This is a genomic window from Streptomyces sp. NPDC093065, from assembly GCF_044754585.1.
GTDB lineage: Bacteria > Actinomycetota > Actinomycetes > Streptomycetales > Streptomycetaceae > Streptomyces.
Genome location: NZ_JBIVPJ010000010.1, coordinates 56,923 through 113,976 on the forward strand (window position 1 = coordinate 56,923; position 57,054 = coordinate 113,976).

Here is a 57,054-nt window from a genome sequence, read left to right on the forward strand (position 1 = left end):
CACCTTCGAGGTCGTGTGGATGGACCCGGCGGCGGTCGAGGGCTGATCCGCGCGGGCGGGGGAGTCCGGAATCGCCGTGGTTGGCCGGATCGAGAAGGTGTCCAAGGCGCTGAAACGTGTCGGCGGTTAATAAGACGGCAAAGTCAACGTCCCTGAGCGGCATATGCGTTGACACTTCTTACGCCCCGCTTATAGACCAGTGAGGCTCATGGGTGTGCTGATGCCGCGTCATCGAGCGTCGGCACCCTCACCACCCCCCGCATCCGCGCTCCCGTAAAGGACAAACGTGGCAGCCCTGTCCATAATCAGCCGTACGGCATCCCGCCGTGGCGTCCGCGCCCTCGGCGTCGTCGCCGCCTCCGCGGCCCTGGCGCTCAGCGCCTCCGGCACCGCCCTCGCCTGCAACATCGGCGAGTTCTCCGCCGAAGCCAAGTGCGACGGCGACAACGGTGTCATCACCGTCACCGACGTGGACCCCGCCGGTATCCCGGCCACCATCACCGTCTACCTCAAGGACGGCGACAAGCAGGTCGGCCAGCAGACGGTCAAGGGCTCCAGGAACGGCACCACCGTCTCCTTCCCCGTGGACTGGCAGCCGAACACGGAGTACCGCGTCCACGTCAAGGCCGACCGGTACGTCGACGAGGACATCAAGCCGAACGTCACGACCCCGTCGACCCCCTGCAAGACCGAGGACACCCCGACCCCGACCCCGTCGGAGCCCTCCTCGACCCCGTCCGACGAGACGGAGTCCCCGGCGCCCGAGCCATCCACCTCGGCTCCCGCGCCGTCACAGCCGGAGAGCAGCGCGCCGGCCGCCGCCCCGAGCGACAACGCCCCGTCGCCTGCGGCCGGTGACTCCAACCTCGCCGAGACCGGTGCCAACTCCAACACCGGCATGATCGCCGGTATCGCGGCGGCCCTGGTCGTCGTCGGTGGCGGCGCCGTCTTCTTCGGCCTGCGCCGTCGCGGAGCGAACAGCAACAGCTGACGCCCGCACACCGGTTCACGTCCACCGGTGCACGCACAGCGGTGGCCCGTCCCGTTCCCGGGGCGGGCCACCGTCGTGTCAACCGAACGTCGCCTTTTCCAGCCAGAGTTCGAGCGGCTTGCGGTCACCGAGCACCTCGAGTCCCGGGGCGTCCAGCGGCAGTCGGCCGTAGAAGGACATCAGTACGTCCGTGAGCGGGCCGCGCAGTGCCACGGTCGCCTTCTCGTGGCCGCGCCGCCAGGCGATGCCCTCGTCGGGCAGTTCGACCAACCACTCGGCGTTCAGCCCGGCCGGGGCGTCGGTGGCGTGCAGGTGGATGCTGCTGCCCGGGGCGCGCAGTTCGTTCGCCGCCGCCCCGGGCAGGGCCCGCTGCACGAACCGTACGATGTCCAGCCACTCGTCGACCGCGTCGGCCGCCACCTCGGGCGCCACCGGCTGGAGGGGCAGACCCGCCGCCAGGGCCGCGTCCGCCCCGTGGACGACCAGCTCGTGGGTCATCCGCCGCGCCCAGAACCCCGCCGTGTCGGTGCCGGCCCACGACCAGGCACGCGCGCGCGGTCCGGCCTCGCGCAGCGCACCGACGACCACCTCGCCCGACTCCGCCAGCCACGCGTCCAGCGCCGCCGCGTCCCCGGTCGTCGCGGGACCCCGGGCGCCCGGCGCCCGGTCCACCGGCACGTCCTCCTCGGCGCGGGTGGCGACGATCAGCCCCGTCCAGCGCAGGGCCCGGCCCACGTGGCGTACCAGGTCCTCCAGGCTCCAGTCCGGGCAGGTCGGCACGGTGGCGGACAGATCGGCACCGGACGCGACCACGGCCCCGAGCCGGCCCACCTGGCGGACGATTTCGTCGCAGTACCGGTCGTGCGCGAGGAGTGCCATGCCGTCACCCTACGAGCGGACGATCACCCGAGCACCACAGTTTCGGCCGCGTCGAACTCCACCCCGACCGCGTCCCCGACCTCCGGCGCGTCCCGCAGCGCGCAGGCCGCCTCCAGGCGGGGCGCGTCCTGCGGCTGGAGGTGGACGGCGACGTGCGTGCCGCGGAAGGTACGGGCGGTGACCGTGCAGCACAGGCCCTCGCCGACGGGGACGACGCGGACCCCGGCCGGCCGCACCAGCACCGTTCTCGTGCCCTGCGGGGCGTCCTCGGGGAGCGGTACCTTGCCCCACGGGGTGTCAGCGGCCTGCCCGGTGACGGACGCCTCGGCCACGTTGTCGAAGCCGAGGAAGCGGGCCACGAAGGCGTTCACCGGCCGCTGCCACACCTCCAGGGGTGTCCCGGACTGGGCGATCCGCCCGTCGCGCATCACCACGACCCGGTCGGCGAGCGCGAAGGCCTCGCCCTGGTCGTGCGTGACGGCCAGCACCGTGGTGCCCAACCGGCCGAACAGCTCCCGCAGTTCGACCACGAGGCGCTCCCGCAGCGAGCGGTCGAGCTGGCCGAGCGGCTCGTCCAGCATCAGCAGCCGGGGCCGGGGCGCGAGGGCGCGGGCCAGCGCCACCCGCTGCTGCTCGCCGCCGGAGAGCGCGGCGACGGACCGGCGGTCGGCGCCCGGCAGCCCGACCAGCTCCAGCAACTCCCCCACCCGCTCGTGCTGCTCGGCCCGGGACGCGCCGCGCATTCGCGGCCCGAAGGCGATGTTTCCGGCCACGTCCCGCTGCGGGAACAGCTGGTGGTCCTGGAACATCAGCCCGACTTCGCGCCTGTGCGCGGGCACTCCCGTCTGGTCCCGTCCGTCCAGCGTCACCCGTCCGGCGTCCAGCGGCTGGAGTCCGGCGACCGCCCGCAGCAGCGTCGACTTGCCGCTGCCGCTGGGCCCGAGCACGCACACCACCTCGTGCTCGGCGACCCCCAGGTCGACGTCGTCGAGCACGGCCCGCCCGCCGAAGCGGACGGTGGCGCCTTCGAGGCTCAGCAGGCTCGGCGGCACGGGCGGCATGGGCGGCATGTCAGAACTCCCCGCTCCGGTCGGTCCGCAGCCGCTCCAGCACCACCAGGGCCACCGCGCACACCAGCATCAGAATCGTCGAAAGGGCCATCGCCTGGCCGTAGTTCATGTCCCCGGGCCGGCCGAGGAGCCGCGCCACGGCGACCGGCAGCGTCGGGTTGTCGGGCCGTGCGATGAAGACGGTCGCGCCGAACTCCCCCAGCGAGACCGCGAAGGCGAACCCGGCAGCGACCAGGAGCGCCCGCCGCACCATCGGCAGGTCGACTTCGCGCCACACCCGCCAGGGCGACGCGCCGAGTACCGCCGCCGCCTCCCGCAGCCGCCCGTCCACCGCCCGCAGCACCGGCAGCATGGTCCGTACGACGAAGGGGACGCCCACCAGTGCCTGCGCGAGCGGCACCAGGATCCAGGAGGATCTGAGATCCAGCGGGGGCTCGTCCAGCGCGATCAGGAAACCGAAGCCGACCGTCACGGCCGACACCCCGAGCGGCAGCATCAGAAGCGCGTCGAAGCCGCGCACGAAGCGGCCCGCGTCGCGCCGGGTGAGGGCGGTCGCGGCCAGCGCGCCGATCACCACGGCGATGGCGGTGGCGGCGACGGCGTACTGGAGGGAGTTGCCGATCGCCTCGATCGGCGGGACGAGGAAGGTGCCGCCGTCCTCGCGGGTCAGCGCCCGGTAGTAGCCGAAGCCGGACGCGCCCAGCGACCGCTGGACCAGCACCGCGAGCGGCAGCACCAGCAGGACGACGATGACGGCCAGGACCCCGGCGAGCAGCGTGCACTGCCCGGCTCCGCGCGGCCGGCGCGCGGTCGTGGCCGCGTCCACGAGCCGCAGGGCCGTCTCGCGCCGCCGCACCGTCCAGGCGTGTACGGCGAGGACGGCGGCGACGGCGGCGAACTGGATCAGCGTCAGCACGGCGGCCGTGGACAGGTCGAAGACCTGGGAGGTCTGGCGGTAGATCTCCACCTCCAGGGTGGAGAAGGTGGGCCCGCCGAGGATCTGGACGACGCCGAAGGAGGTGAAGGTGAACAGGAAGACCATCAGCGCGGCGGCGGCCACGGCGGGCGCCAGCGCGGGCAGCGTCACCTGCCGCCAGGCCCGCAGCCGCGAGGCGCCGAGCATCCGAGCGGCCTCCTCCTGCCGCGGGTCGAGCTGCGCCCAGAGGCCGCCGACGGTGCGGACGACCACGGCGTAGTTGAAGAAGACGTGCGCGAGCAGGATCGCCCACACCGTGGTGTCCAGGCGCAGGCCCCACAGCTCGTCCAGCAGCCCGCCGCGCCCGACCAGGGCCAGGAACGCCGTGCCGACGACGACCGTCGGCAGCACGAACGGGACGGTCACCACGGCCCGCAGCACCTGCTTGCCGGGGAAGTCGAAGCGGGCGAAGACGTACGCGCCGGGCAGCGCGATCAGCAGCGTGAGCGCGGTGGACGCCAGCGCCTGCCAGGTGGTGAACCACAGGACGTGCCGCACGTCGGACTGCGCGAGCACGTCCCCGATCCGGCCGAGCTGCCAGACCCCGTCGATCTCGAGGCCGCGCGCGACGATGGCGGCGACGGGGTAGGCGAAGAACACCGCGAAGAACGCGACGGGCACGGCCATGAGGCCGAGCCGCACCGCGCTCCCGCGCGCGCTCCGCGTCCGCTTCACCGCCTGCTCGCCTGCTCGGCTCACTTCAGTACGAGCGAGGTCCACGACTTGACCCACTGGTCACGGTTGTCGGCGATCTTCGCGGGGGCCAGGGTCTCGGGGTCCTTGGCCTGCGGCCCGAACTTCGTGAACGCCTCGGGAATCTTCGCGCCCTCCCGCACCGGGTAGACGAACATGTTCAGCGGCATGTCCTCCTGGAAGGTCCTGCCCAGCAGGAAGTCGAGGAGGGCCTTGCCGCCCTCGGGGTTCCTGGCGTTGCTGAGCAGGCCCGCGTACTCGACCTGCCGGAAGCAGGTGCCGTCGGCGACGCCGGTCGGCGCGGTCTTCGGCTGCGGGTCGGCGTAGATGACCTCGGCGGGCGGGGAGGAGGCGTAGGAGACGACGAGCGGGCGGTCGCCTCCCGCCTTCTTGCCGCCGGACGAGCCGGAGAACTCCTCGTTGTACGCCTGCTCCCAGCTGTCGACGACCTTGACGCCGTTCGCCTTGAGCTTCTTCCAGTAGCCCTCCCAGCCCCCGTCGCCGTACTTGGCGGCAGTGCCGAGCAGGAAGCCGAGACCCGGCGAGGAGCTGCCCGCGTTCTCGGTGACGAGGAGATTCTCGTACTCGGGTTTGGCGAGGTCGTCGTAGGACTTGGGCGGGGTCAGCCCGTGCTTGTCGAAGTACGCCTTGTCGTAGTTGACGCAGATGTCGCCGGTGTCGACGGGCGTGACCCGGTGCTTGTCCTGGTCGGCCCGGTACTCGGGCAGGACCTGGTCGGCGCCCTTCGCCTCGTACGGCTGGAACAGGCCGTTGTCGAGGGCGCGGGAGAGCAGGGTGTTGTCGACGCCGAAGAAGACGTCGCCCTGCGGGTTGTCCTTGGTGAGGACGGCCTTGTTGACGGCCTGCCCGGCGTCGCCGTCCTCCAGGACCTTGACCTTGTAGCCCGACTCCTTCTCGAAGGCCGCGATGACGTCCTTGGACGCGGCCCACGAGTCGTGGCTGACGAGGGTCACGGTCTTGGAGCCGCCGGAGCCGCTGCCCCCGCCGGCGTCGTCGGACGACGATCCGCAGGCGGCCAGCGTGCCGACCATGCCGAGCCCGAGGGCCAGGACACTGACCTTCTTGGTGATGCTCACTGAATTCCTCCTGGGTGACCAGGAGAAGACGCGGCCCTGCCCGGAACCCCTGGCGAGGGTCCCGGGCAGGGCGCAACAGCTCGAGTGGTGACCGATCTCCCTACCCAGAATGACCTGGGCCAGGTTCGGAGGGTCTGCGGCCGGTGCCGCACTCTCAGCGCTGTGGCGCTCCCCTGTCGGAATATGAAGATGTGATGGCTATGACGATGTACTTCCGGTACTGCCGCCGGCCAGGTTACCGCTCGCTCGCGGCGAGCTGACCACACGCCCCGTCGATCTCCTGCCCACGGGTGTCCCGGATCGTCACCGGCACACCGTGCGCCGCGATCGCCTCGACGAACGCCTTCTCGTCCTCGGGCCGGGACGCGGTCCACTTGGAGCCGGGGGTGGGGTTGAGCGGGATCAGGTTGACGTGCACGGGCCTGCCCTTGAGCAGCCGCCCGAGACGGTCACCGCGCCAGGCCTGGTCGTTGATGTCGCGGATCAGGGCGTACTCGATGGACAGCCGGCGCCCGGACTTCGCCGCGTACTCGAACCCGGCGTCCAGCACCTCGCGCACCTTCCACCGCGTGTTGACGGGGACGAGGGTGTCGCGCAGCTCGTCGTCGGGGGCGTGCAGGGAGATGGCGAGGCGGCACTTGAAGCCCTCGCCGGTGAAGCGGTGGATCGCCGGGACGAGGCCGACCGTGGAGACGGTGATGCCGCGCTGGGAGAGCCCGAGACCGTCCGGCTCGGGGTCGGTGAGGCGGCGGATGGAGCCGACGACGCGGTTGTAGTTGGCGAGGGGCTCGCCCATGCCCATGAACACGATGTTGCTGAGCCGCGCGGGGCCTCCCGGGACCTCGCCGTCCCTGAGCGCCCGCATGCCGTCCACGATCTGGTGCACGATCTCGGCGGTCGACAGGTTCCGGTCCAGGCCGGCCTGGCCGGTGGCGCAGAACGGGCAGTTCATGCCGCAGCCGGCCTGGGAGCTGATGCACATGGTCACCCGGTCCGGGTAGCGCATGAGCACGGACTCGACCAGCGTCCCGTCGAACAGCTTCCACAGGGTTTTGCGGGTGGTCCCCTGGTCGGTCGACAGGTGCCGCACGACCGTCATCAGCTCGGGCAGCAGCGCCTCCCGCAGCTCCTGGCGCGAGCCGGCGGGGATGTCGGTCCACTGCTCGGGGTCGTGCGCGTACCGGGCGAAGTAGTGCTGCGAGAGCTGCTTCGCGCGAAACGGCTTCTCACCGATCGCGGCGACAGCTTCCTTGCGCTCGGCAGGCGTGAGATCGGCAAGGTGCCGCGGCGGCCGCTTCGCTCCGCGGGGTGCGGCAAAGGTCAGCTCACCGGGGGCTGGACGGGCCACGGTCGGACAACTCCTCATGACGGCGGGCCTGTGGCAACCCCCCACGTCTGCGGGGACAACGGCAGGGCCGTGCCGGAGCCAGGAGACCTCACGGGGACACCCCCGCAACGGCGGGGACACACGGAAGGGCCCGCAGCAGACGCCGCAGGCCCTTTCCATGCTACCGGATGACTGTCAACCCGATCCGACGAAGATCACCAACAACAGCCACGCCACCGGCGCCGTCGGCAGCAGCGAGTCCAGGCGGTCCATGCTGTATCGATTCGCGGCTACCGCCGCGTGGCGCCACGGCCTGCACTCACCCGGATCCGACAAAGACGACCAGCAGGAGCCACGCCACCGGCGCCGTCGGCAGCAGCGAGTCCAGGCGGTCCATGATGCCGCCGTGACCCGGCAGGAGGGTGCCCATGTCCTTGATGCCGAGGTCGCGCTTGATCATGGACTCGCCGAGGTCGCCAAGGGTGGCGCTGACGGCGACCGCGAGGCCGAGCAGCAGGCCCTGCCACCAGGTGCCGTCGTCGATGAGGAACTGCGTGCACAGCGCGCCCGCCGCCATCGCGAACGCCACCGCGCCCAGCAGGCCCTCGCGGGTCTTGCCGGGGCTGATGCGCGGGGCGAGCTTCTTCTTGCCGAAGCGCCAGCCGACGGCGTAGGCGCCGGTGTCGCTGACGACCGTCAGTATCAGGAAGACCAGCACGCGCCAGGCACCGTCGTCCGCCGCCAGCATCATGGCGACGAACGTGGCCAGGAACGGCACGTAGAACGCGGCGAACAGGCCCGCGGTGACGTCCCTGAGGTAGCCCTCGGGCGGTTCCGTCATCCGCCAGACGAGGACCGCGAGCGCCGTGAGCGCCATGGCGATCCACGCGCCCTCGGCGCCGCGCGCATAGCCGGCGACCACCATCGCCGCGCCACCGATGGCGAGCGGCACGAGGGGCGCCTTGATGCCCTTGCGCTCCTCCAGCCGCTTGGTCAGCTCCCACAGGCCCACCACGACGGCGACCACGATCACGCCGACGAAGACCGCCTTGACGACGAACAGCGACGCGATGATCACCACGCCGAGGCCGACGCCGACCCCTATCGCGGCCCCCAGGTCGCGCCCCGCGCTCTTCTTCTGCGGCGGCTGGGGCTGCGCCGGCTGCGGGGCGTCGGGCATGGGCTCCGGATTCTGCGGCACCGCCGCATACGGCTGCGCCGACGGGTTCTGGTCGCGATACGGCTCCTCGCGACCGGGCTGGTCGTGGAACGGCTCGTCCCGGAACAAGGGACCGCTCAGCCGAGCGGTCCCCTGGTCGTCGTCCTGGTCTCCGCCGTGTTCGGGTACGTCGGGCACGATGGGCATGGGGCGAGTCTGCTGCGCGTAGTGCGCATCGTACGCGGGACCCGCCGGGCCGGCGCCCTGGACGGGTCCCTGGTCGGACGGCCCCCAGTACCCGGCTTGTGGCGGCGCTCCCCAGGAAGAGTCGTTCATCAGACCTCGAGCAGCTCCGCTTCCTTGTGCTTCAGGAGCTCGTCCACCTGTGCGACGTACTTGGCGGTGGTGTCGTCGAGCTCCTTCTCCGCACGGCGGCCCTCGTCCTCGCCGACGTCGCCGTCCTTGACCATCTTGTCGATGGCGTCCTTGGCCTTGCGGCGCACGGAGCGGATCGAGACCTTGGCGTCCTCGCCCTTGGCCTTGGCGACCTTGATGTACTCCCGGCGGCGCTCCTCGGTCAGCTCGGGGAACACCACCCGGATGATGTTGCCGTCGTTGCTCGGGTTGACGCCCAGGTCGGAGTCGCGGATCGCCTGCTCGATGTTGCGCAGGGCGCTCTTGTCGAAGGGGGTCACCACGGCCATGCGCGGCTCGGGCACGGAGAAAGAGGCCAGCTGGTTGATCGGCGTCAGCGCACCGTAGTAGTCGGCCACGATCTTGTTGAACATCGCCGGGTGCGCACGGCCGGTGCGGATCGCGGCGAAGTCCTCCTTGGCGACCACGACGGCCTTCTCCATCTTCTCCTCGGCCTCGAGGAGGGTCTCTTCGATCACCACTTGCTCCTGCGTGTCTTGAGTAGGCCCGGCTGCGGTTCCCCTGCGGGGCGGCGGCCGGCTGCGTCGCGTTCTTCCTGCACGGTTCCCGACCGGCGGGACATTGTCCATCCCCCGGCCCGGTCCCGTCCCGTCCGTCCCCCGGACAGGTGGCGTCCGCGGACGGGGGTGTTCTCCGGTCAGTCCCGGCTGCCCTGGTCACCCACAAGCGTGCCGATCTTCTCACCCTTGACGGCGCGGGCGATATTGCCCTCCTTCAACAGCTCGAAGACCACGATGGGGAGACTGTTGTCGCGGCAGAGGGTGACGGCCGTGGCGTCGGCGACCTTCAGGTCGCGGGTGATGACCTCGCCGTAGCCGAGCGCGTCGAACTTCACGGCGTCCGGATTGGTCTTGGGGTCGGAGTCGTAGACCCCGTCCACGCCGTTCTTGCCCATGAGCAGGGCCTCGGCGTCGATCTCGAGGGCGCGCTGGGCGGCGGTGGTGTCGGTGGAGAAGTAGGGCATGCCCATCCCGGCGCCGAAGATGACCACGCGCCCCTTCTCCAGGTGGCGCACCGCGCGCAGCGGGATGTAGGGCTCGGCGACCTGGCCCATGGTGATGGCGGTCTGCACACGGCAGTCGACGCCCTCCTTCTCCAGGAAGTCCTGGAGGGCCAGGCAGTTCATCACGGTGCCGAGCATGCCCATGTAGTCGGAGCGGGCGCGGTCCATGCCGCGCACCTGCAGCTCGGCGCCGCGGAAGAAGTTGCCGCCGCCGATGACGATCGCGATCTCGGCGCCGTCCCGGACGACGGCCGCGATCTCGCGGGCGATGGCGTGCACCACGTCGGGGTCGACGCCCAGGCCCCCACCGCCGGAGAAGGCCTCTCCGGACAGCTTCAGCATGAAGCGGCCGCGTACTTTGCCGTCGTCGCTCTTCTCGGCCTTGGTGGTCATGGAGATCTCGCCTCTTTTACGTGGGTCACACACACGAAGAAGGCCACTGCCGGTGGGGGCGTGTTTCGCATCCCATACGCGGCAATGGCCTCCTCGTCAGATCTGCTGTCGTCCGCCGCCACGCGCGCGTACGCAACGGCATACGCGAACGGCGCCGACGACTGCTGTCGACCCTACCGGGGTCGCACGTCCGTCGCGGTACGGACTCAGATGCCGACCTTGATGCGCGAGAAGCGCTTCAGGCTGACACCGGCCTCTTCCAGCACCTTCTGGACGGACTTCTTGTTGTCCAGGGCGTAGGGCTGGCCGAGCAGGGTGGCGTCCTTGAAGAAGCCGTTGAGGCGACCCTCGACGATCTTCGGCAGGGCGGCCTCGGGCTTGCCCTCGGCGCGGGTGGTCTCCTCGGCGACACGGCGCTCGGTCTCGACGACCTCGGCCGGGACGTCCTCCTTGGAGAGGTACTTCGGGGCGAAGGCGGCGATGTGCTGGGCGACGCCCTTGGCGATCTCGGCGTTGGGCTTGTCCAGCTCGACGAGGACACCGATCTGCGGCGGCAGGTCGGGCATCGTGCGGTGCATGTACGCGGTCACGTAGCCGCCCGAGAACTGCGCGAAGCGGTCCAGGACGATCTTCTCGCCGAGGTTGGCGTTGGCCTCGTCCACGTACGCCTGGACGGTCTTGCCGGGCTCGATCTCGGAGGCGAGCAGCGCCTCCAGGTCGGCCGGGGCGGCCTTGGCGACGTGCTCGGCGATGGCCTTGGCGACGTTCTGGAACTTCTCGCCCTTGGCGACGAAGTCCGTCTCGCACTTCAGCTCGACGAGGACACCCGAGGTGTTGTCGTCGGCGATGATCGAGACGACGGCGCCGTTCTCGGCAGAGCGGCCCTCGCGCTTGGCAACGCCCTTCTGGCCCTTGATGCGGAGCGCCTCGACGGCCTTCTCGACGTTGCCCTCGGCCTCGTCCAGCGCCTTCTTGCAGTCCATCATGCCGGCGCCGGTGAGCTCGCGGAGCTTCTTGACGTCGGCGGCGGTGTAGTTCGCCATGATTCCGGAATCTCTCTCGAAGTCTGAAGATCTACGGGCCGGACGGCGGGGGCTGTGTGGCCCCCGCCGTCCGCAACCCGAAGGTGGTGAGGGGTCAGGCCTGCTCGGCGTCCGCGGCCGGAGCCTCGGCGGCGGGCGCCTCGACGGCGGGGGCCTCGGTGGCCTCGGCAGCCGGGGCGGCCTCGGCGGCGGGAGCCTCGGCGGGCTTCTCGGCGGCCTCGGCGTCGTCCTTCTTCTCGGCCTTCTCGCCCTCGAGCAGGTCGCGCTCCCACTCGGCGAGCGGCTCACCGGCGGCCTTCTCGCCCTTGGCGCCGCCGGCGGCACCGGAGCGGGCGATGAGGCCCTCGGCGACGGCGTCGGCGATCACGCGGGTGAGCAGGGTGACGGAGCGGATCGCGTCGTCGTTGCCCGGGATCTTGTAGTCGACCTCGTCGGGGTCGCAGTTGGTGTCGAGGATGGCGACGACCGGGATGTTGAGCTTCCGGGCCTCGCCGACCGCGATGTGCTCCTTCTTGGTGTCCACGATCCAGACGGCGCTGGGCACCTTGGACATCTCGCGGATACCGCCGAGGGTCTTCTCCAGCTTGGCCTTCTCGCGGGAGAGGACCAGCAGCTCCTTCTTGGTGAGGCCGGAGGCGGCCACGTCCTCGAAGTCGATCTGCTCGAGCTCCTTCAGGCGCTGCAGGCGCTTGTAGACGGTCGAGAAGTTGGTGAGCATGCCGCCCAGCCAGCGCTGGTTGACGTAGGGCATGCCGACGCGGGTGGCCTGCTCGGCGATGGCCTCCTGCGCCTGCTTCTTCGTGCCGACGAACATGACCGTGCCGCCGTGGGCGACGGTCTCCTTGACGAACTCGTAGGCGCGGTCGATGTACGACAGCGACTGGAGCAGGTCGATGATGTAGATGCCGTTGCGCTCCGTGAAGATGAAGCGCTTCATCTTCGGGTTCCAACGGCGGGTCTGGTGACCGAAGTGGACGCCGCTTTCCAGCAGCTCCCGCATCGTGACGACGGCCATGGCCGTATCTCCTCGAGTTTCTCGGTTGTGCCGCGCGAGCCGGACGGCTCCCGCGCCTGACGCCCGGATGCGCCTGCCACAAGGGACCGAGGGGCGCTGACACGGACCTTTGCGGGCCTCGTGTCGGGGCGTGCGAAGTCGACCCGGTGACCCGGATCGCCACCAGAAGTGTACGGGACCCGCGGGGTACCGGGTGACGCGGCTGTCCACAACCGGGGCACGGTCCACAGGGCCGGGCGGCGATCGGGTCCGGTGCGCGACGGTGTCCGCATGCGAACGAGGCGACGGGTGAGTGCATGGACGTGGCCGGCACTGCTGACGGCGGTGCTGACCGTCCTGGCCGCGGGGCCGCCGCACAGTGCTCCGGACACCGCTCCGGCGGTCTCGGCGACGGAGGCCGGGCGGAGGGTCCCGGACCCGGCGGTGCCGGCCCTGGCCCAGCACTGGCCGGTCGGTGTCCGGCCCACGGTTGTGCGGGGCTGGGAGCCTCCGGCGACCCCGTACGGGCCGGGTCACCGCGGGGTGGACCTCGCCGCGGCGGGCGGGACGCCGGTACGGGCGGTGGCCGCGGGGCGGGTGTCGTTCGCGGGCCCGGTCGCGGGCCGGGGCGTGGTCTCGATGGAGCTGGCGGGGACCGGCGATCCGCCGCTGCGGACGACGTACGCGCCCGTCGAGGCGGCGGTGGAGGAGGGCGACGAGGTCGCGGCCGGCGAGGTGCTCGGCACGGTGCAGCCGACGGGCCCGCACTGCACGGCCTGCCTGCACTGGGGCCTGCTGCGGGGCGATGTCTATCTCAACCCGCTGTCCCTGCTTCCGCCGTGGCTGCTGGCCGCGGGGCCGTCGAGGCTGCTGCCGGTCCTGGGGGTGCCGTTGCCCGGCCGGGCGGGGGTCAGCCCCGAACGCCCCGCAGCGCCATGGAGACCGCCGCCTCCGTGATCACCGTCGGCTCCTCGGCGGCGCCCAGCTCGATCCGCCGTACGGCAGCGTCCACGACGCCCTGGAGGAGCATCGCCGCCAGCCTCGGCTGGTCGTGCCCCATCTCGCCCAGCGCCTCGACGATCATCGCGATCAGTCCGCCGTGCGCGGCGCGGATCTTCTCCCGGGCGCCGGCGTCCAGCTCGCTCGCGGAGATGGCCACGACGGCCCGGTGCCGCCGGTCCCCGACCAGGTCGAGCTGCTTGCGCACATACGCCTCGATCTTGGCCTCGGGAGCCGTCTCGCCCTCCATCGCCGCCTCGACCTCCGCGGCCCAGACGGGGAAGTCGACGGCGCACAGCTCCTCGACCACGGCAGCCCGCGACCGGAAGTACTCGTACACGGAGGACCGGGCAAGTCCCGTCCGTTCGGCGAGGGCGGGGAAGGTCAGCGCCTCCGTCCCGCCGTCGGACAGCAGGGAGCGTGCCGCGTCCAGCAGGGCGGCACGCTGCATCGACCGGTGCTCGGCCACAGAGGCCGCTCGAATCCTTGGCACGTCACCACTTTACGGACGCGGCACCCCGGACGGGAGTCACTCACCGGCCGGACGGCCGGTGACCGCTGCGCCGACCGAGTCGCACCCCGTGCCGTAAGCCCAGGTCAGCGGCCGAAACCGGCCAGCTTGGCGCGGAGTTGCAGCACCGACTTGGTGTGAATCTGGCTGACTCTGCTCTCGGTCACGCCCAGCACGTTCCCGATCTCGGCGAGCGTGAGGCCCTCGTAGTAGTACAGCGTGACGACGGTCTTCTCCCGCTCCGGCAGCGTGTTGATCGCCCGGGCCAGGAGCCGTCGCAGCTCCCGGTCCTCGGCGACCTCCACCGGATTGTCGGCGGCGGTGTCCTCCAGGGTGTCCATCAGGCTCAGCCGGCCGCCGCCCTCGCCGCCCGCGTGCAGCAGCTCCTCCAGGGCCACCACGTTGGCCAGTGACAGCTGGCTGAAGACCGCGTGGAGGTCCTCCACGGCGATCCCCATCTCCACGGCGACCTCGCTCTCCGACGGGGTGCGGCGCAGCCGTGCCTCCAGCGTCGCGTACGCACGCTCCACGTTGCGCGCCTTCTGCCGCACCGACCGCGGGATCCAGTCCAGCGCGCGCAGTTCGTCGATCATGGCGCCGCGGATCCGGGTGATCGCGTACGTCTCGAACTTGATCTCGCGGTCGACGTCGAACTTCTCGATGGCGTCGATCAGTCCGAACACTCCGGAGGAGACGAAGTCGGCCTGCTCGACATTGGGCGGCAGCCCCACGCTGACCCGGCCCGCCACGTACTTCACGAGGGGCGAGTAGTGCAGGATCAGCTGTTCCCGCAGCCGCTCGTCGCCGGTCGCCTTGTACGACCGCCACAGCTCGTCGAGTGTCGAGGGGGCGGACGGTCGCACGCTGCCACCGTCGCGGGCGGCTGGGGGGATCGCCGCCCGGTCGGACCCGGAGGTGTGCTGGGGCATTCGTCGCCTAGTGCCGTTTCTGCCGTGATGTCGTGTGCCTGAGGCCGCCGGCCTGCTCTCTCGTCGTCGCCTGTTGTCGGCCGTCTGCGTGGGGGTCATCGTGAGCGTAGCGTGACTGGACCGTCGCGGTGTGCGAAGGAGGGGGCGGAACCCCTACGCAGATACGTTCCGCTGAACGCTCTACAGGGGGGACGATGATCGCTCTGGGTGATCATTCGAATACCCCAACTGCCGGAATCCCCACGGGCGTCGGGCTTCCCCCGGACGGCCGAACACGGTGCGTCAGCGAGGGCTGCGACCACCGCGAATCGAGATCATCGCCTGGCGTGTCAACTTCCAGCCGTCGCCGTGTCGTTCGACGTAACCAAGCGCTCGAAGCTCGTACAGTCTCGCGGTGGCGTCGTCCGTGGTGGTCTGGGCACGGCGTGCCACCTCGGCGGCCGTCGCCGTTCCCCGCCCGGGGAGCCCGGCCAGCACCTGGCGGGTCCGGGGCTCCAGGAGATCGGTGGGGAGGACCGGCCCGCGCCGTTCCGGAGGCAGCTCTCCCATGTCGCCGACGAGTTCGACCACCTCGGCGGCGTCGCCGACGAGCACCGCGTCGCCGCGCAGCAGCTCGTGCACCCCTGCGGAGAGCGCGCTGGTCGCCGGTCCGGGTACGCCCATCACGTGCCGGCCCAGACGCCGGGCCGCGCGGGCGGTGACCAGCGACCCGCTGCGGTAGGCGGCCTCGACCACGACGGTGCCGCGGGTGAGCGCGGCGATGACCCGGTTGCGCAGGACGAATCTGCTCGGCGTCGGGTGATCGCCCGGTGGCAGCTCTCCGACGACCAGGCCCTGCTCGGCGATCCTGGTGATCAGCGCGGTGTGCCCGGGAGGGTAGGGGCGGTCGACGCCACAGGCGAGGACCGCCGCGGTGGCGCCGCCGGCGCCCAGTGCGCCCCGGTGTGCGGCGCCGTCGACGCCGTAGGCGCCGCCGGACACCACGACCCAGCCGCGCTCGGCCAGGCCGGCGGCGAGGGTGGCGGCCATGTGGGCGCCGTACTCGGTGCAGGCACGGGCGCCGACGACAGCGACCGACCTCAGCGCCCACATGCGCAGGCTGGGCGTGCCCCGCACCCACAGCCCGAGCGGCCGGGCATCGCCGAGGTCGTCGAGCTGCCCCGGCCACTCGGCGGTCCCGGGGACCACGAACCGCGCCCCCGCGGACCGGGCGACCGCCAGGTCACGGCGCGGGTCGGCCGTGCCCGCCCGGGCACACAGGCCGGCCCACCGCTTCTCGCTCACCCCCGGCAGGGCGCGTCCCACCTCGCGCAGGCGCCGCGCCACTGCAAGAACGCCCCTCTCGCGGATCCACCGTCCGCCGGTCTCGTCGCCGGGTTCGAGGACCCGGGCGAGGAAGACCCGCCCGAGCAACTCACCGTCCGCCGACCTCCCGCTGTGGGCCCCGCCACCGCCCGGTGCCGAAGCACCCGCCGCGCCGACGTCACGCGCTCCGGCGGCGAAGCCGCCCTGGCCCACGCCACCCGCCCGGGCCGCGCCGCCCGCCCCGACCCCGGCGTGCGCCGCGACGCCGCGGTCCTCCTCGACCGCGCCGTCCTTCCCGACGGGACCGGCCTCCCGGACCTCGTCGGGCTTCACAATCGCGGTGTCCTGACCGACCGGGCCGTCACGACCGACCGGGCCCGCCTTCCCGACCAGGTCGTCCGGACCGACCGGGCCGCCTTCCCCAGCCGTGCCGCCCGCCCCGACCACCAGGCCAGGCCCGACCTCGCCGGGCTTCACAACCCCGCGGTCCTTCCCGACCGCACCAGCCTTCCCGACCGCACCAGCCTTCCCGACCGGGCCGGCCTTCCCGACCCCGTTGTCCTGACCGACCGGGCCCGCCTTCCCAACCGCGGTGTCCTGACCGGCCGAGCCGTCACGACCGACCGGGCCGTCGTTCCCGACCCTCCCGCCCATCGCGACCACCAGGTCCGGCTGGACCGTGCCGCCCCTCCCGGCCGCAGGGCCCGGCACGATCAGGGCTCCGTCACCCGTCGCGTCGGCACCCACTGCGTCGGCGCCGCGCGGTGCCTCGCCCCGTCGCACTGCCGCCTCCTCGGCCACCTCACCGCCGATGGGCACGGCGGCGGCGTCGAAGAGGGCGCCGTCTTCCGTCGGCGCGGTGTCCCCGGTCACGCCAGGGCTCCCAGGGCCATCGGAACGCCCCGCGGCACCCCGGTGCGCAGTTGCAGTGCCAGGGCGACGTCCCTCGCTTCGGGGCGGTCGTGGCCGACCAGGTCGGCGACCGTCCAGGCGACGCGCAGGACCCGGTCGAGTCCGCGGGCGGTGAGCACACCGCGTTCCAGGCTGCGCTCCGCCTCCTCCAGCGCTCCGGGCGCGGCGCGCCAGCGACTGCGCAGCTCCCGGCCGGGCACCTCGCTGTTCGACCGCCACGGCGTGCCCGCGAGCCGCGCGGCCGCCCGCTCCCGGGCCGCGCGCACCCGGTCGGCGACGGCAGCGGTGGAATCGCCCCGGGGGCCGTCCCCCGCCAGCTGGCTGCGCGTGACCCGGTCCACCTCGACCCGCAGGTCGACCCGGTCGAGCAGCGGCCCGGACAACCTGGCCTGATAGCGGCGGATCGCCGAGGGCGAGCACTCGCACAGCTCGTCGGTCCGCGAGAACCGCCCGCACGGACAGGGGTTGGCGGCGAGCACCATCAGGAACCGCGCCGGGAAGCGCACCACGCCCGCGCTGCGCGCGATGACGACGTGCCCGGCCTCCAGCGGCTGACGCAGCGCGTCCAGCGCGTGAGAGCTGAACTCCGGCGTCTCGTCCAGGAACAGGACGCCCCGGTGTGCCAGCGAGACGGCTCCGGGCCGCGCGATGCCGGGGCCGCCTCCCACCAGGGCCTGCATCGTGGCGGAGTGGTGGGGAGCGCAGTAGGGGGCCACGTCGATCAGGGGCTTGCCCGGCGGCAGCAGCCCCGCCACCGAGTGCACGGCGGTGACCTCGAGGGACTCCGCCCGGCAGAGCCGGGGCAGGATGGCGGGCAGCCGTTCGGCGAGCATGGTCTTGCCCGCGCCGGGCGGCCCCTCCAGGAACAGGTGGTGGCGACCGGCCGCGGCGACCTCCACCGCCGTGCGCGCCGACTCCTGTCCGACGACGTCGGCGAGATCGTGGCCGTGGTCGTGCTGTGCCGCGCCCACGCCGTGCATTCCGGTGGCGGCGCCGGTGCCGGGCATCCGCAGGCCCGCCAGGAGCGGGTCGGGGCGGCCCTGCTGGTCCTCCTGTTCCTCCTCCGGCACGGGTTCGTCGGCGAGGACGGCGATCAGCTGGCGCAGGCTGCGCACGCCGAGCACCGACACCCCCGGCACCAGCGACGCCTCGGCCGCGGCGCACTCCGGCACGACCACCTGTTCGTAGCCGGCCTCGGCCGCGGCCAGTACCGCCGGCAGGATGCCGCGCACCGGCCGCACCCGGCCGTCCAGGCCCAGCTCTCCGATCATCACGATGTCGGCGAGCACCCGCGGGTCGATCCGTTCCGCCGCGCCCAGGACGCTCGCGGCGACGGCGAGGTCGAAGCCGCTGCCGCTCTTGGGCACCGATGCCGGGCTGAGTCCCACCGTGAGCTTCTTCTGGGGCCACTCCGCGCCCGAGTTCACCACGGCCGCCCGTACCCGGTCGCGGCTCTCCGTGAGGCTCTTGTCCGGCAGACCCACCAGCGTGAACGCCGCCACACCCGGTTCCAGGTCGGCCTGGACCTCGACCACCACGCCGTCGACGCCGACGAGCGCCACCGAGCACGTCCGCGCGAACCCCATCACGCCACCCCCCGGGCGTGCTCGACCACGGGGGCGCCGCGCTGCGGGAGGAGCACTCCGACCAGGTCGATGCGGACGCCGCCGGGCGGAGCTCCCCCGTGGGTCTGGATCCAGCGCTCGGCGAGCCGCCGCAGCCGCTCGGTCCTCTCCGGGGTCACGGCGGCCATCGGGTGCTCGAAGGAGCCGGCCCGGCGCGTCTTGACCTCGCAGACGACCAGGACGTCTCCGTCCCGGGCCACGATGTCGATCTCGCCGGTCCTGCCGCAGCGCCAGTTGCGCTCCAGGACGGTCATTCCGGCCCCGGTCAGCCGGCGGGCGGCGAGCGTCTCGCCGTACTTGCCCATCGCACCTCGTGCGTTCATGTCGGCACCACCTCCGGCGCCAACCATCACGCAGACGGGCAGATCCCGTCACTCACGGTGAACTACTCACCGGTTGTGGAAAACTCCGTCACCCGCCCGGAAGCTCCAGGTCGCTCTTGTTCAGCTCCTCGATGTTCACGTCCTTGAACGTCAACACCCTCACCTGCTTGACGAACCGGGCCGGCCGGTACATGTCCCACACCCAGGCGTCAGCCATGGAGACCTCGAAGAACACCTCGCCCTGGACCGAGTGCACCTGCATCTCGTAGTCATTGGTGAGGTAGAAACGCCGCTCGGTCTCGATCACGTATTTGAACAGACCGACGACATCGCGGTACTCCCGGTAGAGCTTGAGCTCCATCTCGGTCTCGTACTTCTCGAGGTCCTCGGCGCTCATGGCATGTTCCCCTTCAGCCGTGCGGTCACCCCATTGTGCGCCAGTCCCGCGCGCCCCTAGACGATTTCGGTGTCCAGGGTCACCGGACCGGCCGGGGGACCTTCGTCGAGCAGCGTGCGCAGCAGCCCGGCGAGTCTGGTCGGATACACCGTCTCACGTGCCCGGGTCAGTTCCTCACACGTCCACCAGCGCGCTCCGGCGACGCTGCGCCGCTCCAGTTCGGTGAGGCCGACGGGCTCGGTGGCGGTCTGGGCTGTGCGGGCCAGGTAGTACCACTCGTCCTGGTCCCAGCGGCGGCCCGCGAAGGGAAAGGAGCACCTGCGCCGCCACAGCACCGGGCCGAGTTCGACGTCGGTGATGCCGGTCTCCTCCAGGAGTTCGCGCCGGGCGGCCTGCTCCCGGGTCTCGTCGCCCTCCACGCCGCCGCCGGGGGTGAACCACCAGTCGTCGGCCGGGTCGTCCGGTTCGTGGCCGTGCAGCAGCAGGATGCGGTCCTCGGGATCGAGCAGCACCACCCGGGCGACCCGGCGCAGGCCGCCCTCGTAGGTGTCCTGGCCCGCCGGGGTCACCTCAGCGGGCACCGGTCGGCCCCGCTCCCTTTCGGGCACGGGAGGCCCCCGCACGCTTGGCCAGCGGACCGTAGGCCGCGCCGCCCAGGATCAGCACGGCCCCGGCGACGACCAGCACGACGACCGTCCGCAGCGGGCCCGGCGAGGACAGGTCGCCCAGCGCCTCGAAGCCGGTCGGCCGCTCCAGCATGCCGTTCATCGGCCAGGCCACGGCGTCCACGCGGCCGTCCACGGCACCGCGCGACACGGTGCCGCCGGCCGCGTCGGTGAGGTGGGCGGTGGAGTCGACGGAGTTGTCGCGCTCGTCGCCGAGCAGGAACAGGCGGCCCTCCGGGACGGTCACTGTCTGGAAGTCGCTGATCTCGGCCGGGGTGCCGGCGGGCAGGTACGGCTCGTCGATCACCTTGCCGTTGACCTTCAGCTTGCCCTTCTGGCAGCAGGAGACGGTGTCCCCGCCGACGGCGACGACCCGCTTGACCATCGGGGCGTTGGCCCATGTCGCGTCCTTGAACACGACGACGTCGCCGCGTCGGACGTCGGCGCCGTCGACGCGCTGCGCCAGGACCCGGTCACCGGCGTTGATCGTCGGCGTCATCGAGCCGGTCGGCACGGTGTAGGGGCGGTAGAGCACCGCGCCCCAGGCGAATCCGCCGAGGAACAGCACCAGGCCCAGCGCCACGGCGATGCCGGACAGCCGCTGCCCGGTCCGGCTGCCCACCGGGCCCTTCTTCGCTCCGCCGCCGCGCGGGACCGTACGTGTCGTGCTCTCGCCACCCATGGAGCCGCACCTTACCCGGCGGTACGCCCACGGGGCAGCCCCCTCCCGGAGGCCGGAAGGGGGCTCGTGGAACCTCGGCGGGATCCCGGCGGGCTCAGCGCGTCTCGGCCGGGGCGATACGGCGGCGGCGCCACCAGACGAACGGGACCACACCGGCCACGGCCAGGCCCTGGGGCGCGACCGAGAGCGCGGCGGCCGCCGAGGAGCGGGCCTGGGACTGCAGGCCGTCCTGGTCGAAGGTGTCCGGGACCGGCAGGGTGCTCCAGCGGCCCATCGGCCAGGCGACCACGATGGCGCGGCCGACGACCTCGTCCACGGGGACCATGCCGCCGTTCTTGTCCGACTGGTTGTACCGGGAGTCCCGGGAGTTCTGCCGGTGGTCACCCATGACCCAGATTTTGCCCTCGGGCACCGTGACCTTGAACCGCCCGCCCTGGTCGTCGTCCGAGCAGGGCGTGTTGCCCGGGTAGACGTACGGCTCGCTCAACGCCTTGCCGTTGACCTTCAGCGGGCCGGTCTTGTTGCACTCGACCGTGTCGCCGGCGACGCCGATGACGCGCTTGATCAGGTCCTTCTCGTCCGCGGACGGCATCAGGCCGATCCAGCTGAGAACGGTCTGCAGCGCGTTCGGGTCGGGCGTCGGCTCGCCCGCCAGCCAGTCGGCCGGGTCGTGGAAGACGACGACCTCGCCGCGCTCGGGCTCGGAGCCGAACCAGGGGGTCAGCTTGTCGACCAGGACCCGGTCACCGATCTGAAGCGTGTTCTCCATCGAGGACGACGGGATCGAGAACGCCTGCACCAGGAACGTCTTGATCAGCAGGGCCAGGACCAGCGCGATGCCGATCAGGATCGGCAGCTCCTTCCAGAAGGAGCGCTGCTTCTTGGCCGCCGGAGGTGTCGCGGGAGGCGTCCCGCCGACCCCCTCGTCCTGCGTCCCGCCGTTGCGCCCGTTCTGGCCGCCCTGCCCGTTCGTCACCCTGCCGTCCTCGGTTCCGGAGCCGTACCCGGAGTCCGGGGCCCCGACCGCCGCCGGGCCGGCCGTCTCCTCGGGGCGTCCGCGGTTCTCCTCGCCGTCGTGACCGGACCGTGCGCCAACCGCCACATCCCCCACGCCAACTCCTCACTCTCTGCCACCGCCTGCCCCGGATACGACGCAGGCCCACCACTCCCATAACGAGCGGGAGTTCCGCAGGGGTCGGGAGTTCAATCATCGCGTTCGGATCGTAGGGGGCAACCCTATGCGACAGTCCGGGAGCAGCGGTCGAACCGGAGGCCGAGTCGGACACGGACGCGTACGTCTCGGGTTCGTCCAGCGTGGTCCAGTGACCGAACGGCCACGCGATCACCATGGCCCGTCCCACCACCTCGTCCTGGGACACGGTGCCGAAGTCGGTCTCCTGGTGGAAGCGGGAGTCGGCGGAGTTGGACCGGTGGTCGCCCATCACCCACAGCCGCCCCTCGGGGACGGTGACGTCGAACGGCGTCCGGGACGGGCTGTCCCCGGGGTACAGGTAGCCCTCGTTCAGGGGAACGCCGTTGACCGTGACGCGTCCCTGTTTGTCACAGCACTTGACGTGGTCCCCGCCCACTCCGACGACCCGCTTGATGAGGTCCTTCTCGTCGTCGGACGGCAGCAGTCCGATGAAGGCGAGGCCCTCCTTGACCTGTTTGACGACGACGGGGTCGTCCTTCTTGGTGGTCTGTTCGCCCTGGAGCCAGCCGCCGGGGTCCCGGAAGACGACGACGTCCCCGCGCTGCGGTTCGGAGCCGAACCAGGGGGTGAGCTTGTCCACCAGGACCCGGTCGCCGATCCGGATGGTCTGCTCCATGGAGCCCGAGGGGATCACGAAGGCCTGGACGAGGAAGGTCTTCAGCACCAGCGCTATGAGGACCGCTACGCCGACGAGGAGGGGGATCTCCTTGACGGCGCCGCGTCTGCGCCGCCGTTTGACCTTGCGCTGGAGCTTGCGGCGCTCGGCGCGCGAGCGGCCGCCGGAGGGCGCGGCGGTGCGCCTCGAGCCGGTGGGCAGCAGGTTCTCCGTGGGGCTGCTGGGCACTCCCCGCGGCTTGCCCCGGCTACCCATCGGCGTCCCCGGCCCGCGCCGCGCCGGCCTCTGAGGCGTCCCCGGTGCCGGTCTCCGCGTCCGGTACGCGCGCGTAGGCGTCGGGGCGGTCGAGGCGGGTGGCGTGATCGAAGGGCCAGACGATCCAGTCGGCACGCCCGATCACCTCGTCCAGCGGGACCATCCCGCCGCCCGGGGAGCCCAGGTGGTCGCGGGAGTCGCTGGAGTCGGCGCGGTGGTCGCCGAGGACGAAGAGGGTGCCGTCGGGGACGACGACGTCGAAGGGGACCGTGGACGGGCGGTCACCGGGGTACAGGAAGGCCGACTCGTCGACCGACTGGCCGTTCACCCGCACCCTCCCCTCCTCGTCGCAGCACACCACGTGGTCCCCGCCCACACCGACAACGCGTTTGATGTAGTCGCCGTGCCCGAAGAGCCCGGTGCCGTCGAAGACGACGACGTCGCCCCGCTGCGGCCGACGATCGAAACGGTACGCCAACTTGTTTACGAGAACGCGGTCACCGATCCTCAATCCTCGCTCCATCGATCCGCTCGGGATCTGGAACGGCTGCAGCACGAAGGTGCTGAGCAGCAGCAGGAACAGCAGGAGGACCAGCAGGGTCACGGTGATCCGGCCGCCCGGCACCCAGTCCGTGAGCCGTCCCGCGCGCCCCGCCAACGCGAAACGCGACCGTTCCTCCGGGGCCTCCGGTTCCGAGGGCTGCTCGGAGTCGGAAGGGCGGGAGGAGCGGTCGCGCTCCGTGTGCTGTGTTTCGATGTCCATCGGGGCCAGATGTTATCCGGCCCCGGCACGGACCTCGGAGGGCGCTCAGCTGTCGCGCTTCTCCTTGATCTTCGCGGCCTTGCCGCGCAGCTCGCGCAGGTAGTACAGCTTGGCGCGACGGACGTCACCGCGGGTGACGAGCTCGATCTTCTCCACGATCGGGGTGTGCACCGGGAAGGTGCGCTCGACGCCGACGGAGAAGGAGACCTTGCGGACCGTGAAGGTCTCGCGCACGCCGGCGCCCTGGCGGCGGATGACGACGCCCTTGAACTGCTGCACACGGGAGCGGTTGCCCTCGATGACGCGCACGTGGACGTTGACGGTGTCGCCGGGGCGGAAGGCCGGGACGTCGCTGCGCAGCGACGCGGCGTCGACGGAGTCGAGCAGGTGAGACATTTCGTCTGCTTTCCTCGCTGATGCCACAGGTCATCAACGGAAACTAGGTGTTTCGGAATGAGCGTCGTGCGGGTCGGGACGGGCGTCGTCTCCCCCTGTGGCAGGGGCGCGCTCCGGACGGACGCACAACAGCCGCCTATTGTTCCATGCCCGGGGTCCTGCGCCAAAATCGGCCGTACGGCTCCCCGTCCGGGTCGGGCTGCCAGCCCAGGATGGAGAGCATTTCGCGGTCCTTCTTGTCGAAGGCGGCGGGCTCGCACCGTTCGATCAGGTCGGGCCGGTTGGCCGTGGTGCGGCGCAGGGCCTCGTCGCGGCGCCAGCGGGCGATCTTGCCGTGGTGGCCGCTGAGCAGCACGTCCGGGATGCCGCGTCCGCGCCACTGCGGCGGCTTGGTGTGGACGGGGCCCTCCAGCAGGTTGGCCATGGCGCCGGGGGCGAAGGAGTCGTCCCGGTGGGACTCGGCGTTGCCGAGGACGCCGGGCAGCAGCCGGGCCACGGCCTCGGTGACGACGAGCACGGCCGCCTCGCCACCGGCCAGGACGTAGTCGCCGATGGACACCTCGTACACGGGCATCCGGGTCGCGTACTCGTCGACGACGCGGCGGTCGATTCCCTCGTAGCGTGCGGGGGTGAAGATCAGCCAGGGCCGCTCGGAGAGGTGGACGGCGAGTTCCTGGGTGAAGGGCCGGCCGCTGGGCGTGGGCACGATGAGGGCGGGCTCACCGGACCCCGTCTCGTAGCCGTCGGCCAGGACGGAGTCCAGGGCCTCGCCCCACGGCTCGGTCTTCATGACCATGCCGGGGCCGCCGCCGTAGGGGGTGTCGTCGACCGTGTTGTGGCGGTCGTACGTCCACTCGCGCAGGTCGTGCACGTGGACGCCGAGCTGTCCGCGCGCGCGTGCCTTGCCGACGAGGGAGACGTTCAGCGGCTCCAGGTACTCGGGGAAGATCGTGACGACGTCGAGCCGCATCACGCCTCGTCCCCTGCGTCACGCGTGGAGGCGCTGCGTCCATCAGCGACTTCGTCGCGGGCGGCCCGGTCGTCGATCAGGCCGGGCGGCGGGTCGATGACCGCGCGCTGCTCGTCCAGGTCGATTTCGGTCACGATCTCGGAGACGAACGGCACGTAGACCTCGCTGCCGTCGGGGCGCTCCACCACGAAGAGGTCCTGGGTGGGCAGGTGGGAGATCTCGGTGATGCGGCCGACCCCTGTGCCGTCGGCGGTCACCACGTCCAGGTCGATCAGCTGGTGGTCGTAGTACTCGTCCTCGTCCTCGGGCCGCTCGTCCGGGTCCACGTCGGCGATCAGGAGGGTGTTGCGCAGCGCCTCGGCCCCGGTGCGGTCGTGGACGCCGGCGAAGCGCAGCAGGAGGCGGCCGCTGTGCACCCGGCCGGTCTCGATGGTGAGCGGACCGGCGGAGGCGGGGTCGGTGGCCAGTACGGCACCGGGGCCGAGCCTCAGCTCCGGCTCGTCCGTGCGGACCTCGACGGTCACCTCGCCCTTGATCCCGTGGGCGCGGCCGATGCGCGCGACTACCAGCTGCACTGTGCTTGATCTCCTGTCATACGACTGCGGGCCGGGGACGGCCCTGTGGCCTTCCCCGGCCCGAGCCGGTGCTGCGTTTGGCGTCAGCGGACGTGGTCCACGTCGACGAGGTCGACACGGACACCGCGGCCGCCGATGGCGCCCACGACGGTGCGCAGGGCACGCGCGGTGCGGCCGTTGCGGCCGATCACCTTGCCGAGGTCGTCGGGGTGGACCCGGACCTCGAGCACCCGTCCGCGGCGCAGGTTGCGCGAGGCGACCTGCACATCGTCGGGGTTGTCGACGATGCCCTTCACGAGGTGCTCGAGAGCCTCCTCGAGCATGCTCAGGCCTCGGACGCGGAGGACTCGGCGGCGGCCTCGTCCTTCTTGTCGGCCTTCTTCTTCTGGGTGATCGCGTCACCCTTGCCCTCGTCCTCGCCACCGATCGCCTCGAAGGACGGGCGGGCCGCCTTCTCGGCCGGCTGCAGCAGCGGAGCCGGGGCGGGCTCGCCCTTGAACTTCTGCCAGTCGCCGGTCTTCTTCAGGATGGCGAGCACGGGCTCGGTCGGCTGGGCGCCGACACCGAGCCAGTACGCGACACGCTCGGCGTCGACCTCCATCACCGACGGGTTGTACGTCGGGTGGTACTTGCCGATCTCCTCGATGGCCCGGCCGTCACGGCGGGTACGGGAGTCGGCGACGACGATGCGGTAGTGAGGCGAACGGATCTTGCCCAGACGCTTCAGCTTGATCTTGACTGCCACGGGAGTGGGTTCTCCTGGTTTTGACGTGGGTGGGCACGGCGAGGGAGCCGCGTGGGGTTGCGGTACCCGAGTGCCCGATGGACGCGTCAGCCGGAGGAGAGAGGGGTCCTGTGCGACTGTCGAGTACAGCTAGCCATTGTGCCACACGCGGGCAGGCCCGTCGGACCCAGGGCGCCGGGCCCGCCCCGCGGGCCGGCCACTCGGCTCGGACGACGGGCCCCGGCACCGGTCCGGCTGCCACGAGCAGCCGGACCGTCAGCTCACTCCCGCGCCGACCACCTCCGGGATGCGGAACGGCTTGCCGCAGCCGCCGCACATGATCGGGGCCTGGGCCAGCACCGACGGGACGACGCGCACGTTGCGCCCGCAGTCGCAGACGGCCTTCACGCGCACCCCTCCCCCGGAGGAGCCGTGCCGGGCGGCCGGACCGCGGAAGCTGCGGGCCGTGTCGGTCGCGGTGGCGACGGTATGGGCCTTCAGCGCGCGCTGGAGGCGTTCGATCGTCGGGCGGTAGCGGCGCTTCGCCTCGGGGGTGAGCGTGACCAGCGAGAAGCCGCTGCTGGGATGCGGCTCCTCGGGGTGGTCCAGGCCCAGCTCCTCGGCGATCGCGAGGAATCGGCGGTTGTGGTAGCGCCCCGCGCGGGAGGTGTCGCGTACTCCGCGCGCGGCGGCGATGCCGTGGACTGCCTCGTGAAGCAGTCGCTCGAAGGAGAGCTCGTGCCCGCAGGCGGACGACGACTCTCCGATCAGGGACTCGGGCGCGGCAAGATCGGGCAGCTCGGTGTGGTGCCGCTGAATGTCGGCCCACGCCTGCGCCAGCTCTGCGGCGAGAACAGGTGGTGTCGTGCTCACGTAATGACAACGAGCCGGGGGGCCGCTGTGTTCCTATTCCGGGGCATCCCAAATAATTTGCACGTACCAGTCAGTTGCCGCTGATGCGTCGCGACGAGGGCGGGTGCGCTGATCTGCGGAGAAGCCTCACAGCTCGTACCAAGCTGGTGCGTAGTCCGACGTACGCGCCGGCGCGTAGCCGCTGTCCACGCGCCGGAGTGCGTGCGGCCCGCGCGGGCGCAAGTGGCGTTTCGGTCGCTGTCGCGTCCGAGGGACGCCGCCCGAGCGGGCCCGTCGACGGATGCGACGTTACCGCGTGCGCCTCCGGCGTGCGGCACCGCCCCGCCTCGCGACGCGCCGGGACACCGCGCGACGGCCGCCGTACCGGCCGACCTTGGCCGGAACCGTCCCATCCGCCTCGCGGCCACCCACCGTCATCGCCCGGCGGCACGATCCGGCCAACCGGGCGAGGACACGGGACGGCGATACCCGGGGTACCACGCGGCCAGGCCCATGTTGCCGGGAAGTGAAATCTCGCCAGGGTGCCGGGGATCGGGCAAACCGGGCCCCGCTACCACTGGACGCCACGGCGAGCCCGGAGTTTCCTGGCATACGGGGGGAGTGCGAGCGCACTGCACGGGGGCCATGGAATCGGGCACGGCGGCAACACTCGGCGATTGGGGCGCTTTCCTATGACACCTACGCTCGTGCGGCAGCACTCGTCTCACGCGGGGGCGACACCTCACGTGGACCTGCGTGCACGCGCGCGTGACTGGTCCGAGATACAGGAGCGGATGCTCGTACCGCTCTACGAGGCCGTCTACGAGCGACTGGACGTGGGCGGCGACACCCGGATGCTGGGCCTGGGCTGCGGATCCGGTCTCGCGCTGTTGATGGCCGCCTCGCGCGGTGCCGCGGTGACCGGGGTCGACTCCCGCTCTCCCGAACTCCTGGCCCTGGCCCGCCGGCGCCTGCTGTCCGGGACGCCCGGGCAGTCGGCCGCGAGCGAAGGGCAGTGGCTGCCCGGTACGGACGGCACGCGCGCGCGTGCCGGCGCGCCGAGGATCGTCGAGGGCCCTCCCGAGGACACGGCGGATCCGACGGCGCCCGCGTTCACCCTGGTGACCGCCTTCGAGCCCACCGGGTGCCTCGCGGGCGACTCGGAGCGGCTCGGCGACCAGCTCGCCCGGGCGACACCGCTCGCCGCGCGGGGAGCGGCCGTGGTGCTGGCCGGCTGGGGTCCGCCCGAGCGGTGCGCCACGACGTCGGTGCTGCGGGTGGCCACCAAACTCTGCGACCCGCTGCGCGGCGCGGGGACCTGGCGCCCCGCCCTGCGCGACGACCTGGAGGAGGTCGCCCAGCGGGCCGGGCTGAGGCCGGACGGCTCGGGGCGGGTGGCGTGCCCCTTCGGCTACGCGGACACGGACAGCGCGGTGCGCGGACTGCTGTCGACCGGGCTCTTCGACGCGGCGGTCGCGGCGACCGACCGGGAACAGGTCGACAAGGAGCTGACGGAGGCCCTGCATCCCCATCAGCGGCCGGACGGAACCGTGTGGATGCCGAACGTGTTCCGCTACCTGATCGCCCGGGTGCGGTGACGACCGATTCCGGTCGAATACGCGCGACAGGTGACGGACGAGTGACGCGCTTTCTCCGATGCGAGTGTGAATGGCGCAAAGAAGGCGGTCCAGGGCTCGCGCGGTTTCCCCTGGTGGATCACGGGCCCCTACTCTGATCCACCGTTCGGGGGAACAGACACATCTGCATACAGGAGCCAGTAGTGCCGCACCACAAGACCGCACTGCGCCTCGCCGCGCCCGTCGCCGTCCTCGCCCTGGCCCTCACCGCCTGCGCGGGCGGGGACGACGACACCGACGCCGCCGCGAAGAACCCGGCGACCACCGGGGCATCGGCGTCGCCCGCCCGGCCCGCCTCGGGCGGCGACATGGCGAAGGGCGAGAGCGCGACGGGGAAGGTGGCGGAGGGCCCCGGCGAGGTCACATACGGGGTCGTGGCGCAGGAGGTCGAGGTGGGCACCGAGGCGGAGGCCGCGAAGGCGGTGGCCGACGCCGCGGACGCCAAGGGCAAGGTGCTGGCCACCGCGCACATCAAGTACACGCACAAGGGCGGCTCCGCGCTGACCGAGGGCTCCGACGTGCACGACGGCGCCACGGTCTTCGCCGACGGACGGCGCGGCGGAGTCCTCATCGGCGCCTCCGAGGACGCGCCCGGCTGCGAGGACCGGTACGACGTCGAGAGCTGGAAGCAGGGCGAGAGCCATGTCTTCTGCGAGACCTACGTGATCCCCGCCGAGGCCACCAGCGTCGAGGTCCACTGGTCCGAGGAGGACGGCGAGCCCTACGTCTGGAGGTTCCCGCAGAAATGACCTGCCGGGGCAGCCCCCTCCCGATCGAGGGGACTGCCCCGCTGTCCCGGCATTCCGGCACGGCACGCGCGTACGGAACGCCTGTACGGAACGCGCGTCAGCCCATGAACTTCTTGAACTCGTCCGGCAGCTCGAAGTCCTGACCGCCCTGCTGCGGCAGCCCGAGGGCGCCCCCGCCCTGCGCGGCGGCGGCGCGGCGGGCGGCCTCCTCCTGCTCCTGCTGCTTGCGCTTCATCGGGTTGCCGGAGCGCTGCTTGCCCTTGGCCTTCTTCTGCTGCTTCTTCTGCCGGCCGGGCCCGCCACCCATGCCGGGCATCCCCGGCATACCGGGCATGCCGCCGCCCTGGGCCATGCGGGACATCATCTTGCGGGCCTCGAAGAACCGCTCGACCAGACCCTTCACGGCGCTGACCTCGACACCCGAGCCCTTGGCGATACGGGCGCGGCGCGAGCCGTTGATGATCGTCGGCTCCTGACGCTCGGCCGGGGTCATCGACTTGATGATCGCGCCGACGCGGTCGACCTCGCGCTCGTCGAGATTGTTGATCTGGTCCTTCATCTGGCCCATGCCGGGCAGCATGCCGAGCAGCTTGCTGATGCTGCCCATCTTCCGGACCTGCTCCATCTGGGCCAGGAAGTCGTCCAGGGTGAAGTCCTGGCCCTTCTTGGACGCCAGCTTGGAGGCCATCTTCTCGGCCTCTTCCTGGCTGAACGTCTTCTCCGCCTGCTCGATCAGGGTGAGCAGGTCACCCATGTCGAGGATGCGGGAAGCCATCCGGTCCGGGTGGAAGGCGTCGAAGTCCTCGAGCTTCTCGCCGTTCGAGGCGAACATGATCGGCTTGCCGGTCACCGAGGCGATTGAGAGGGCCGCGCCACCGCGCGCGTCGCCGTCGAGCTTGGAGAGCACCACGCCGTCGAAGCCGACGCCGTCGCGGAAGGCCTCGGCGGTGTTGACCGCGTCCTGACCGATCATCGCGTCGACGACGAAGAGGATCTCGTCCGGTGAGACCGCGTCCCTGATGTCCGCGGCCTGCTGCATCAGCTCCTGGTCGATGCCCAGGCGGCCGGCGGTGTCGACGATGACCAGGTCGTGGACCTTGGTCTTGGCGAACTCGATGGAGTCCTTGGCGACCTTGACCGGGTCACCGACGCCGTTGCCCGGCTCGGGGGCGTAGACCGCGACACCGGCGCGCTCGGCGACGACGCTCAGCTGGTTGACGGCGTTGGGGCGCTGGAGGTCACAGGCGACCAGGAGCGGCGAGTGGCCCTGCTCCTTGAGCCAGCGGCCCAGCTTGCCCGCGAGCGTGGTCTTACCGGCACCCTGCAGACCCGCCAGCATGATCACGGTCGGCGGCTGCTTGGCGAAGCGCAGGCGGCGCGTCTCACCACCGAGGATGGTGATCAGTTCCTCATTGACCACCTTGACGATCTGTTGCGCCGGATTGAGCGCCTTGGAAACCTCGGCGCCGAGGGAGCGTTCCTTGACGCGCTTGATGAAGGCGCGGACGACGGGCAGCGCCACGTCGGCCTCAAGCAGCGCGATGCGGATCTCGCGGGCCGTGGCGTCGATGTCCGCCTCGGACAACCTGCCCTTGCCGCGGAGATTTTTGAAAGTCGCGCTAAGGCGGTCGGAGAGGGTGTCGAACACGGTGGCGTCGGTCCTCGGAGTCGGGGAAGTTTCGGGCTGCCCTCCAGGGTATCCGCCCCGACAAGCAATCCGTCCCCGCCCGTGGAACAGAGTGGGCGGGGACGGAACCCCGCGCGCGTGCGGGAGCACATCCGGTGAACGCACGAGCCGACCATGTGATCACGCCCGCAGCGACTCCTCCAGCCCCCGGGCCACCGACGCCGCCTCTTCCCCGGGCAACGGCGTGCCCTCGCCCCGCGTCACGTAGAACGCGTCCACCGCGTTCGCCCCCAGCGTCGACACGTGCGCGCTCCGCACCCGGACGCCCGCCGCCTCCAGGGCCCGCCCCAGCCGGAACAGCAGACCCGGCGCGTCCTGGGCGCGGACCTCGATCACCGTGGCCAGCCGGGACCCGGCAGGGGCGACGGTGACGCGGGGCGGGGGCGGCTCCACACCCCGGCGCCGGGGATGGGCGGCGTCGCGTTCGGCGAGGCGTCCGGCGATGTCCAGGGTGCCGTCCAGGGCCCTGACCAGGTCGGCACGGAGCCGGGCGGCCTGCGGCAGGGAACCGTACTGGGCGGCGACCCGCCAGTCGAGGAGCAGGACGGAGCCGTCGACGCCGTCCGGCAGCGGAAGGGACCGCAGTTCGGCGGTGCGCACGGTCAGCCGGTGCAGGGCCAGGACCCCGGCCACCGCGGGAAGCACGCCCGTCTGGTCGGGCACGGCGATGACCAGCTCCACGCCGAGCGGCTCGGAGCCGGTGGCGGCCGCCGCTCCCCCATCGGCCGGCGACTCCGTCTGCGCCCGCAGCGCCAGCACCGGACCGCCCGTACGGAATGCCTCGACCGCGAGCCGTTCCTGTTCGGCGGTGGGCGCGGCGGCCTCGGCCTCGGGCTGCGGCTCCCCCGCCAGCACCCCGGCGACCCGCTTCACCAGGTCGGCGACGAGGGAGCCGCGCCACGACGACCAGGCGGCCGGCCCGGTGGCCAGCGCGTCCGCCTCGGTCAGGGCGTGCAGCAGTTCCAGCGTCCGCTCCGTGCCGACCGCCTCCGCGACGGCGCGCACGGTGGCCGGGTCGTCGAGGTCGCGCCGGGTGGCGGTCTCCACGAGCAGGAGGTGGTGGCGTACGAGGGTGGCGAGGACGGCCGTGTCCGCGCGGTCGAAGCCGATGCGGGCGGCGACGTCCCGGGCAATGGTCTCCCCGGCCACGGAGTGGTCGCCGGGCCAGCCCTTGCCGATGTCGTGCAGCAGCGCGGCGACCAGCAGCAGGTCGGGGCGGTGCACGCGGCGGGTGAACCCGGCGGCGCGGACGGCGGTCTCGATCAGGTGCCGGTCGACGGTCCACAGGTGGACGGCGTTGCGCTGCGGGCGGCAGCGGACCCGTTCCCAGTCGGGCAGCAGCCGGGTGACCAGGCCCTCGGCCTCCAGTGCCTCCCAGACCTGCACCGTGGGCCGGCCCGAGCCGAGCAGGGTCACCAGTTGCTCACGCGCCTCGGCCGGCCAGGGCGTGGGCAGGGGGCGCGCGGTGGCCGCCAGGCGCCGTACGGCGTGCGGGGAGAGCGGGAGCCCGGCCTGCGCGGCGGCGGCCGCGGCGCGCAGCGGCAGTACGGGATCGCGCTCGGGGCGCGCGGTGCGGGCGAGCACCACCTCGCCGTCCTGCTCCACCACGCCCTCGGCGAGCGGGGAGCGCTCGGCGGCCGGTTTCCCGCCGTTCATCAGGGCGCGCAGCCGCGGCCGTACGGAACGCGCGCTCAGGACGCGCCCCACCTCGCGCCAGGTGACGTCGCCCGCGTAGGAGATGACGCGGGCCGCCTCGTACACCTGCCGCAGCAGCGCGTCGGCGTCCAGGAGGCCCAGTTCGGCCGCCACCTGGTCCTGTTCCTGGAGCGCCAGCCGGTCGGTGGCCCGGCCCGTCGCCAGGTGGAGGGCGTCGCGTACGTCGAGCAGTGCGCGCCGGGCGTCGGCGAGGCCCTCGCGCGGGGCGTCGGCGAGCCAGGAGGCGGCGACGGCGCGCAGGGCGGTGGCGTCGCGCAGGCCGCCCCTGGCCTCCTTGAGGTCGGGTTCCAGCAGGAACCGCAGCTCGCCCTGGCGTTCGGCGCGCTCGGCGCACAGGTCACGGAGCTCGGGGAGGCGTTTGGGGGCCTGGTTGCGCCAGTCGGCGAGGACTGCGGTGCGCAGGGAGGTGGTCAGGCCGAGGTCTCCGGCGAGGTGGCGGGCGTCCAGGAGACCGAGGTGGACCTTCACGTCCTCGCCCGCCGTCTTCCGGGCCTGTTGCGGGGTGCGGACGGAGTGGTCGAGGTCGAGGCCGAGGTCCCAGACCGGGTACCAGAGACGGTCGGCGAGGGCGGCGACGGCCTTGTCGTCCCGGCCGTCGTGCAGGAGGAGCAGGTCCAGGTCGCTGCGCGGGGACAGCTCGCCGCGTCCGTAGCCGCCGACCGCGACGAGCGCCACACCCGCGTGGCCCTCGGCGCGTGATCCGGTGCCCGCGTCGAAGAGGCCCGCCAGCCAGTCGTCGGTCAGTCCGGCCAGCGCCCTGCGGCGGGGCGGCCCGGACCGCGCCCCCTCGGTGAGGAGACGCAGCCGGGCCGCCGCGTAGCCGCCGGGTCCCGAGTTCTCCGTTTCTCGCGTCACGTCCGTACTCGCCACCCGGCGACTCCTGTTCGTTGGTCGTGTCAGAGCGCGTCGGGTCCGCGCTCACCGGTCCTGACCCGTACGGCCGTGTCGACCGGGACCGCCCAGACCTTGCCGTCGCCGATCTTGCCGGTGCGGGCCGCCTTGACCACGACGTCGATCAGCTGCTCGGCGTCGTCGTCCTCGGCCAGGACCTCGATGCGGATCTTGGGCACCAGGTCGACGGTGTACTCGGCACCCCGGTAGACCTCGGTGTGTCCGCGCTGGCGGCCGTAGCCGCTGGCCTCGGTGACGGTCAGGCCGTGGACCCCGAAGGCCTGGAGGGCCTCCTTGATCTCGTCGAGCCGGTGCGGCTTGACGACGGCGGTGATGAGCTTCATGCGTCCACCTTCTTGCTCGTGGCCGACGCGGCCGTGGAGGCGGCCGGCGTGGCGGTCGTCCGGGCGGCACCGCCGCCGGCGCCGCTGAAGTCGTATGCGGTCTCGGCGTGCTCGGCCTGGTCGATGCCGGCCACCTCGACGTCCTCCGGCACGCGCATGCCGATCGTCCTGTCCAGCAGGAAGGCGAGGACCGCGGAGGCCACCAGGGAGTAGGCGAGGACGCCGAAGACGCCCGCGCACTGCTTCCAGAACTGGTCGAGGCCGCCGCCGTAGAAGAGGCCCTCGACGTCGGACTGGCCCTTGCCGCTGGCGAAGAAGCCGATGAGCAGCGAGCCGAGGATGCCGCCGACGAGGTGGACGCCGACCACGTCGAGGGAGTCGTCGTAGCCGAACCGGTACTTCAGACCCACGGCCATGGCGCAGACCACGCCGGCGATCAGGCCGACCGCGATGGCGCCGAGCGGGGAGACGGCACCGCCGGCCGGAGTGATGGCGACCAGGCCGGAGACGGCGCCGGAGGCCGCGCCCAGGGTGGTGAAGGCGCCGTGCCGGATCTTCTCGTAGGCGAGCCAGCCGAGGATCGCGGCGCCGGTGGCGACCTGGGTGTTGACGAACATCAGCGCGCCGACGCCGTCGTCGTTGCCGAGCCAGGACCCGGCGTTGAAGCCGAACCAGCCGAACCACAGCAGCCCGGCGCCGAGCATGACCAGCGGGAGGCTGTGCGGGCGCATCGGGTCCTTCTTGAAGCCGACCCGCTTGCCGATGACGAGGATCACGCCGAGCGCGGCGGCACCGGCGTTGATGTGCACGGCCGTGCCGCCCGCGAAGTCGATCACGCCGAGTTCGAAGGCCCAGCCGCCGGCGCCCCAGACCCAGTGGGCGACGGGGAAGTAGACGACGGTGGCCCACAGGGCGATGAACAGGGCCCAGGCCGTGAACTTCACGCGGTCCGCGAGGGCGCCGCTGATCAGGGCGGGGGTGAGGACGGCGAACATCAGCTGGAAGACCAGGAACACGAAGACGGGGATGGTCGTCCCGTCCCACAGCTCGGTCGGACCGATGTCGCCGAGTCCGATCCAGTCGGAGTTCCAGCCGACGACGCTGCCGGAGTCGGTGCCGAACGCCATGGAGAAGCCGTAGAGCACCCACAGGACGGTGACGATGCCGAGGCTGATGAAGCTCATCATCAGCATGTTCAGGGTGCTTTTGACGCGGACCATGCCTCCGTAGAAGAAGGCCAGGGCCGGCGTCATTAGCATCACCAGGGCGGAGCAGATGAGCATGAAGCCCGTGTTGGCGGCAGAGAGCTCGGTCTCCGCGGCGAGCGTGACGGCTGGAGCCATCGGCGTCTCCTCGTCGTTGGTACGGCCCCGTGCGGGCGAAGCCGGGCGGGCGGGCGGTGAGGGGTGGGCCGGTTATTCGCCATGAGATTGGCGCAGCGCGGTTTCGGTGGAAGCCCCTCGTTGTTTCGCCGCCGTGACGAAGGCGCGGTGCGTGTTACGCGTGGATGAACGGGGTTTCGCGGGTCGGGCCACTGACGCAAGAGACAGACCGGCCGCGGCGGCCTCCGAATGACCTGGCATGGGGGAGCCGAGTCGGGCAGTTCGGGAGGGCCGGCCGCGGCCGGGGATGGTGGGGGTTCAGACCGCCTCGGCGGTCTCCGGCAACTCGACGGCGAGGCGCTCGGTGAGGTCGACGACCTCGCCCAGGTCGCCGAAATCGCGTACGGCCGTGTCGACGGTCTTGCGGATGCGGGTGTTGACGCGTTCGGAGCGGACCTTCTTGGCGATGCCCATGGCCTCCATGGCCACGACGGTGCTCTCCTCGGGTTCGCGGCGCAGCAGGTGCACGGTGGCCATGCCGATCAGGTTGAGCGCGTAGGAACGCTGGTGTTCCTCGTCCTTGGCGAACAGCTCCACGGCCCGGCGCATCAGGGGGTCGGCGAGGGAGGCGTAGGTGGGGCTGCGGCCTGCCACGTAGGCGAGGTCGCGGAAGGAGTGGCTGTTCTCGCCGTACAGCTCGGCCTCGGAGAAGAAGCGGATCCAGTCGGGGTCGGGCTCGTCCCACTCGTCGGCCTCGGCGAAGATGTCCTCCGCCATGCGCACCGCGCGCTTGGTGCGGCCGGGCTGGCCCATGTTGGCGTAGGCGCGGGCCTCCATCGCGTACAGCATCGACTGGGTGCGGGGGCCGGCGCAGTCCCGGCTGCCGTACTGCGCGAGGTGGATCAGCTCCAGGGCGTCGTCGGGCCGGCCGAGGTGGATCATCTGGCGGCTCATGCTGGAGAGGATGTACGAGCCGAGCGGCCGGTCCCCCGCCTCCTTGGCGGCGTGCAGGGCGAGTACGAAGTACTTCTGGGCGGTGGGCTGGAGCCCCACGTCGTACGACATCCAGCCGGCCAGCTCGGCCAGCTCGGCGGCGACCTTGAAGAGCTTGGCGCGGGTGGTCTCCGTCTGGGGTTCCTGGAGCAGGTCGGTGACCTCGTGCAGCTGGCCGACCACGGCCTTGCGGCGCAGCCCGCCGCCGCACTGGGCGTCCCAGCGGCGGAACATCACGGCCGTGGACTCCAGCAGCTCCAGCTCCGGCCTGGACAGGCGGCCGCGCGCGCGGGAGGCGGGGGGCGCCGACTCGCGTTCCGCCGACGGTCCGGCGGAGGGCGTGGGGACGAGCCAGCGCTGCATGGGTTCGATGAGGGACGGGCCCGCGGAGAGGGCCAGCGAGCTCCCGAGGAAGCCGCGCCGCGCCAGCATGAGGTCGCTGCGCGAGAACTCGCTGAGCAGGGCCACGGTCTGCGGGCCCGTCCAGGGGAGGTCGACGCCGGTCGCGGAGGGCGTGGGGCGGGTGGAACGCAGGCCCAGGTCCTCGACGGAGACGACGACGCCGAAACGCTCGGAGAACAGCTCGGACAGGATCCGCGGGATCGGCTCGCGCGGGTTCTCCCCGTCGAGCCAGCGGCGCACGCGGGAGGTGTCGGTGGAGATGTGGTTGGCGCCCAGCTGGCGGGCCCGGCGGTTGACCTGGCGGGCCAGCTCGCCCTTGGACCACCCGCTGCGGGCGAACCAGGAGGTGAGCAGCTCGTTCGGGCGCTTGTCGGCGTGCGACGCGCTCCCCGCGCTCGTACCGCTTCCGCCGTTGCCACTCACTGGAACGCCCCCATCCCTGAGACCACCTGTCGCCGAGTGCGCCAAGCCCTATCAGAATGCCGGTGATTGCGGCCCGCCGTCCGGTGGTTGGCACCCTTCGAACGGAGGACCGGGTTGCCTCCGGCATACCCACAAGTGCATGTGCCCCAAGGCTCCATGCACACAAAGTAGTCCCGCGATCACTCGTTCAGCCATGGCGATTGCGGAATCGCCACCATTCGCCACCCCTTCGAATGAACTCGCGGTGGCCGGGACGCGATTCACTTGACATAGGCCAACCAGGCGCCGGTGCAACGGTGCACACCGGGGCGTGCGCGGCCGGACGCACCACCCGGAGTGCTTCGGGACGCTGTCTGAACCGCGTCGGACTGGGGAGTTGGAAGCAGAGAGTCACGATTCACGTCCGTTGCGTAACCGTCGCTGCGTCGGACCCGTTGGAGGGGGCATGGGCTTCACGATCGGCATCGGCAGCAGTCGGGGCATGCGCGAGATCAGGTCCGGCGCGCGCCGCCGCGGCCGTGCCTCGGAGTGCACCGTCGTGGCCGAGTTCACCGGCTTGTGGGCCTGGGACGTGGTCCCGGGCGCCCGGACCGCCGCCGGCGCCTGCTCCTGCGGCCTGCCCGACTGCCCGGCGCCGGGCGCGCACCCCCTGGACTTCGCGCCCGAGGTTCCCGCCGGAGCGCGGCTCGACGAGGCGAGCGAGGCGTGGGGTCGGTTTCCGGGCGCCGCGGTGATGCTGGCGGTCGGGCGGACCTTCGACGTGATCGAGGTGGCCGAGCCCGCCGGCCTGCGGGCGCTGGCCCGGCTGGAGCGCATGGGCCTCCCGCTCGGCCCGGTCGCGGCGACGCCGCAGGGCCGCGCCCAGTTCTTCGTCGCGCCGGGCGCCGCCGCCGAGCTGCCCCGGCTGCTGTACCGCACGGGCTGGGACGACCCGTCCGCCCTCGACCTGCGCGGCCTCGGCCCGGGTACGTACATCACGGCCCCGCCCTCCGACCGTGGCGGCCTGGGTCCGGTGCGCTGGCTGCGGCCCCCGGTCCTCGACTCGGCCACGAAGCCGCCGGCGGCCCGGCTGCTCCTGGGGACGCTCGCCTACGTGGCCCACCGCTCCCGGGCGTAGGCGCCGGCCCGGCCGCCACACCGTCCGCGCCCGGGAGCACCGCACGCGAAAGTGCCGGGCTTCCCGCTTCCGCCCGGGGTGGGCTCTCCTCCCACAGCCGCCCCGCGCCTCCGGGCGCCCGCCACCCGGCGCAGCAGCACGCACCTCGTCACACCCCGCACCTCGGCCGTCGGCACGTCCGAGCGCCGACGCCGCCCCGCGCGTCCGCCCCCGCACCGCCTCCGTACACCCGTGCCACGGCACACGCCGACCCCGCCGCCGGAGTCACCGGCCCCGGCGGCCCGCACCGTCCCCTCGCACGCCCGCACCATCCCCTCGCACGCCCGCGGGTCGCCGGGACCGCCCACCACACGGCGAAGCGCCCGTCCCCCGTCGGGGAGGCGGGCGCTTCTCGCACGTGGCATGCGGGGCGCGGGGCACCGTCAGGCGGCGTCACTCGCCGATGAGGGCATCCACGAAGGCGGCGGGCTCGAACGGCGCCAGGTCGTCCGCACCCTCGCCGAGCCCGATCAGCTTGACCGGCACGCCCAGCTCGCGCTGCACGGCGACCACGATGCCGCCCTTGGCCGTGCCGTCCAGCTTGGTGAGCACGATGCCGGTGATGTCCACGACCTCGGCGAAGACCCGGGCCTGGATCAGACCGTTCTGACCGGTGGTGGCGTCGAGCACGAGCAGCACCTCGTCCAGCGGCGCGTGCTTCTCCACGACGCGCTTCACCTTGCCCAGCTCGTCCATGAGGCCGGTCTTGGTGTGCAGGCGGCCGGCGGTGTCGATGAGCACGACGTCCGAGCCGGTCTCCTTGCCCTCCTTGACCGCGTCGAAGGCCACGGAGGCCGGGTCGCCGGCCTCCGGCCCGCGCACGGTGTGGGCGCCGACCCGCTCGCCCCAGGTCTGCAACTGGTCGGCGGCGGCGGCGCGGAAGGTGTCGGCGGCACCGAGGACGACGCTGCGACCGTCGGCCACCAGGACGCGGGCGAGCTTGCCGGTGGTGGTGGTCTTACCGGTGCCGTTGACCCCGACGACCATCACGATGCCGGGCTTGCCGGTGGCGGGCTCGGTCCTGACCTCGCGGTCCATGTCGGGGCCGACGAGGTTGATCAGCTCCTCGCGCAGCAGGCCGCGCAGCTCCTCGGGGGTGCGGGTGCCGAGCACCTTCACCCGTTCACGCAGCCGCTCGACCAGCTCCTGGGTGGGCTGCACACCGACGTCGGCGGTGAGCAGCGTGTCCTCGATCTCCTCCCAGGTGTCGTCGTCGAGGTGCTCCCGCGACAGCAGGGTCAGCAGGCCCTTGCCGAGGGCGTTCTGCGAGCGGGAGAGGCGGGCACGGAGCCGGACCAGTCGGCCGGCGGTGGGCTCGGGAACCTCGATCTGCGGGATCTCGAGCTCTTCGACGACGGGCGGCTCCTCGACGGTGGCGGTGCCGCCGTCCGGGAGGTCGACCTCCTCTATCGTCCGGCGCGTTTCGTCGCGCGGCGTCTCGGCCTCTTCGCCGACGTGCGGCTCGGCCGGAGGGGCGGTGATGTCGGGCGTGGCGGGGGGCGGCTCGGGCAGCTGCTTCTTGCGGCGGCTGCCGACGACCAGCCCGCCGAGCGCGCCGATCACGACCACGGCGATGACTACAGCAAGGATGACGATTTCCATAACGCGTCCAGTATGCGTGACCCCCGGCACGGCTCCCCGCTGTCGGCTCCTCGTGGTTTCGTCCGAAGGACAAAGGCCCCTGGAAGGAACGAGTCGGAGCAAAGTACGATGGAGAAGGCCGCGTCAACGCGCGTAGAGTCCCGACCGCCCCCTCTTCCCCACGATCGAGGCACGGACCCCCCACATGAGCAAGACCGCCGAGAACGAAGGCGCCCTGGAAACCCGTGGCATCGAGCAGGTGCCCGACCACGAGCGCACCGCCCGGACCCGCGAGCTGTTCCCCACCTGGGTCGGCGCCAACATCAGCGTGCTGCTGCTCACGATGGGCGCGAGCCTCGTCGTGGCCTACCGGCTCAACTTCTGGCAGGCCCTGGTCGTCGCGGCCGCCGCGCCCGTCGTGTCGTACGGCCTGGTCGGTCTGATCGGCATCGCCGGCAAGCGGGGCGGGGCTCCCGGTATGGCGCTGTCCCGTGCCGTGTTCGGGCAGCGGGGCAATCTGCTGCCCGGCTCGCTGATCTGGGTCGCCCGCTGGGGCTGGGAGACGATCAACGCGGTGACCGGCGCCTATGCCCTGCTCACCGTGCTGGACATCGTCTTCGGCATCCGGGCGAACAGCGCGCTGGACATGGTGACGCTGCTCGCCTTCGTCGCGGCGACGTTCGCGATCTCCGGTCTGGGCATCAACGCCGTGCAGAAGTGCAACAAGTACGCGACGTACCTCTTCGGCGCCTTCTCGGTGCTGGTGCTGGGCTACCTGATCGTCGACACGGACTGGTCCGCCGTCTTCGGCCGGTCCGCCGGTTCGGCGGCCGCGATGATCACGGGCGTGGGTCTGATCGCGGCCGGTGGCGTCAGCTGGATCCCGTCCGCTCCCGACTTCACCCGGTACCTGCCGCGTACGGCCTCCTCGAAGGGGATCGTGGGCGTCACGGTCGGCGGTGCCGGCATCGTCGTACTGCCCATGGTCCTGATGGGTGTGATCATGGCCGTCTCCACGCCGGACCTGGCCTCGGCCGCCGACCCGGTCTCCTTCCTCGGCGAGATCCTGCCCACCTGGATCGCGGTGCCGTATCTGCTGATCGCGCTGATCGGCATGCTGCTGATCAACTCGATGTCGATGTATTCGGCCGGTTTCACCGCGCAGACCCTGGGTTTCAAGGTCCCGCGGCACTGGGCGGTCTCGGTCAACGCCGTGATCTCGCTGGTCTTCGGCGGTGTGCTGATGCTTGCGGCGACCAGCTTCATGGGCTCCTTCATCGCCTTCCTGTCGCTGCTCGCGGTCGCGTTCTCCGCCTGGGTCGGCGTGTTCGGCGCGGACATGCTGCGCGGCAGGGAGTACGACGGCGCGGCCCTGGCCGACACCGGCCGCACCAGTGCCTACTGGTACCGCGGCGGCTTCTCCCCCGCCGCCGTCGCCGCCTGGGCGGTGGGCCTGGGCGCCGGTCTGATGTTCACCACGTCCGACTGGTTCACCGGCCCCCTCGCCACGAACAACTTCGTCGGCGAGTACGGACTGGGCTGGGTGGCCACGGTCGTGATCTCCGCCCTGCTGTACGCGGTGCTGCCGAAGCCGGCGCTGGTCGTTCCCGCGGCGCGTGCGGAGCGGGCCGGGCAGCCCGCGGCCGTGACCGTCTGACGTAGGCCGAACGGCTGCCCTGCGCGCCCGGCGCGCCAGCGCCCACGTCCTCGTCCTCGTCCTCGTCCGATGACCAAGGCACGGCACACCGCCGCCCCGCCCTGAGGGTGACCGGGCGGGGCGGCGGACGGTGCGGGGAGAGGGGCAGCGGGGACTTGGCCCTCCTCCCCGGGTTCGGGGCGGGCGGGGGTCAGCCCATCTCCTCCAGGGCCTTGCCCTTGGTCTCCTTCACGAACTTGAGCACGAAGGGGATGGAGAGCGCGGCGAAGATCGTGTAGATCACGTAGGTGCCGGAGAGGTTCCAGTCGGCCAGCGACGGGAAGCTCGCGGTGATGGCCCAGTTGGCGATCCACTGCGCGGAGGCGGCCACGCCCAGGGCGGCGGCGCGGATGCGGTTGGGGAACATCTCGCCGAGGAAGACCCAGACGACCACGCCCCAGGAGAGGGCGAAGAAGAGGACGAAGAAGTGGGCGGCGATCAGGGCGACCCAGCCCTGGGTGGCCGGGAGCTTGCCGTCGACCAGGTCGAAGGAGAAGGCCCACGCCTCCAGCGCCAGACCGATCACCATGCCGACCGAGCCGATCAGGGCGAGCGGCTTGCGGCCGATACGGTCCACGAAGATCATCGCGATCACGGTGCCGACGATGTTGATGATCGACGTCGTGAACGAGTAGAAGAAGGAGTCCGCCGGGTTGACGCCGACCGACTGCCACAGCGTCGAGGAGTAGTAGAACGCGACGTTGATGCCGACGAACTGCTGGAAGACGGACAGGCCGATACCGATCCAGACGATCGGCTTGAAGAAGAAGCTGCCGCCCAGGAGGTCCTTGAAGGAGGACTTCTCCTCGCTGTGCATGGCGTGCTCGATCTCGTCGACCCGGGCGTCGAAGTCCACGTTCCTGCCCTCGACCTCTTCGAGGATCCGCTTGGCGCGCTCGCGCTTGCCGACGGAGATCAGGAAGCGGGGCGACTCGGGGATGGCGAAGGACAGCAGGCCGTAGAGGACCGCCGGGATCACCATGACGCCGAGCATGACCTGCCAGGCCTCCAGGCCCATCAGCTCACCGCGCTGGTCGCCGCCGGCGGCGTTCAGCAGGCCCCAGTTGACCAGCTGCGAGACGGCGATGCCGATGACGATCGCGGCCTGCTGGAAGGAGCCGAGCCGGCCGCGGTAGGCGGGCGGGGAGACCTCGGCGATGTAGGCGGGGCCGATCACCGAGGCCATGCCGATGGCGAAGCCGCCGATGATGCGCCACATGGCGAGGTCCCACAGTGCGAAGGGCAGTGCGGAGCCGATGGCGCTGACGGTGAAGAGGACGGCGGCGATCTGCATGCAGCGGATGCGGCCGATGCGGTCGGCGATGCGGCCGGCGGTCGCGGCGCCGATGGCGCAGCCGATCAGCGCGACGGCGATGACCTGGGCCAGCACCGCGGAGCCGACGTCGTAGCGGTCCCGGATGGCCTCGACGGCGCCGTTGATCACGGAACTGTCGTAGCCGAACAGGAAACCGCCCATCGCGGCCGCCGCCGCGATGAAGATGACGTGCCCGAGATGATCGGGGTGAGCCGTCCCGGCTCCTGGACTGGGTGCCTGCGATGTGCTGGCCACGTGTACTCCTCGGGCTACCGGCAACGCTGCCGGGGCGGTTCACCCTTCGAGGTACCACTGAAGGGACCTGAAGGTAAAAGCAACGTTGCAGAGACTATGCCTTCAAGTTTCGAAGTCAATAGGGCGGAAGGTGTGAGTCTGGGGGCATTCAAGGGGGCCTCCTGTTCAAGAGTTGAAGTCAACTGTGGTCGAACTGAGTGGTCTCGGACCGTGTTCTCGACCTAGCGCAGCCGCTGGCTGATGACCTTCGACACACCGTCGCCCTGCATGGACACGCCGTAGAGGGCGTCGGCGACCTCCATCGTGCGCTTCTGGTGCGTGATGACGATCAGCTGCGAGGCTTCCTGCAGCTCCTGCATGATCCGGATCAGCCGCTGGAGGTTGGTGTCGTCGAGCGCCGCCTCCACCTCGTCCATCACGTAGAACGGGCTCGGCCGGGCCTTGAAGATCGACACCAGCATCGCCACCGCGGTCAGCGAGCGCTCCCCGCCGGAGAGCAGCGACAGCCTCTTGACCTTCTTGCCCGGGGGCCGGGCCTCGACGTCCACGCCCGTGGTGAGCATGTTGTCGGGGTCGGTCAGGATCAGCCGCCCCTCACCGCCCGGGAACAGCCGGCCGAAGACACCCTCGAACTCGCGAGCCGTGTCCCGGAAGGCCTCCGTGAAGACCTGCTCGACGCGCTCGTCGACCTCCTTGACGACCTGGAGCAGGTCGGCGCGGGTCTTCTTCAGGTCCTCCAGCTGCTCGCTGAGGAACTGGTGCCGTTCCTCCAGCGCCGCGAACTCCTCCAGCGCCAGCGGGTTGACCTTGCCGAGCTGCTGGTAGGCGCGCTCGGCGGCCTTCAGCCGCTTCTCCTGCTCGGCGCGGACGAAGGGCCGCGGGCGGTTTCGCGGGTGCTCCGGGTCGGCGGGGAGCTCTTCGCCGTCGGCGGGGGGCGAGGGCGGCACCTCTTGATGGGGGCCGTACTCGGCCGCGAGCCCCGCCGGTTCCACACCGAGTTCCTCCAGCGCCTTGGTCTCCAGCTGCTCGATGCGCAGCCGCTTCTCGGCGCCGAGTACCTCGCCCCGGTGAACTGAATCCGTCAACTTGTCCAGCTCCGCCTTGAGGTCGCGCCCTGCGGTGCGCGCGGCGGTCAGTTCCTGCTCGCGCCGGGCCTTGGCGGCCTCGGCGAGGGTGCGCTCCTCGTCGGCGCGGGTCAGCGAGACCTCCACATGGGCGAGCAGCTGCCGGGCGCCGGTGGCGACCGCCCCGGCGACGGCCGCCTCGTGCCGCAGCCTGGCCCGCCGCTGCTCGGCACGCGCGCGTGCCTCGCGTTCGGCGCGGGCGGCACGGTCAAGGGAGTCGGCCCGGCCGGCGAGCCCCTTGACCCGCTCCTCGTGGGTACGGACCTGGAGGCGGGCCTCCATCTCGGTCTGGCGGGCGTTGGCCCCGTCGGCGGCGAGCCGGTCACGGGCGGCGGTGTCGGGCTCCTCCTCCACCGGCATTTCCTCGGCGACCGCCAGCCGCTCGGCCAGCTCCTCGACCTCCGTGAGCGCCTTGTCCAGCGCCTCCTGCGCCCGGGCGGCAGCCGCGGCGGACCGTTCCGCCTCTCCGGCCGCGCCGCGCGCCTGGCCCGCGAGCCGCCCCAGCTGCTGGGCGACGGACGACTTCTCCCGGTCGGCGGCCCGGCGCCGCTCCCCCAGCTCCTCGACGAGCGCGGCACACTCCCGGCGCCGCGCCACGGCCGCGTCCTGCGCCTCCGCCAGCTCCTCGCACCGCGTGCTCAGCTCCGCCAGCTCGGCGGCGGCCTGGTCCACGGACGCCTGCACCTCAAGGAGGCTGGGCGCCCCGGCGGACCCGCCGTGCGCGAAGTGGGCGCCCAGCAGATCGCCCTCGGCGGTGACGGCGGTCAGTCCGGGGCGGGCGTAGACCAGGTCCTCGGCGTCCTCCAGGGTGGCCACGACGACGATCCCCCGCAGCAGCCGCCGTACGGCGGGCATCAGGTCGGCCGGCCCGCGGACCAGGTCGGCGGCGTACGGCGGTCCGTCGTCGCGCGGCTCGTGCGGTACGTCGTCGGGGGCGCCCGCGAGCAGCAGGGCGGCGCGGCCCGCGTCCTGCTTGCGCAGCAGGCGGATGGCGTCGGCGGCGGCCGCGGGAGAGGTCACCGCGAGGGCGTCGGCGGCGGCGCCGAAGGCGGTGGCGAGCGCCGCCTCGTGGCCCGGCGTCACGGTGAGGAGCCCGGCGGCGGGGCCGAGCAGTCCGGTGAGCCGGTCCTTGGCGGCCAGCAGCGCGCCGGTGCCGTCCTTGCGGCGCAGTCCGAGGGCGAGGGCCTCGTGCCGGGCCCGGGTGGCGGCGCGTTCGCGCTCCGCCGCGGTGGCCGCCTCCCGGGCGGCGCTCAGCGCGGCCTCCGCCTCGGTCAGCTGCCGCTTGGCCGCTTCGTGCCGCTCGGCGAGTTCCCGGTCGCCGGCGTCGAGTCCGTCGACCTCGGCCTGAAGGGTTTCGTACTCCTCCTGGGCCGCGGCGGCCCGCTCCCGCGACTCGTCGCGGGCTTCGGCCAGCCGCTCGATCTCGGCCTGGGCGGAGGCGGCGCGGGAGCGGGCGGCACCGACCTGGCCGCCCAGCCGGGCGAGCCCTTCACGGCGGTCGGCGATGGCGCGGGCGGCGTCCTTGAGGCGGCGCTCCTCCAGGGCCAGTTCGCGTTCGAGGTCGGCACGGTGGGCGGCGGTGTCCTCCAGGGCGTGTTCGGCCGCCTCCAGGGCAGCTTCGAGTTCGGCCTCCTGCTCCCGGACGCGGGCTGCCTCGCGCTCCAGTTCCTCGGGGTCGCGGCCCCGTCGCTCCTCGGGCGGCGCGGAGGTGGCGCTCTTCACACGCGCGTCGGCCAGCGAGATCGTGCCGCGCACGCGTTCGGCGAGCTGGGACAGCTCGTACCAGGTCTGCTGGGCGCGCTGGAGGCGCGGGGTGAGCCGGCGCACCTCGTCCTCCAGGTCCGCCTCCCGGCGCAGCGCCTTGCCCAGCTCCCGCTCGGCGGCCTCCTTGCGCTCCTTGAGGGCGGCCTCGTCGGCGATCTCGGCCTGGAGCGCCTCACGCATCCGTACGAGGTCGTCGGCGAGGAGCCGGAGCCGGGCGTCGCGGAGGTCGGCCTGGATGACGGCGGCCCTGCGGGCGACGGCGGCCTGGCGTCCGAGGGGCTTGAGCTGGCGCCGCAGCTCGTCGGTGAGGTCCTGGACCCGCGCGAGGTTGGCCTGCATCGCGTCCAGCTTCCGCAGCGCCTTCTCCTTGCGCTTGCGGTGCTTGAGGACGCCGGCGGCCTCCTCGATGAAGGCGCGGCGCCCCATCGGGTCGGCGTGCAGGACGGAGTCGAGCTGGCCCTGTCCGACGATGACGTGCATCTCGCGGCCGATGCCGGAGTCGGAGAGCAGTTCCTGGATGTCGAGGAGGCGGCAGGTGTCGCCGTTGATCTGGTACTCGCTGCCGCCGTTGCGGAACATGATCCGCGTGATGGTGACCTCGGCGTACTCGATGGGCAGGGCCCCGTCGGAGTTGTCGATGGTCAGCGACACCTCGGCCCGGCCGAGCGGCGGGCGGCCGGTGGTGCCGGCGAAGATGACGTCCTCCATCTTGCCGCCGCGCAGCGACTTGGCGCCCTGTTCGCCCATGACCCAGCTGAGCGCGTCGACGACGTTGGACTTGCCCGAGCCGTTCGGTCCGACGACGCAGGTGATGCCCGGCTCGAACCGGAGCGTGGTCGCCGAGGCGAACGACTTGAATCCGCGGAGGGTCAGGGCCTTCAGGTGCACGCCGTCGGACTCTACCTTTCGGGTCTGTCTCACTCCATGAACCGGTGAACGCCCGCGGTTTCACCGGTGAACGTGCAGGGCACATCAGACGTTGAAGAGGGTGAAAGGTTGCGCGGGGCAGGGACGGGCCGGGACAGGGGGCGGGAAAAGAAAGAAGGGACGCCGAAGCGTCCCTTGCAGACTCTGACACCTGAGCGGTTGTACGGGCGGGCCCAACCACTGCTGTGCCGTAGTGGAGCGATGCAGTGATCAGGTGAGCGCAGGCTCCGCCTGGTGTGCGTCAACGCTCTCCATGCTCTCCATGATCCTGTCGTGAGAAGCGGCAGCCGCCAGCGCGTCGTTCTCAGCCTGGATTCGTCCGAGCTCGGATTCCAGGTCCTGGACGCGCTGCTGGAGCCGTCGCATCTCGGCGAGGAGTCGAGGGTCGGAGCCGCCGACGTAACCGAGAAGCGCCTTTGCCATGATGGATGGTCCTCCACAATGAGTGACCGACCGAAGCGGTGTGGGTCGTGAGGGAATCGCACCCGCGGTGCTTGGCACTTTGGAGTTTTTACTGCCGTTCAACCATGCCAAACAGCTAAGGTGCGCGGGGCTTTCAGCGTCTCACCAAAAAGTTTGACGGTCAACACGATCACACCCCGTATCGGCGGGCGCCCGGGGGCATGCGGCCTACGAACGGCGACGCTGCGACTCCTGCGGACCCCTCGGGGCGTGGCGATCATTCTGCGTGCGGAGCCTCCCACGAGCGGCCGTCCTTGGCAACCACCTGCCCGTTTTCGCCCCGGCCACCCCTGCGGGGAGGGTCGTCTCCGCCGCGCGGACGCTCTCGACCGGGCGGGCGTCAGCGGATGGCGAAGCCTTCGTAGCCCCCGCGGGGTGTGTCCCAGATCTCGGTGACTCCGTCCACGCGTCCGGGCGTGTCGTCGCCGCGCAGCCAGTCGAGCAGCCCCTCGCAGCGCTCGCGCGGGCCCTCCGCGACGACCTGGACGCGACCGTCACCCAAATTGAGAGCAAAACCACTCATCCCGCCGAGTTCCAGCGCCCTGGCCCGTGTGAACCAGCGGAAACCCACGCCCTGAACCTGTCCGCGCACCCACGCGACCAGCCGTACATCCTCGCTCATGACTGCAACCTAACCAGTCAATGTCTCGCGGGACACTTCACCCCCTTGCGCCATGCGGTACCGTCCCCACCCAATGAATCCCACATGAAACTCACTCGATCGTGTGAGTTCCGTGTTGATCGTGAGCACAGTCGACCGCGAGGGCAGGGCCCGCGCGCGGACGAGGACGAGGAAGGCCAGGACATGGGACGCCACCGACGCTCCGCCGCCGGCGGCGCCGCCACGGGCCGTGCCGCGGGGAACCACGGGACGGACGGTACGACGCCGGGCCGGGGCCGCGACCCGCTGGCGCCCGACACGGACGAGGCCCCCACGATGGGGATCGCCCCCTACCTGAACCCCGAGGCGTACGCCGAGGTCCGTGCCAGGAGCGACGCCTACCTGTACGCCGACGCCCCGGACGGCGAGGGCCCGCAGGCCGGCCGTACCGTCGCCTTCCCCGCCGACGGCTACACGCCCGTCGGCGGCTCGCAGCCCGGCGGAGGACGCCGTCGCCGTCGCCGGAAAGCGGCCACTCCGGTCCGCACGGGTCTGCTCGGTGTGTCCGCCGCGGTCGCCATCGGCACGGTGGCGGTGGCCACGGGCGCGGTGCCCGGCCTGGACAACTACCGGATCGGCGGCGGCAGCAGCACCGGCGGCGACCCGGTGCGGGCCCAGGACGCACCGACGAACAGCCCGTCCCAGCAGGGCGGCACCTCGGGCAGCGCCGGCACCGGCCGCGGCGACGACGCCGCCACGAGCCGCGGCACCGACCGTTCCTCCTCGCCTTCCCAGTCCTCCTCGTCCCCGTCGCGGGAGGAGTCCGCCGAGGACTCCCCGTCCGCCTCGCCGTCCCAGGCCTCCCCCTCCGGCTCGGCGCCGTCCTCGAAGCCGGCGGCCCCGGCCGGGACGCCGTCGAAGACGAAGAAGCCGAAGACGACGCCGAGCGCCGAGCCGAAGCAGCCCGCGCCCTCCAGCCCCGCCACCAAGGAACCCGCCGAGCCCAGCGCGCCCGCCGCCGTGTCGGAGGAAGCCGTCGCCCAGGCGCAGGTGCTGAAGCTGGTCAACGACGAACGTGCCAAGGTGGGCTGCAGCCCGGTGGCCGCGAACAGCGCCCTGCGCGAACTGGCCGAGGACTTCAGCGGGGCCATGGCCGCCCAGGGCTTCTTCGACCACACCGACCCCGGCGGCGCGACCCCCTGGGACCGGGCGGCGGCAGCGGGCATAAGCGGCCTCGGCGGCGAGAACATAGCCCGCGGCCAGGCCGACGCCCAGGCCGTGATGGCCGCCTGGATGGCCAGCCCCGGCCACCGGGCCAACATCCTGAACTGCGACTTCACGACCCTGGGAGTCGGAGTCCACTTCGGCTCCGGCGGCCCGTGGTGGACCCAGGACTTCGGGTACTGACCGTCCGGGGCGGCACCGCCGGGACAGCCCCGCCCCGGCGCTCTCCGTCATCCCGCGCAATCTGCGGCGCAGCGCTGTGCTCACGTACGCTGGACGCATGTCGACGACGCAGGAGCACACGGGGGACCAGGACCTGCCGTTCGACGTGTTCTCCAGGGCCTGTCCCTCGCGCGGCACCCTGGAGCACGTCACGGGGCGCTGGGGCGCGCTGACGCTCGGCGCGCTGTACGAGGCCTCGTTCCGGTTCAACGAGCTGCGGCGCCGTGTCGACGGCGTCAGCGAGAAGATGCTCGCCCAGACCCTGCACGCGCTGGAGCGCGACGGGCTGGTGCACCGCGAGGCGCAGCCGACCAATCCGCCCCGTGTGGACTACGAGCTCACCCCGCTGGGCCGCGAGGTGGCCGCACGGCTGCTCGCGCTCATCGAGTGCGTCGAGGGGCGGATGGACGAGGTGCTGGCCTCGCGCGAGCGATACGACGCGCGGCGGACGCCTACGGCATGACCTTCGGGGGCCGCTGGCACTTCGGGCAGAAGTAGCTGGAGCGGTTCATCCACGGCCGGCGGCGCATCGGTGTGGCGCAGCGGCGGCAGGGCAGACCCTCACGGCCGTACGCGTCGAGCGAGCGGTCGAAGTAGCCGGACTCGCCGTTGACGTTGACGTACAGGCTGTCGAAGCTGGTGCCGCCGACGGCGAGGGCGGCGTTCATCACGTCCCGGACGTGGCCGAGGAGTTCGGTGGTGCGGGGGCGGGTGAGGGTCGCGGTGGGGCGTTCGTAGTGGAGGCGGGCGCGCCACAGGGCCTCGTCCGCGTAGATGTTGCCGACGCCGCTGATCAGGGACTGGTCGAGCAGGGCCCGTTTGATCGTGGTGCGCTTGCGGCGCAGGGCGCGGTGGAACGCGTCGTCGTCGAAGAGCGGGTCCAGCGGGTCGCGGGCGATGTGCGCGATGACGTCGGGCAGTCCGTCGGGGGTGGTCTCGTGCAGGGAGAGGCCACCGAAGGTGCGCTGGTCGACGAAGCGGAGTTCGGTGCCGAGGGCGTCGGCGAAGCGGACGCGGACGCGCAGGTGCTTCTCGGCGGGCGTCTCGTGCGGCTGGACCAGGAGCTGGCCGCTCATGCCGAGGTGGGCGAGGACCGCCTGGTCCGTGTCCTCCAGCGGCAGCCACAGGTACTTGCCACGACGGCTGGGGGTGCCGATGCGGTGGCCCTTGAGACGGTGGGCGAAGTCGTCGGGTCCCGCGATGTGCCGGCGCACCGCGCGCGGGTGCAGCGCCTCCGCGTCGGCGACGGTCCGGTGGGCGACCCAGCGCTCCAGGCCGCGCCGTACGACCTCCACCTCGGGCAACTCGGGCATGGCTTCCCCTCCGGGGTGGGCCGGCGGACCGGTCCGGTGGACCTGGCTCGTGAACCGGGCTTGTGGACGGGCGACGAGCCGAACGCCCGCCCCGGAGTCGGGGCGGGCGTTCGGACCGTGCGAGGGGTGGGTCAGGCGGAGGCGGACGCCCCGTCGGGGTCCGCGTCGACGGCGTCGGCCGTCGCCTTGGCGCGCTCGTCCGCCGCGGCCCGGATGGACCGCCACGCGGATTCCGCGGCCTGCTGCTCCGCCTCCTTCTTGCTGCGGCCGGTGCCGGTGCCGTACGAGACGCCTCCGACGCGGGCGGCAGCAGTGAAGGTCTTCTCGTGGTCCGGGCCGGTCTCCGTGACCAGGTACTCGGGGACGCCGAGCCCTTCGGTCGCGGTGAGTTCCTGGAGGCTGGTCTTCCAGTCCAGGCCGGCACCGAGGTTCGAGGACTTCTCGATCAGCGGGTCGAACAGGCGGTGCACCAGTTCGGAGGCCGCGTCGAGGCCCTGGTCGAGATAGACCGCGCCGATCACCGCTTCGAGGGTGTCGGCGAGGATGGACGCCTTGTCCCGGCCGCCCGTGCCCTCTTCACCGCGGCCGAGCCGGATGAAGGAGCCGAGTTCGAGCCCGCGGCCCACCTGTGCCAGCGCACGCGAGTTGACCACCGCGGCCCGCAACTTGGCCAGCTGGCCTTCGGGCAGGTCGGGGTGGGTGCGGTACAGCGTGTCCGTGACGACGAGACCGAGGACGGAGTCACCGAGGAACTCCAGCCGCTCGTTCGTCGGCAGACCGCCGTTCTCGTACGCGTAGGAACGGTGGGTCAGTGCACGCACCAGAAGGGCGGACTCGAGCCGATAGCCGAGCCGCCCTTCCAGAAGCGTGTGGGACGAGGCCTGGGTGTCCGCCTTCTTCTTGGCGGGTGGGTCCGCCTTGGCGTCTTCCGCCTTCTTGGGGACTGACACAGTGCCTCTCACCAGCCGCTCAGACCTCGAGGACCTGGCGCTTGTTGTAAGTGCCGCAAGACGGGCACGCGATGTGCTGCTGCTTGGGCTCGTGGCAGCGCTCGCACGCAACCAGGGTGGGGACCGCAGCCTTCCACTGCGACCGGCGGTGGCGCGTGTTGCTGCGCGACATCTTCCGCTTCGGAACAGCCACGGCTACTTCTCCTGCTTCTCGGCGGCGTCCGCGGAATCCGACCCGTCGCCGCTCATCTCGTCCTTCTCGCCGTCTCCGAGTGAACCGGCGAGTCCCTGCAATGCCGCCCAACGAATGTCGACGGCGTCGTGATGGTGGTCCGGGTCGTCCGACAGGCGCACTCCGCACTCGGAGCACAGACCCTGGCAGTCTTCCTGGCACACCGGCTGCATCGGCAGTGCGAGCACCACCGCGTCGCGCAGCACGGGTTCGAGGCCGATCAGTCCGTCCTCGACGAAGAACCTGTCCTCGTCGTCCTCGGCGTCGTCGCCCGGTTCCGCCACGGGGCGGCCACGGTCGTCGGCGTCAGGGTACGAGAACAGCTCCTGGAAGTCCGCTTCGAGCTGCTGCTCGAGCGGCTCCAGACACCTTACGCACTCCCCCTCGGCCGTGGCACGGGCGGTGCCTGTGACGAGCACCCCTTCCATGACCGACTCGAGCCGGAGATCCAGCTCGACCGGGGCGCCTTCCGGCACTCCGATGACTCCCTGGAGACCGAAGTCCTTGGGGGCGTCGACCGTGCGGGTCAGGCGCTGGAGCGCACCGGGCCGCCGTCCCAGCTCGTGTGTGTCGAACACGAGGGGATCGCGGTGGTCGAGGCGCGCGTTCAGAACCATTCCTGCTTTCGGTCTTCGTGGGTTGGGGTGCCGCCCCGCGGTGTTCCCGGGCAGCGGCGATCGCGGACGTACGCGCGACCGAAGAGCCAGGATACTGGACCATTCGCTCTCGGCCCAATCCGGGCCGGGGCGCCCCTCTTCCCTAGAGTCCGCGGCCCTGCTCGTAGGCCCGCAGCTGCTCGGCGCTGATCATGCTGGTGTCGAAGAGGCTGGTCTCGTCGAGCGCCTGCGGCTGGGCCTGCGGGACGTGCGGGGGCTGCTGCGGCTGGGAGTAGCCCTGCTGCGCGTCGTACGCCTGCTGCCCGCCGTCGTACTGGTAGGCGTACGGGTCGGCGCCCTGCTGCTGGTAGCCGTACGGGTCCTGCCCGCCGTCGTAGGTCTGCTGGTAGGCCGCGTACGGATCGGGCTGCTGCTGGGCGTAGCCGTACGCCGGTTCCTGGGCCGGCATCTCCGGCACCGCCTGCGCGGGCACCTGGGCCGCCGCGGGCTGCTGCTCGCCGTACCGGGGCTGCACGGGCTGCTCGGCGGGGGCGGGGGCGTCGGCGATGCCCGCGAGGCCGGCGAGGTAGTCGGCGTCGCTGGAGTGCTGGACGGTGCTCGTGTCGTCGGCGAGGACGCCGAGGTCGTCGGTGGCGATCCTGCCGTGCAGCTTCTGGCGGCCCCGGCCGACCGCGTCCAGGGTCTTGGCCAGCACGGCCTCGAAGGCACCGAGCTTGGTGTCGACGTAGGAGTCGGCGTCGCGGCGCAGGGTCTCGGGGTCGTGGCTGCGCTCGGGGGCGTCCTCGTCCTCGTAGCCGTTCTCGTCGAGGCCGGGTCCGGTGCCGAGCAGCTTCTCGCGGCCCCGGCCGACGGAGCCGAGGGTCTTGGTCAGCACGACCTCGAAGTTGGCGAGCTTGGAGTCGACGTAGTCGTCGGCCTCGGCGCGGACCTCCTCGGCCTCCTGGCGGGCCTCGGCGAGGATCCGGTCGGCCTCGGCCTGGGAGCGGCGGGCGACCTCGGTGCCGGCGACCAGGGACCCGCGCTCGGCGTGTGCGCTCTCGATGATCCGGTCGGCCTCCTGGCGGGCCTGCGCGACCATCTGCTCGCGGTCGCCGATCAGCTCCTGCGCCTGGGCGAGGGAACCGGGCAGCTCCGCGCGCAGCTCCTCCAGCAGCGAGAGCAGTTCGGCGCGGTTGACCACGCACGAGGCCGACATGGGCATGGCGCGGGCGCCGGAGACCATCGCGGTGATCTCGTCGAGCTTGTTCTGCACGTCCACCGTGTGCTCGCCACTCTCTACAGCTGTGTTGGAGACGGACGGGACGACTGTACGACCCTGGGGTGTCCCGGGGACACCGGGTGACGGTTTGTCAGTCTCCGTGGGCTGTGCGGCGGTGCGGTCAGCGGTCCTTCAGGCGCTCCGTGAGGGCGTCGAGGACCAGCGGCGGCACCAGGTGGGCGACGTCGCCGCCCCAGGTCGCGACCTCCTTGACCAGGGAGGACGACAGGAAGCTGTAGGTGGGGTTGGTGGGGATGAAGAGGGTCTCCACACCCGAGAGGCCGTTGTTCATCTGGGCCATCTGCAGCTCGTAGTCGAAGTCGCTGACCGCGCGCAGGCCCTTGACGATGGCGGGGATCTCGCGCTGCTTGCAGAAGTCGACGAGCAGGCCGTGGAAGGACTCGACGCGGACGTTGCCGTACTCGGCGGTGACCTGGCGGATGAGGTCGATCCGCTCCTCGATCTCGAACAGGCCCTTCTTCGCCTGGTTGATCATCACGGCGACGTAGACCTCGTCGTACAGGCTGGAGGCCCGGGCGATGATGTCGAGGTGTCCGTTGGTGATCGGGTCGAACGACCCGGGACAGACGGCACGGCGCACTTGTGTTCCCTCGCTCTCCGGTCCGGTCATCGTGCGTCTTCGCACGTAGAGGCGGCGCGACCGTACCAAAACGTTCCCTCGCCGTAGCGACGGGCCCGGATCGCTTCGAAGCCGTCCGGCCAGCGGAATTCGCCGCCTCTGGTGCTGCGCTCCACGGTGACGAGCGCTTCCGCCCCGAGCCACCCCTCCGTACGGAGTGTGAGCAGGATCTCCCGGAGATCGTCGTCGGAGACGGCGTAGGGCGGGTCGAGGAAGACGACGTCGTACGGCTCGTCCGGGGCCGGGGTGCGGATGATCTGTTCCGCCCTGCCCGCCCTGACCTCGGCGCCGGGCAGACCGAGGGACTTGACGTTCTCCCGGACCGTGCGGGCGGCACGGGTGTCGGCCTCGACGAGCAGGACGTGGCCCGCGCCGCGGGACAGCGCCTCCAGGCCGACGGCGCCGGAACCCGCGTAGAGGTCGAGGACCCGCTCGCCGTCCAGCGGGCCGCCGAGCAGGGACTGCCAGGTGGAGAACAGGCCCTCGCGCGCGCGGTCGGAGGTGGGGCGGGTGCCGGTTCCGGGCGGGACGGCCAGGCGGCGTCCGCCGGCCTTGCCGGCGATCACGCGGGTCATTTCTGGGTCCTTGTCGGTGTGCTCGGGTGGGCGGACGGTGTCCGTTGCCAGTCTCTCAGCCCTTCTCCAGGTACTGCTCCCGCTCCTCGTCCAGCAGGGCCCGAAGGGCCGTGCGCAGCCCCGGCAGGCCGGTCAGCTCCGGGTCGGCCGCGACGACGGCCGCCGCCTCCTGCCTGGCCTCCGCGATGATCTCCTCGTCCTCGATGACGGCGAGGACGCGCAGGGACGTGCGGGCACCGGACTGGGCCTGGCCGAGGACGTCGCCCTCGCGGCGCTGTTCGAGGTCGATGCGGGAGAGCTCGAAGCCGTCGAGGGTGCCGGCCACCGCGTTCAGCCGCTGCCGGGCCGCGCTCGCCTCGGGCATCTCGCTGACCAGCAGGCACAGGCCGGGGGCGGATCCACGGCCGACCCGGCCGCGCAGCTGGTGGAGCTGGGAGACGCCGAAGCGGTCGGCGTCCATGATCACCATCGCGGTGGCGTTGGGGACGTTCACCCCGACCTCGATGACGGTGGTGGCGACCAGGACGTCGGTCTCGCCGGCGGCGAAGCGGCGCATGACCGCGTCCTTGTCGTCGGGCTGCATCCTGCCGTGCAGGACCTCCACCCCGAGCCCCTGGAGCGGACCCTTGGCAAGCTGCTCGGCCACGTCGAGGACGGCGAGCGGGGGACGCTTGTCGGCGTCGCCCTCCGGGGGCCGCTCGGACTGCTTGGCGCCCTTCTTCGGGCCGTCGTCCTCGTCGCCGATGCGCGGGCAGACGACGTACGCCTGGTGGCCGTTCGAGACCTCCTCGCGGACCCGCTCCCAGGCCCGGGCCAGGAAGTGGGGCTTGTCGGCGGCCGGGACGACATGGCTCGCGATCGGGGACCGGCCGGCCGGGAGCTGGTCCAGGACGGAGGTCTCCAGGTCGCCGAAGACGGTCATCGCGACGGTGCGCGGGATGGGCGTGGCGGTCATGACGAGCAGGTGCGGGGGCTGCCTGCCCTTGCCGCGCAGGGCGTCGCGCTGCTCGACGCCGAAGCGGTGCTGCTCGTCGACGACGACCAGGCCGAGGTCGTGGAACTGGACCTTGTCCTCGATCAGCGCGTGCGTGCCGATGACGATGCCCGCCTCGCCGGTGGTCAGGTCGAGCAGGGCGTGCCGGCGGGCGGCGGCACCCATGGAACCCGTCAGCAGGACCACCTTGGTGGCGTGCTCGGCGCCGCCCAGCATGCCGCCCTCGGCGAGCTCGCCCATCATCTCGACGACCGACCGGTGGTGCTGCTGTGCGAGCACCTCGGTGGGCGCCAGCATCACGGCCTGACCGCCGGAGTCGACGACGGCGAGCATCGCGCGCAGGGCCACCATGGTCTTGCCGCTGCCCACCTCGCCCTGGAGCAGCCGGTGCATCGGGTGATCGGTGGCGAGGTCGTCGAAGATCTCGCGGGAGACTTTCAGCTGGCCGTCGGTGAGGGTGAAGGGGAGACGGTCGTCGAAGGCGGTGAGCAGGCCGTCGGGGCTGGGTCTCCTGGGGACGGCGGGGAGTTGGGTCTCGGCGTGGCGGCGGCGGGCCAGGGCGACCTGGAGGACGAAGGCCTCGTCCCACTTCAGCCGGGCGCGGGCGTCCTCGACGTCTGCCTTGGTGTGCGGGCGGTGGATCTTGAGGAGGGCCTCGGGCAGGGAGACCAGGCCCCGGCCCTCGCGCAGGGAGTCGGGGAGCGGGTCGAGGGCCTCCTGGGCGCTGGGCAGCACCGTCTGGATCGCCTTGGCGAGCTTCCAGGACTCCAGCTTGGCGGTGGCCGGGTAGAGGGGGATGAGGGCGCCCGCCCAGGACTCGACGGTCTCCTCGCCCTCGGTGTCACCGCGCAGCAACTCGTACGCCGGGTGGGCCAGTTGCAGTCGGCGGTTGAAGACGGAGACCTTGCCGGCGAACATCGCGCGGGTGCCCGGCAGGAGTTCCTTGTGGGGCTTGTGCACGCCGTTGCCGAAGAAGACCAGTTGGAGGCGGCCGCTGCCGTCCGTGATGGTCACTTCCAGGCGCTGCCCCTTGCCGCGCGGGGCCTTCGACGAGGCGAAGGTGTGCAGGCGGGCGTCGGCGACCTGGGCGACCACGGTGACGTGCTCGTCCATGGGCAGGTCGGCGAGGTGGGTGAGCTGGCCGCGCTCCTCGTATCTCCTGGGGTAGTGGTGGAGGAGGTCGCCGACGGTGTGCAGGCCGAGGTGCTCGGC

At 71.8% G+C, this 57,054-nt stretch carries 53 protein-coding genes, 1 pseudogene and 1 riboswitch (2 of these 55 cut by a window edge); of the genes and pseudogenes, 9 read left to right on the top strand and 45 right to left on the bottom strand.

Going from position 1 to position 57,054, the window contains the following annotated elements; genetic code table 11:
• A protein-coding gene (locus ACIQFU_RS19020; protein ID WP_402552877.1) for a VOC family protein crosses the window boundary here: on the top strand, positions 1-46 show its end. The gene continues 362 nt to the left of window position 1, outside the view; the window shows 46 of its 408 coding nt (coding positions 363-408); its start codon lies off the left edge, out of view; its stop codon occupies positions 44-46.
• Positions 47-286: 240 nt separating this feature from the next.
• A complete protein-coding gene (locus ACIQFU_RS19025) occupies positions 287-991 on the top strand; it encodes an LAETG motif-containing sortase-dependent surface protein (RefSeq protein ID WP_402552879.1) in 705 nt (234 codons plus the stop codon).
• A gap of 78 nt (positions 992-1,069) precedes the next feature.
• On the opposite strand, the gene ACIQFU_RS19030 is transcribed toward ACIQFU_RS19025, so the two are convergent.
• The 10 genes from ACIQFU_RS19030 to rpsB form a co-directional block, all read right to left on the bottom strand.
• Positions 1,070-1,870, bottom strand: a complete 801-nt coding sequence (locus ACIQFU_RS19030; RefSeq protein WP_402552881.1) for a maleylpyruvate isomerase N-terminal domain-containing protein — start codon at positions 1,868-1,870, stop codon at positions 1,070-1,072.
• Positions 1,871-1,893: 23 nt separating this feature from the next.
• Positions 1,894-2,922 (bottom strand): ABC transporter ATP-binding protein, encoded by a 1,029-nt coding sequence (locus ACIQFU_RS19035; protein WP_402553115.1) that lies wholly within the window; start codon positions 2,920-2,922, stop codon positions 1,894-1,896.
• A 19-nt stretch (positions 2,923-2,941) separates the two neighbouring features.
• Entirely contained in the window at positions 2,942-4,636 is a 1,695-nt protein-coding gene (locus ACIQFU_RS19040; RefSeq protein ID WP_402552883.1) for an ABC transporter permease, read from the bottom strand.
• Complete coding sequence (locus ACIQFU_RS19045) at positions 4,612-5,706, bottom strand: thiamine ABC transporter substrate binding subunit (RefSeq protein WP_402552884.1); 1,095 nt, start codon at positions 5,704-5,706, stop codon at positions 4,612-4,614. The genes ACIQFU_RS19040 and ACIQFU_RS19045 overlap by 25 nt, the downstream gene beginning before the upstream one ends.
• 79 nt (positions 5,707-5,785) lie before the next feature.
• Positions 5,786-5,891, bottom strand: a riboswitch (TPP riboswitch).
• Positions 5,892-5,941: 50 nt separating this feature from the next.
• Positions 5,942-7,054, bottom strand: coding sequence for a 23S rRNA (adenine(2503)-C(2))-methyltransferase RlmN (rlmN, locus tag ACIQFU_RS19050; protein WP_402552886.1), 1,113 nt, complete (start codon positions 7,052-7,054; stop codon positions 5,942-5,944).
• Positions 7,055-7,352: 298 nt separating this feature from the next.
• Entirely contained in the window at positions 7,353-8,399 is a 1,047-nt protein-coding gene (locus ACIQFU_RS19055) for a phosphatidate cytidylyltransferase (protein ID WP_402552888.1), read from the bottom strand.
• Positions 8,400-8,527: 128 nt separating this feature from the next.
• Positions 8,528-9,085: a ribosome recycling factor gene (gene frr, locus ACIQFU_RS19060; protein ID WP_402552890.1), complete on the bottom strand. Its 558-nt coding sequence runs from the start codon at positions 9,083-9,085 to the stop codon at positions 8,528-8,530.
• Between the two features lie 179 nt (positions 9,086-9,264).
• Positions 9,265-10,023: a UMP kinase gene (gene pyrH, locus ACIQFU_RS19065; protein ID WP_388777669.1), complete on the bottom strand. Its 759-nt coding sequence runs from the start codon at positions 10,021-10,023 to the stop codon at positions 9,265-9,267.
• A 206-nt stretch (positions 10,024-10,229) separates the two neighbouring features.
• Entirely contained in the window at positions 10,230-11,066 is an 837-nt protein-coding gene (gene tsf, locus ACIQFU_RS19070; protein WP_402552892.1) for a translation elongation factor Ts, read from the bottom strand.
• Between the two features lie 94 nt (positions 11,067-11,160).
• Positions 11,161-12,081 carry a 30S ribosomal protein S2 gene (rpsB, locus tag ACIQFU_RS19075; RefSeq protein ID WP_402552894.1) on the bottom strand — a complete coding sequence of 307 codons (921 nt, stop codon included), beginning with the start codon at positions 12,079-12,081 and terminating at the stop codon, positions 11,161-11,163.
• Positions 12,082-12,351: 270 nt separating this feature from the next.
• Between rpsB and ACIQFU_RS19080 the strand changes: the two genes are divergently transcribed.
• Positions 12,352-13,017, top strand: coding sequence for a murein hydrolase activator EnvC family protein (locus ACIQFU_RS19080; RefSeq protein ID WP_402552895.1), 666 nt, complete (start codon positions 12,352-12,354; stop codon positions 13,015-13,017).
• Here ACIQFU_RS19080 and ACIQFU_RS19085 read toward each other — a convergent pair.
• The 17 genes and pseudogenes from ACIQFU_RS19085 to ACIQFU_RS19165 all read right to left on the bottom strand — a co-directional run bounded on the left by ACIQFU_RS19085 (position 12,971) and on the right by ACIQFU_RS19165 (position 26,793).
• Entirely contained in the window at positions 12,971-13,528 is a 558-nt protein-coding gene (locus tag ACIQFU_RS19085) for a TetR/AcrR family transcriptional regulator (RefSeq protein WP_402553116.1), read from the bottom strand. The two genes, ACIQFU_RS19080 and ACIQFU_RS19085, sit on opposite strands and share 47 nt — an antisense overlap.
• A gap of 128 nt (positions 13,529-13,656) precedes the next feature.
• Positions 13,657-14,499, bottom strand: a complete 843-nt coding sequence (gene whiG, locus ACIQFU_RS19090; RefSeq protein WP_402552897.1) for an RNA polymerase sigma factor WhiG — start codon at positions 14,497-14,499, stop codon at positions 13,657-13,659.
• Positions 14,500-14,781: 282 nt separating this feature from the next.
• Positions 14,782-16,017 (bottom strand): DNA-processing protein DprA, encoded by a 1,236-nt coding sequence (gene dprA / locus ACIQFU_RS19095; protein ID WP_402553117.1) that lies wholly within the window; start codon positions 16,015-16,017, stop codon positions 14,782-14,784.
• Positions 16,018-16,673: 656 nt separating this feature from the next.
• On the bottom strand, positions 16,674-18,302 hold the full coding sequence (locus tag ACIQFU_RS19100; RefSeq protein ID WP_402552898.1) for a YifB family Mg chelatase-like AAA ATPase: 1,629 nt from the start codon (positions 18,300-18,302) through the stop codon (positions 16,674-16,676).
• A complete protein-coding gene (locus ACIQFU_RS19105) occupies positions 18,302-18,664 on the bottom strand; it encodes a YraN family protein (protein WP_402552899.1) in 363 nt (120 codons plus the stop codon). Before ACIQFU_RS19105 ends, ACIQFU_RS19100 begins: the two co-directional genes overlap by 1 nt.
• An 88-nt stretch (positions 18,665-18,752) precedes the next feature.
• Positions 18,753-19,061 carry a DUF2469 domain-containing protein gene (locus ACIQFU_RS19110; protein ID WP_003965949.1) on the bottom strand — a complete coding sequence of 103 codons (309 nt, stop codon included), beginning with the start codon at positions 19,059-19,061 and terminating at the stop codon, positions 18,753-18,755.
• A gap of 56 nt (positions 19,062-19,117) precedes the next feature.
• Positions 19,118-19,642, bottom strand: a complete 525-nt coding sequence (locus tag ACIQFU_RS19115; protein WP_402552901.1) for an NUDIX hydrolase — start codon at positions 19,640-19,642, stop codon at positions 19,118-19,120.
• Complete coding sequence (lepB, locus tag ACIQFU_RS19120) at positions 19,632-20,408, bottom strand: signal peptidase I (protein ID WP_402552903.1); 777 nt, start codon at positions 20,406-20,408, stop codon at positions 19,632-19,634. Before lepB (ACIQFU_RS19120) ends, ACIQFU_RS19115 begins: the two co-directional genes overlap by 11 nt.
• A gap of 94 nt (positions 20,409-20,502) precedes the next feature.
• Positions 20,503-21,519 carry a signal peptidase I gene (gene lepB, locus ACIQFU_RS19125; protein ID WP_402552905.1) on the bottom strand — a complete coding sequence of 339 codons (1,017 nt, stop codon included), beginning with the start codon at positions 21,517-21,519 and terminating at the stop codon, positions 20,503-20,505.
• Positions 21,410-22,492 (bottom strand): annotated as a pseudogene (gene lepB, locus ACIQFU_RS19130) (signal peptidase I); the annotation flags it as partial. The gene lepB (ACIQFU_RS19125) and the pseudogene lepB (ACIQFU_RS19130), both read right to left, overlap by 110 nt.
• The gene (gene lepB / locus ACIQFU_RS19135; protein WP_402552906.1) at positions 22,485-23,255 is read right to left on the bottom strand and encodes a signal peptidase I; all 771 of its coding nucleotides are present in this window, start codon (positions 23,253-23,255) and stop codon (positions 22,485-22,487) included. The gene lepB (ACIQFU_RS19135) and the pseudogene lepB (ACIQFU_RS19130), both read right to left, overlap by 8 nt.
• A 45-nt stretch (positions 23,256-23,300) precedes the next feature.
• Positions 23,301-23,651 (bottom strand): 50S ribosomal protein L19, encoded by a 351-nt coding sequence (rplS, locus tag ACIQFU_RS19140; RefSeq protein WP_003973398.1) that lies wholly within the window; start codon positions 23,649-23,651, stop codon positions 23,301-23,303.
• 136 nt (positions 23,652-23,787) lie between these two features.
• Complete coding sequence (gene trmD / locus ACIQFU_RS19145) at positions 23,788-24,621, bottom strand: tRNA (guanosine(37)-N1)-methyltransferase TrmD (protein ID WP_402553118.1); 834 nt, start codon at positions 24,619-24,621, stop codon at positions 23,788-23,790.
• Positions 24,621-25,196, bottom strand: coding sequence for a ribosome maturation factor RimM (gene rimM / locus ACIQFU_RS19150; RefSeq protein WP_402552908.1), 576 nt, complete (start codon positions 25,194-25,196; stop codon positions 24,621-24,623). Before rimM ends, trmD begins: the two co-directional genes overlap by 1 nt.
• An 83-nt stretch (positions 25,197-25,279) precedes the next feature.
• Positions 25,280-25,519, bottom strand: coding sequence for an RNA-binding protein (locus ACIQFU_RS19155; protein ID WP_003973401.1), 240 nt, complete (start codon positions 25,517-25,519; stop codon positions 25,280-25,282).
• 2 nt (positions 25,520-25,521) lie between these two features.
• Complete coding sequence (rpsP, locus tag ACIQFU_RS19160) at positions 25,522-25,941, bottom strand: 30S ribosomal protein S16 (protein WP_402552910.1); 420 nt, start codon at positions 25,939-25,941, stop codon at positions 25,522-25,524.
• A gap of 255 nt (positions 25,942-26,196) precedes the next feature.
• A complete protein-coding gene (locus ACIQFU_RS19165; RefSeq protein WP_052838381.1) occupies positions 26,197-26,793 on the bottom strand; it encodes a hypothetical protein in 597 nt (198 codons plus the stop codon).
• A gap of 671 nt (positions 26,794-27,464) precedes the next feature.
• On the opposite strand from ACIQFU_RS19165, the gene ACIQFU_RS19170 reads away from it, so the two are divergent.
• Together ACIQFU_RS19170 and ACIQFU_RS19175 are read left to right on the top strand one after the other, a co-directional pair.
• Positions 27,465-28,370, top strand: a complete 906-nt coding sequence (locus tag ACIQFU_RS19170; RefSeq protein WP_402552912.1) for an SAM-dependent methyltransferase — start codon at positions 27,465-27,467, stop codon at positions 28,368-28,370.
• A gap of 182 nt (positions 28,371-28,552) precedes the next feature.
• On the top strand, positions 28,553-29,158 hold the full coding sequence (locus ACIQFU_RS19175; RefSeq protein WP_402552913.1) for a hypothetical protein: 606 nt from the start codon (positions 28,553-28,555) through the stop codon (positions 29,156-29,158).
• A gap of 97 nt (positions 29,159-29,255) precedes the next feature.
• On the opposite strand, the gene ffh is transcribed toward ACIQFU_RS19175, so the two are convergent.
• The 5 genes from ffh to ACIQFU_RS19200 all read right to left on the bottom strand — a co-directional run bounded on the left by ffh (position 29,256) and on the right by ACIQFU_RS19200 (position 36,936).
• Entirely contained in the window at positions 29,256-30,806 is a 1,551-nt protein-coding gene (ffh, locus tag ACIQFU_RS19180) for a signal recognition particle protein (RefSeq protein ID WP_402552915.1), read from the bottom strand.
• Positions 30,807-30,965: 159 nt separating this feature from the next.
• On the bottom strand, positions 30,966-33,431 hold the full coding sequence (locus tag ACIQFU_RS19185; RefSeq protein WP_402552917.1) for a [protein-PII] uridylyltransferase: 2,466 nt from the start codon (positions 33,429-33,431) through the stop codon (positions 30,966-30,968).
• Between the two features lie 26 nt (positions 33,432-33,457).
• The gene (locus ACIQFU_RS19190; RefSeq protein WP_030402312.1) at positions 33,458-33,796 is read right to left on the bottom strand and encodes a P-II family nitrogen regulator; all 339 of its coding nucleotides are present in this window, start codon (positions 33,794-33,796) and stop codon (positions 33,458-33,460) included.
• On the bottom strand, positions 33,793-35,139 hold the full coding sequence (locus tag ACIQFU_RS19195) for an ammonium transporter (RefSeq protein ID WP_402552919.1): 1,347 nt from the start codon (positions 35,137-35,139) through the stop codon (positions 33,793-33,795). Before ACIQFU_RS19195 ends, ACIQFU_RS19190 begins: the two co-directional genes overlap by 4 nt.
• Positions 35,140-35,436: 297 nt before the next feature.
• Positions 35,437-36,936 (bottom strand): hypothetical protein, encoded by a 1,500-nt coding sequence (locus ACIQFU_RS19200; protein WP_402552920.1) that lies wholly within the window; start codon positions 36,934-36,936, stop codon positions 35,437-35,439.
• A gap of 445 nt (positions 36,937-37,381) precedes the next feature.
• Here ACIQFU_RS19200 and ACIQFU_RS19205 point away from each other — a divergent pair, with 445 nt between their 5' ends.
• Positions 37,382-38,053, top strand: a complete 672-nt coding sequence (locus tag ACIQFU_RS19205) for a bifunctional DNA primase/polymerase (protein WP_402552922.1) — start codon at positions 37,382-37,384, stop codon at positions 38,051-38,053.
• A 432-nt stretch (positions 38,054-38,485) separates the two neighbouring features.
• Here the strand turns inward: ACIQFU_RS19205 and ftsY are convergent, their stop codons facing one another.
• On the bottom strand, positions 38,486-39,694 hold the full coding sequence (ftsY, locus tag ACIQFU_RS19210) for a signal recognition particle-docking protein FtsY (RefSeq protein ID WP_402552924.1): 1,209 nt from the start codon (positions 39,692-39,694) through the stop codon (positions 38,486-38,488).
• 184 nt (positions 39,695-39,878) lie between these two features.
• On the opposite strand from ftsY, the gene ACIQFU_RS19215 reads away from it, so the two are divergent.
• A complete protein-coding gene (locus ACIQFU_RS19215) occupies positions 39,879-41,330 on the top strand; it encodes a cytosine permease (RefSeq protein WP_402552925.1) in 1,452 nt (483 codons plus the stop codon).
• Positions 41,331-41,520: 190 nt separating this feature from the next.
• Here ACIQFU_RS19215 and ACIQFU_RS19220 read toward each other — a convergent pair whose 3' ends face one another.
• The 4 genes from ACIQFU_RS19220 to ACIQFU_RS19235 form a co-directional block, all read right to left on the bottom strand.
• A complete protein-coding gene (locus tag ACIQFU_RS19220; RefSeq protein ID WP_402552927.1) occupies positions 41,521-42,939 on the bottom strand; it encodes a sugar porter family MFS transporter in 1,419 nt (472 codons plus the stop codon).
• Positions 42,940-43,160: 221 nt separating this feature from the next.
• A complete protein-coding gene (smc, locus tag ACIQFU_RS19225; RefSeq protein WP_402552929.1) occupies positions 43,161-46,715 on the bottom strand; it encodes a chromosome segregation protein SMC in 3,555 nt (1,184 codons plus the stop codon).
• A gap of 249 nt (positions 46,716-46,964) precedes the next feature.
• A complete protein-coding gene (locus tag ACIQFU_RS19230; RefSeq protein WP_003973418.1) occupies positions 46,965-47,177 on the bottom strand; it encodes a hypothetical protein in 213 nt (70 codons plus the stop codon).
• Between the two features lie 379 nt (positions 47,178-47,556).
• Positions 47,557-47,838, bottom strand: a complete 282-nt coding sequence (locus ACIQFU_RS19235; RefSeq protein WP_061442345.1) for an acylphosphatase — start codon at positions 47,836-47,838, stop codon at positions 47,557-47,559.
• 183 nt (positions 47,839-48,021) lie between these two features.
• Between ACIQFU_RS19235 and ACIQFU_RS19240 the strand changes: the two genes are divergently transcribed.
• Both ACIQFU_RS19240 and ACIQFU_RS19245 read left to right on the top strand, forming a co-directional pair.
• Positions 48,022-49,224, top strand: coding sequence for a CAP domain-containing protein (locus tag ACIQFU_RS19240; RefSeq protein WP_402552931.1), 1,203 nt, complete (start codon positions 48,022-48,024; stop codon positions 49,222-49,224).
• A 97-nt stretch (positions 49,225-49,321) separates the two neighbouring features.
• On the top strand, positions 49,322-49,726 hold the full coding sequence (locus ACIQFU_RS19245) for a winged helix-turn-helix transcriptional regulator (protein WP_402552933.1): 405 nt from the start codon (positions 49,322-49,324) through the stop codon (positions 49,724-49,726).
• On the opposite strand, the gene mutM is transcribed toward ACIQFU_RS19245, so the two are convergent.
• The 8 genes from mutM to recG all read right to left on the bottom strand — a co-directional run.
• On the bottom strand, positions 49,716-50,576 hold the full coding sequence (mutM, locus tag ACIQFU_RS19250; RefSeq protein ID WP_402552934.1) for a bifunctional DNA-formamidopyrimidine glycosylase/DNA-(apurinic or apyrimidinic site) lyase: 861 nt from the start codon (positions 50,574-50,576) through the stop codon (positions 49,716-49,718). The genes ACIQFU_RS19245 and mutM overlap by 11 nt on opposite strands.
• Positions 50,577-50,707: 131 nt before the next feature.
• Entirely contained in the window at positions 50,708-51,538 is an 831-nt protein-coding gene (rnc, locus tag ACIQFU_RS19255; RefSeq protein ID WP_402552936.1) for a ribonuclease III, read from the bottom strand.
• A 7-nt stretch (positions 51,539-51,545) separates the two neighbouring features.
• Positions 51,546-51,719, bottom strand: a complete 174-nt coding sequence (gene rpmF, locus ACIQFU_RS19260) for a 50S ribosomal protein L32 (RefSeq protein ID WP_003951102.1) — start codon at positions 51,717-51,719, stop codon at positions 51,546-51,548.
• Between the two features lie 2 nt (positions 51,720-51,721).
• Positions 51,722-52,375 (bottom strand): YceD family protein, encoded by a 654-nt coding sequence (locus ACIQFU_RS19265; protein ID WP_402552938.1) that lies wholly within the window; start codon positions 52,373-52,375, stop codon positions 51,722-51,724.
• Between the two features lie 142 nt (positions 52,376-52,517).
• Positions 52,518-53,633, bottom strand: a complete 1,116-nt coding sequence (locus tag ACIQFU_RS19270; protein WP_402552940.1) for an ATP synthase F0 subunit B — start codon at positions 53,631-53,633, stop codon at positions 52,518-52,520.
• A 121-nt stretch (positions 53,634-53,754) separates the two neighbouring features.
• Positions 53,755-54,234 (bottom strand): pantetheine-phosphate adenylyltransferase, encoded by a 480-nt coding sequence (gene coaD, locus ACIQFU_RS19275; RefSeq protein WP_402553120.1) that lies wholly within the window; start codon positions 54,232-54,234, stop codon positions 53,755-53,757.
• Positions 54,235-54,260: 26 nt separating this feature from the next.
• Positions 54,261-54,848, bottom strand: coding sequence for a 16S rRNA (guanine(966)-N(2))-methyltransferase RsmD (gene rsmD / locus ACIQFU_RS19280; RefSeq protein WP_402552941.1), 588 nt, complete (start codon positions 54,846-54,848; stop codon positions 54,261-54,263).
• Between the two features lie 55 nt (positions 54,849-54,903).
• A protein-coding gene (recG, locus tag ACIQFU_RS19285) for an ATP-dependent DNA helicase RecG (protein ID WP_402552942.1) crosses the window boundary here: on the bottom strand, positions 54,904-57,054 show its 3' portion. It continues 69 nt past the right edge of the window; 2,151 of the gene's 2,220 nt are visible here — the last part of the coding sequence; its start codon lies beyond the right edge, outside the window; it ends in the stop codon at positions 54,904-54,906.

Excerpts from the sequence above, each read along its gene's own strand:
- ACIQFU_RS19245 (WP_402552933.1), top strand. The coding sequence starts at position 49,322 with ATGTCGACGACGCAGGAGCACACGGGGGACCAGGACCTGCCGTTCGAC.
- ACIQFU_RS19100 (WP_402552898.1), bottom strand. The coding sequence starts at position 18,302 with ATGGGGTTCGCGCGGACGTGCTCGGTGGCGCTCGTCGGCGTCGACGGC.
- tsf (WP_402552892.1), bottom strand. The coding sequence starts at position 11,066 with ATGGCGAACTACACCGCCGCCGACGTCAAGAAGCTCCGCGAGCTCACC.
- ACIQFU_RS19195 (WP_402552919.1), bottom strand. The coding sequence starts at position 35,139 with ATGGCTCCAGCCGTCACGCTCGCCGCGGAGACCGAGCTCTCTGCCGCC.
- ACIQFU_RS19155 (WP_003973401.1), bottom strand. The coding sequence starts at position 25,519 with ATGCTCGAGGAGGCTCTCGAGCACCTCGTGAAGGGCATCGTCGACAAC.
- ACIQFU_RS19205 (WP_402552922.1), top strand. The coding sequence starts at position 37,382 with ATGGGCTTCACGATCGGCATCGGCAGCAGTCGGGGCATGCGCGAGATC.
- rpsB (WP_402552894.1), bottom strand. The coding sequence starts at position 12,081 with ATGGCCGTCGTCACGATGCGGGAGCTGCTGGAAAGCGGCGTCCACTTC.
- ACIQFU_RS19215 (WP_402552925.1), top strand. The coding sequence starts at position 39,879 with ATGAGCAAGACCGCCGAGAACGAAGGCGCCCTGGAAACCCGTGGCATC.
- lepB (WP_402552906.1), bottom strand. The coding sequence starts at position 23,255 with ATGGACATCGAAACACAGCACACGGAGCGCGACCGCTCCTCCCGCCCT.
- ACIQFU_RS19030 (WP_402552881.1), bottom strand. The coding sequence starts at position 1,870 with ATGGCACTCCTCGCGCACGACCGGTACTGCGACGAAATCGTCCGCCAG.
- pyrH (WP_388777669.1), bottom strand. The coding sequence starts at position 10,023 with ATGACCACCAAGGCCGAGAAGAGCGACGACGGCAAAGTACGCGGCCGC.
- lepB (WP_402552903.1), bottom strand. The coding sequence starts at position 20,408 with ATGGGTGGCGAGAGCACGACACGTACGGTCCCGCGCGGCGGCGGAGCG.
- ftsY (WP_402552924.1), bottom strand. The coding sequence starts at position 39,694 with ATGGAAATCGTCATCCTTGCTGTAGTCATCGCCGTGGTCGTGATCGGC.
- ACIQFU_RS19110 (WP_003965949.1), bottom strand. The coding sequence starts at position 19,061 with ATGAGCGCCGAGGACCTCGAGAAGTACGAGACCGAGATGGAGCTCAAG.
- rsmD (WP_402552941.1), bottom strand. The coding sequence starts at position 54,848 with ATGACCCGCGTGATCGCCGGCAAGGCCGGCGGACGCCGCCTGGCCGTC.
- ACIQFU_RS19080 (WP_402552895.1), top strand. The coding sequence starts at position 12,352 with ATGCGAACGAGGCGACGGGTGAGTGCATGGACGTGGCCGGCACTGCTG.
- ACIQFU_RS19265 (WP_402552938.1), bottom strand. The coding sequence starts at position 52,375 with ATGGTTCTGAACGCGCGCCTCGACCACCGCGATCCCCTCGTGTTCGAC.
- ACIQFU_RS19235 (WP_061442345.1), bottom strand. The coding sequence starts at position 47,838 with ATGAGCGAGGATGTACGGCTGGTCGCGTGGGTGCGCGGACAGGTTCAG.
- ACIQFU_RS19190 (WP_030402312.1), bottom strand. The coding sequence starts at position 33,796 with ATGAAGCTCATCACCGCCGTCGTCAAGCCGCACCGGCTCGACGAGATC.
- ACIQFU_RS19055 (WP_402552888.1), bottom strand. The coding sequence starts at position 8,399 with ATGCCCATCGTGCCCGACGTACCCGAACACGGCGGAGACCAGGACGAC.
- trmD (WP_402553118.1), bottom strand. The coding sequence starts at position 24,621 with ATGCGGCTCGACGTCGTCACGATCTTCCCCGAGTACCTGGAGCCGCTG.
- whiG (WP_402552897.1), bottom strand. The coding sequence starts at position 14,499 with ATGCCCCAGCACACCTCCGGGTCCGACCGGGCGGCGATCCCCCCAGCC.
- mutM (WP_402552934.1), bottom strand. The coding sequence starts at position 50,576 with ATGCCCGAGTTGCCCGAGGTGGAGGTCGTACGGCGCGGCCTGGAGCGC.
- ACIQFU_RS19105 (WP_402552899.1), bottom strand. The coding sequence starts at position 18,664 with ATGAACGCACGAGGTGCGATGGGCAAGTACGGCGAGACGCTCGCCGCC.
- ACIQFU_RS19170 (WP_402552912.1), top strand. The coding sequence starts at position 27,465 with ATGACACCTACGCTCGTGCGGCAGCACTCGTCTCACGCGGGGGCGACA.
- ACIQFU_RS19240 (WP_402552931.1), top strand. The coding sequence starts at position 48,022 with ATGGGACGCCACCGACGCTCCGCCGCCGGCGGCGCCGCCACGGGCCGT.
- ACIQFU_RS19230 (WP_003973418.1), bottom strand. The coding sequence starts at position 47,177 with ATGGCAAAGGCGCTTCTCGGTTACGTCGGCGGCTCCGACCCTCGACTC.
- rplS (WP_003973398.1), bottom strand. The coding sequence starts at position 23,651 with ATGTCTCACCTGCTCGACTCCGTCGACGCCGCGTCGCTGCGCAGCGAC.